The organism is Anaerorhabdus sp. (genome assembly GCF_036637135.1).
In the GTDB taxonomy this organism is placed as follows: domain Bacteria; phylum Bacillota_I; class Bacilli_A; order Erysipelotrichales; family Erysipelotrichaceae; genus Anaerorhabdus.
On record NZ_JAVWNC010000016.1, the window covers coordinates 1 to 43,195 of the forward strand.

General features: G+C 27.9%; 31 protein-coding genes. 4 read left to right on the top strand and 27 right to left on the bottom strand.

The features are described from left to right. Positions 1–63 precede the first annotated feature (63 nt). Genes RR643_RS04475 through RR643_RS04490 form a run of 4 tightly spaced genes read right to left on the bottom strand, consistent with a single transcriptional unit; the run spans position 64 to position 4,827 of the window. The gene (locus tag RR643_RS04475) at positions 64–2,367 is read right to left on the bottom strand and encodes a YfhO family protein (RefSeq protein WP_332482433.1); all 2,304 of its coding nucleotides are present in this window, start codon (positions 2,365–2,367) and stop codon (positions 64–66) included. Positions 2,368–2,390: 23 nt separating this feature from the next. Further along, the gene (locus tag RR643_RS04480) at positions 2,391–2,945 is read right to left on the bottom strand and encodes an HAD-IB family phosphatase (RefSeq protein ID WP_332482434.1); all 555 of its coding nucleotides are present in this window, start codon (positions 2,943–2,945) and stop codon (positions 2,391–2,393) included. 6 nt (positions 2,946–2,951) lie between these two features. Then, on the bottom strand, positions 2,952–4,364 hold the full coding sequence (locus RR643_RS04485; RefSeq protein ID WP_332482435.1) for a hypothetical protein: 1,413 nt from the start codon (positions 4,362–4,364) through the stop codon (positions 2,952–2,954). A gap of 52 nt (positions 4,365–4,416) precedes the next feature. Continuing rightward, positions 4,417–4,827 carry a GtrA family protein gene (locus RR643_RS04490; protein WP_332482436.1) on the bottom strand — a complete coding sequence of 137 codons (411 nt, stop codon included), beginning with the start codon at positions 4,825–4,827 and terminating at the stop codon, positions 4,417–4,419. 94 nt (positions 4,828–4,921) lie between these two features. Between RR643_RS04490 and RR643_RS04495 the strand changes: the two genes are divergently transcribed. From RR643_RS04495 to RR643_RS04510, 4 genes are read left to right on the top strand one after another with little or no spacing between them, the layout of a single operon-like run. Continuing rightward, positions 4,922–7,198: a YfhO family protein gene (locus RR643_RS04495; RefSeq protein WP_332482437.1), complete on the top strand. Its 2,277-nt coding sequence runs from the start codon at positions 4,922–4,924 to the stop codon at positions 7,196–7,198. Position 7,199: 1 nt separating this feature from the next. Beyond that, complete coding sequence (locus tag RR643_RS04500; protein WP_332482438.1) at positions 7,200–8,375, top strand: hypothetical protein; 1,176 nt, start codon at positions 7,200–7,202, stop codon at positions 8,373–8,375. 12 nt (positions 8,376–8,387) lie between these two features. Next, entirely contained in the window at positions 8,388–10,955 is a 2,568-nt protein-coding gene (locus tag RR643_RS04505) for a YfhO family protein (protein WP_332482439.1), read from the top strand. Positions 10,956–11,013: 58 nt separating this feature from the next. Then, on the top strand, positions 11,014–12,882 hold the full coding sequence (locus RR643_RS04510; protein ID WP_332482440.1) for an LTA synthase family protein: 1,869 nt from the start codon (positions 11,014–11,016) through the stop codon (positions 12,880–12,882). A 186-nt stretch (positions 12,883–13,068) separates the two neighbouring features. Here the strand turns inward: RR643_RS04510 and RR643_RS04515 are convergent, their stop codons facing one another. The 23 genes from RR643_RS04515 to RR643_RS04625 form a co-directional block, all read right to left on the bottom strand. Further along, positions 13,069–14,022: a glycerophosphodiester phosphodiesterase family protein gene (locus tag RR643_RS04515; RefSeq protein ID WP_332482441.1), complete on the bottom strand. Its 954-nt coding sequence runs from the start codon at positions 14,020–14,022 to the stop codon at positions 13,069–13,071. Between the two features lie 30 nt (positions 14,023–14,052). Further along, positions 14,053–14,994, bottom strand: a complete 942-nt coding sequence (locus RR643_RS04520; RefSeq protein ID WP_332482442.1) for a glycosyltransferase family 2 protein — start codon at positions 14,992–14,994, stop codon at positions 14,053–14,055. A 53-nt stretch (positions 14,995–15,047) separates the two neighbouring features. Then, entirely contained in the window at positions 15,048–17,336 is a 2,289-nt protein-coding gene (locus RR643_RS04525) for a YfhO family protein (protein ID WP_332482443.1), read from the bottom strand. After that, the gene (locus RR643_RS04530) at positions 17,329–19,380 is read right to left on the bottom strand and encodes a hypothetical protein (protein WP_332482444.1); all 2,052 of its coding nucleotides are present in this window, start codon (positions 19,378–19,380) and stop codon (positions 17,329–17,331) included. The genes RR643_RS04525 and RR643_RS04530 overlap by 8 nt, the downstream gene beginning before the upstream one ends. Positions 19,381–19,430: 50 nt before the next feature. Then, complete coding sequence (locus RR643_RS04535; protein ID WP_332482445.1) at positions 19,431–20,294, bottom strand: ChbG/HpnK family deacetylase; 864 nt, start codon at positions 20,292–20,294, stop codon at positions 19,431–19,433. Further along, positions 20,291–21,259 carry a glycosyltransferase family 2 protein gene (locus tag RR643_RS04540; protein WP_332482446.1) on the bottom strand — a complete coding sequence of 323 codons (969 nt, stop codon included), beginning with the start codon at positions 21,257–21,259 and terminating at the stop codon, positions 20,291–20,293. The genes RR643_RS04535 and RR643_RS04540 overlap by 4 nt, the downstream gene beginning before the upstream one ends. Before the next feature lie 52 nt (positions 21,260–21,311). Beyond that, positions 21,312–23,612: a YfhO family protein gene (locus RR643_RS04545; RefSeq protein WP_332482447.1), complete on the bottom strand. Its 2,301-nt coding sequence runs from the start codon at positions 23,610–23,612 to the stop codon at positions 21,312–21,314. A gap of 60 nt (positions 23,613–23,672) precedes the next feature. After that, positions 23,673–25,985: a YfhO family protein gene (locus RR643_RS04550; RefSeq protein WP_332482448.1), complete on the bottom strand. Its 2,313-nt coding sequence runs from the start codon at positions 25,983–25,985 to the stop codon at positions 23,673–23,675. Then, entirely contained in the window at positions 25,982–28,024 is a 2,043-nt protein-coding gene (locus RR643_RS04555) for a hypothetical protein (RefSeq protein WP_332482449.1), read from the bottom strand. Before RR643_RS04555 ends, RR643_RS04550 begins: the two co-directional genes overlap by 4 nt. A gap of 8 nt (positions 28,025–28,032) precedes the next feature. After that, positions 28,033–29,295, bottom strand: coding sequence for a hypothetical protein (locus RR643_RS04560; RefSeq protein WP_332482450.1), 1,263 nt, complete (start codon positions 29,293–29,295; stop codon positions 28,033–28,035). Continuing rightward, positions 29,288–29,641 (bottom strand): DUF2304 domain-containing protein, encoded by a 354-nt coding sequence (locus RR643_RS04565; RefSeq protein ID WP_332482451.1) that lies wholly within the window; start codon positions 29,639–29,641, stop codon positions 29,288–29,290. Before RR643_RS04565 ends, RR643_RS04560 begins: the two co-directional genes overlap by 8 nt. Before the next feature lie 12 nt (positions 29,642–29,653). Then, entirely contained in the window at positions 29,654–30,322 is a 669-nt protein-coding gene (locus tag RR643_RS04570; protein WP_332482452.1) for a glycosyltransferase family 2 protein, read from the bottom strand. A gap of 20 nt (positions 30,323–30,342) precedes the next feature. Further along, positions 30,343–30,759, bottom strand: a complete 417-nt coding sequence (locus RR643_RS04575; protein WP_332482453.1) for a sugar 3,4-ketoisomerase — start codon at positions 30,757–30,759, stop codon at positions 30,343–30,345. Positions 30,760–30,768: 9 nt separating this feature from the next. Then, a complete protein-coding gene (locus RR643_RS04580) occupies positions 30,769–31,866 on the bottom strand; it encodes a DegT/DnrJ/EryC1/StrS family aminotransferase (protein WP_332482454.1) in 1,098 nt (365 codons plus the stop codon). A 1-nt stretch (position 31,867) separates the two neighbouring features. Continuing rightward, the gene (locus tag RR643_RS04585) at positions 31,868–32,878 is read right to left on the bottom strand and encodes a hypothetical protein (protein WP_332482455.1); all 1,011 of its coding nucleotides are present in this window, start codon (positions 32,876–32,878) and stop codon (positions 31,868–31,870) included. Next, the gene (locus RR643_RS04590) at positions 32,875–33,864 is read right to left on the bottom strand and encodes a hypothetical protein (RefSeq protein ID WP_332482456.1); all 990 of its coding nucleotides are present in this window, start codon (positions 33,862–33,864) and stop codon (positions 32,875–32,877) included. The genes RR643_RS04585 and RR643_RS04590 overlap by 4 nt, the downstream gene beginning before the upstream one ends. Before the next feature lie 14 nt (positions 33,865–33,878). After that, positions 33,879–35,045: a nucleotide sugar dehydrogenase gene (locus RR643_RS04595; protein WP_332482457.1), complete on the bottom strand. Its 1,167-nt coding sequence runs from the start codon at positions 35,043–35,045 to the stop codon at positions 33,879–33,881. 490 nt (positions 35,046–35,535) lie between these two features. After that, on the bottom strand, positions 35,536–36,480 hold the full coding sequence (locus RR643_RS04600) for a glycosyltransferase family 2 protein (RefSeq protein WP_332482458.1): 945 nt from the start codon (positions 36,478–36,480) through the stop codon (positions 35,536–35,538). Positions 36,481–37,128: 648 nt separating this feature from the next. After that, positions 37,129–38,574 (bottom strand): oligosaccharide flippase family protein, encoded by a 1,446-nt coding sequence (locus RR643_RS04605; RefSeq protein WP_332482459.1) that lies wholly within the window; start codon positions 38,572–38,574, stop codon positions 37,129–37,131. A 32-nt stretch (positions 38,575–38,606) separates the two neighbouring features. Beyond that, the gene (locus RR643_RS04610) at positions 38,607–39,671 is read right to left on the bottom strand and encodes a hypothetical protein (RefSeq protein WP_332482460.1); all 1,065 of its coding nucleotides are present in this window, start codon (positions 39,669–39,671) and stop codon (positions 38,607–38,609) included. Then, positions 39,668–40,738, bottom strand: a complete 1,071-nt coding sequence (locus RR643_RS04615) for a glycosyltransferase family 2 protein (protein ID WP_332482461.1) — start codon at positions 40,736–40,738, stop codon at positions 39,668–39,670. Before RR643_RS04615 ends, RR643_RS04610 begins: the two co-directional genes overlap by 4 nt. A 105-nt stretch (positions 40,739–40,843) precedes the next feature. Further along, a complete protein-coding gene (locus RR643_RS04620) occupies positions 40,844–41,242 on the bottom strand; it encodes a hypothetical protein (RefSeq protein ID WP_332482462.1) in 399 nt (132 codons plus the stop codon). A gap of 86 nt (positions 41,243–41,328) precedes the next feature. Continuing rightward, positions 41,329–41,811: an ATP-binding cassette domain-containing protein gene (locus tag RR643_RS04625; protein ID WP_332482463.1), complete on the bottom strand. Its 483-nt coding sequence runs from the start codon at positions 41,809–41,811 to the stop codon at positions 41,329–41,331. Positions 41,812–43,195 lie beyond the last annotated feature (1,384 nt).

Consider the following 43,195-nt stretch of genomic DNA (forward strand, 5'->3'; position numbering starts at 1 on the left):
TCAATGCAAATACAGCGGATACAAATCCGATGAAATTAATTGACAATACATTCATATTTATACCTATCTATTCTTTTCGAATTTTCGTTTTGATTTCACTACTGAAACTAATGATAGAATTGCAAATATTGTAAACCCAATGATTGATAAAATAGCTCCTTCTTTAAAACCGGTAGGAGTAAAATACATTTCAATATTATTTTCTCCTGCAGGAAGTCCCAACCCAAGAAGCCCGCCATTCACCATGAATGTCTCCACTTCTTTGCCATTATTGAATACCTTCCACCCTTTATCGAAAGGTATTCCTGTTACAACAAATGAGGTCTTATCAGATTTCTGTGTTGCAAATATATGATTTCCTGAATAACGAATATTTTCCATTTCAGATTTGCTATCGCTAATAAATTTTTCTATTTCTATTATGTCTGTATTCTCAGCAATAACACTAGTTAGAAACAAACTCGTATCATTAATTGTTAAATATTCTTCCTCACTCATAACATTATCATATGGAGTTCCAAATTTTCTATAATTTTCATTTCTATATATTGATAATCCCCCTCTAAAATTATTCGTAATTAACTTCCAGTCCATATTCTTTGGTAACTCTTCTTCGTTTATAACAACAGCATACTTCGTATTAAAAAGAGTAATCAAATTTGGATCTTGAACATTTATCATCCACCAATTATCTCCATTTTGAGTCAACTTTTTCATCTGATTATAACTTGTTTCATATGTAGAATCATATGTAATAAGACCTTTAAGTTGATAAAAAACATTCATATTTAAACTATAATTATAGTAAATTGAATTCTTATTAACATAAATTCTATAAAACTCCATAGGATTAGCGTTCTCTAATGAATTCATATACTGATTGAATTCTCCTTCATTATCCTCGAGAACATGGGTTGAATTATCTAAGAATTCATATGTTACTACTTTAGTCATCATTAATTCATCATAATAGAAAATCGAACCAAATAAAATGGATTCAATTATTGCGAAAATCATTACTAATAAAATATTCTTTTTTCTTAAAAGCAATGTAATGACATACAATAATACTCCAACAAAACAGAACAAGATAAATTGCTTGCTATAAATGCTGAATAATTCATTTGTTTTCCCAAGAATAACTGAATATAAGGGAATTGCAAATAAACAAATAAGCAATAAAATTAATCCCGTATTACGTAAGACTCTAAAATTAATCTTTGTGTAATCATCAATGAATTCCATTACTAACAATATATTCATCATTATAATAAAACAAGTCCAGCGAAATGATGGCTCTGAAAATCCATGCATCATTGAATCTAATCCTGGAATAAATAAAATTAATATAAAAACAGAATATAGTAAAATATTTTTCTTAATCTTAAATTTATTTTCACCAATGAATAATTGTGGTAGTAATATCGCGACTAATGATCCCGCCCATAAATTTAACTCACCTATTGAATACCAAGCATTAAAAATGGTGTTATCATACCACATAATGTGTACATGACTTGGTGTAAAAAGACTTACAAGAAGGTGTAAATAAACACTAAACTGTTCGAAAAAGAATTGCGAAGACTGAACATCCCCCACACGTGCATTCATCAAGATAAATATTATCGAAGGTACAAATATTACAGACGCCATTAAAATACCAACAAAATAATTTAAAATCAACATAAAACTTGATTTAATAAACCCTTTAAAATTTGAGTTTATTGTATAAAAGCGATATGTAAAATAAATTACAAGAAAAATTGATGTGGAGTAAAACATATAAAAATTATTAATTACTAAAATAAACACAGAAAAAATAAAGAATAATGTTTTCTTATTTCTTAGATATCTCTCCGTTCCAATGAATATTAAGGGCATAAGGGCAAAGAAAGAAAGAATTTGCGATTGAGTTGTAAAGAAAACTGAATATGAGCAAAATGAGTATAGAATTGCTCCAAAGCAACATGTTTTTTCTTTGTAGTTAAATTCTTTAATAAGAAAATACATCAAAATTCCACTAGTAAGAAATTTCAAATAGTTAAGAATAATTGTTAAATCATAATAATTTAATCCCTTAAATAAATAACCAATATAAGCGAAAACATCTCCCATTAAATAGAAGCTTTTAGAGGCAAAAAAATTATTCCCCAAAAAATAGTTGAATGAATAAAATGGTAATTCACCCGTTCCAAAGAAATTATCAAGCAATTGATAGAACTCATGATAAAGAGGATGCCATATTTGTTGAGAGTCATATCCCATAATTGTAGGTTGTTTGGTTACTAAATATGGTAATAAAAATATTCCATATCCTATTGTTATAATTAAAAATATTAATCCTATTGATTTTATCGATTTTCGCATTTAAATCTCACCCCTTAATATAACTACCACTTTACCAATTGATTCCCTTTTACTAGAAATGCCTGTTTAGCTAACTTAGCCATTGGATCATCTGAATAAGAATCAGAATAGAACTTATCAATATCATTCCTGTTCAGTTCTTGGTCAAATCTAACAACTTTTTCTTCACCATAACAGTTTAGTCCTCTATATTCACCAGTGAATTTATTAACCTTTGATGCAATTAAATACCTAATACCTAATTTATCCATGAATGGTTGAAGCAGAAACTCAGGAGATGCTGAAATAATAACATCATCTTCTTTTTGTTGTTCAATATACCATCTCTTAATACAATGCATATGATTATCCACAAACAGTTCTAATTCTTTATCAATATTGGGTATGTATTTAAACATTGAATAGACATTTGTCTTGAATTCTGTCTTTGAAATATTTTTCAAAACATATCTTATTCCTTTTATTCCTACTTTTGGTAAAACAAGTAATGTCTTTGGATATTTCTTAACCAAATAAAAGACAAAATCACGTGTACTATCTCCATCATAGATAGTTTCATCAAAATCGTAAACGTTCATAATTTCCTACTTTCTAAGTATGTATGTATCACCTTGCGTTACTAAAGAGAATGTATCTATAAGATAACCACTTGAATTATCAATGACACTAATAGTTATATCTGCCTCTGGTGAATTCATAACTACATCATCTATCATTAGTTCACCTTCACTATTAACAATAACTTCGTGTTCATTTATTATCTTTTTATATTCTTGATAATCATATGAAAGAAGTGATTCTTTCTCTTCTGATAAAATAATAAGTTGATTCTGATCTAACTTATCAAAATCAAGTCCAAGTTCCTTAAGAACATTTATTCGTTCTTCAGGAAGCCATATACCATTTGAAACTTTATAATTTATAATAACTGTCGCATCAATTTCTCGTGCTAAGTCGTACCAATCTTTGATATCAGTGATTTTATTTAATAATGCATATTCAGTTTTTATATATAACTCATTGTATTCTTTATCATACATTTGATTACTATTCGTAAATTCATAATTACTTACAATATAATCTGATAAGTAATTCGTTATTTTTAGAGCACCTATTACATTTGCATGCCAAGTACTACCATCGTAATCAAAATGGTAATTGATTTCATCATACATCTGATTAAAATTGACATATGGTATATCCTTATCTAAAGCATAGTTTTCTATGTATTTGTAGATTTGAGCATCATCTTCTGAAGCGTAGTAAGGAGTTTTAACCAATAACAACTCGATTTGGTTTCCTTTGCATAATTCAATAATTTCATTTAAGGCATTAAGTTTTGCTTCATCTGGTTCTATAATTTGATTATTTTCAACATAAACATAGTCTGAATCATATTGATTGTATGGATAAGCCAATGCATATCCAAAGTTCGTATTATCAAATTTTAACAAGGCATTTTCAAAATCTTTTTGCTGCATCGAAAATAAACGATTATGATACTTATAGATATCAAATACATTTTTTCCAACTTCATCATCATACGTTTCTATGGCATCAATTTTATTTCGATTTAGTTTTAAGTCTTCCGTATTGACCTTTGAGGAACCTTCGGTTCTACAAGATTCTATCGAGTTTGATAAACCAAAGACATCCAGTACAATTAATGATGGATTTTGCGTACGTATAGCCTCTTTCATAAATTGTAGTGTAATTTCAATTTGTTGACATTCCCCTGCGAATATATAACTATTTAAACCTGTATTCTTCCACAGTATTGATGGGTTAAAACTATAAAACATATGACTAGTTCCAAATAGTATTACATCCATTGAATTTTCTTCTAATTCATAAAATCCATCAATCTTTGATGTCATATCAGAAGGTCTAGCTAATTTATTAGGTCGAAAATAATTAGAAAAAGAAAATAGCAAAAAAATAGTAATCATTACTATACTTAATACCTTTACTCCAACTTTAGCAATATTCTTTTTCATAGTTCAACCCTTTTCTATCGTATTATAACATAGAAAAAAGCAGCCATTTTACTTATTTTTGGCTACTTTTATTCCCTGTTAATCTAACAATTATCGACATACAAATGTAGTTGACGGGTATTGTTATTGGTAAAGAAATCAGTTTTGCATAAGTTTTTGGAACTCCTACATTAACTGCAAGCATTACGATTAACATATTTATTATCATTCCTGGTAGATAACTCAACGGGAATGAAACTGCATTCTTCCATGTGCATTTTTCATGATACGTAAACTTCATATTCATAAAATATGAAATTACCATAGTAATCGCATCTCCCGAAAAACTTGATAATGAAGGTGCAAGATTGATATTAACAAAGATAATATATAGCACTTGTGATGCTATTGTATTAAATGCTCCAATTAACCCAAATGTTAGAAACTGCTTATTCAAAAACTTCTCTTTAATTTTTTTTATCATATATTTACCTTTTTCCTTAATAATTATACCAAATCCTCATGTTTAATCAATTCATTGTTCATGGTATAATTAGGTCATTCTAAAGGGGAATTTTATGCTTAAGAAAGAAAGAAAACACATATTTACCTTATTTTGTATATTAACCTTGATAATTGGGGTTTATTTTTTACAATATATCATAACAAACTCACCAGTCCAATATGGAACAGATATAAGACCTCAATGGTTTTTATTTTATGAAGAGTTTAGAAACTTAATGACTAATTTAGTTGAAAATAGGTCTTTACCATTTTATTCATGGTCTAGTTTCTTAGGTACTAATTTTTTCGCATCTAAAAGTTACTACCTTATGGGAGACTTATTTAGTTATATTGGTTTATTATTTAAATCTGATTTCTTCAGCACTGCTCTTATTTTGGAGATAATGAAATTTTATGTTGCTGGTTTTTCAACTTATCTTTTATTATCCCAGTATAAAATAAAACCAATCATTAAAATTGTTGGATCAATTTCTTTTGCATTCAGTGGTTGGGCTATCTTCTTTAGCGGACAGCTTGTATTCCTATCATTTTATGCATTGGTTCCACTTTATTTCGTTGGGGTTGAACTATACTTACAAAAGAAGAATGCAATGTTATTCATATTACTAACTTCAATGTGCCTGTTTACCAATTTCTATTTCTTCTTTACGCTTTCCTGTTTTACCGTTGTCTATGTAATTTATCGTTACTATATTTTAAATGATAATTTTAAAACTTTTATTAAAGATATTTCTTTGATGATACTTTATTATCTAATTGGTGTATCAATAACAATGATTTTAACTTTACCAACAATCCACTATATTTTAGGAAGTGATAGGTTAGGAAATTTCAAAGAAGGTATTTTCTTTAATCAAATACAAGTTTATTTACATGAACTTTCATCAATGTTTGTACCAAATTACCTTTACATTTATAGTAACAATACATTCGAAACTAGTTTTCACTACACAAGAGAAATCGCAATGTATTGTGGTTTAATCAATGTTATTTTGCTCCCTTGTGTTCTAAGTTTCAAAAATAAGTTTAAGAAAGCAACTATATCTGTCTGGTTATGTTTTCTATTAATTTTAATCTTTCCGCGACTTGGCTCTGCTGTCCATGGATTTGGAGATCCTAGTTTCAGATGGACTTTCTTTATGATTTTATTCAATATAATTACTTCTTCTGTTATTTTGAATGAAATAAGTACTCTCGATAAGAGGATAATAAAAATATCTGCTATTTCTATGAGCATATTTCTTATTACAATTATTCCAATAACTGCTATGATTATCGGTAAAAGTATTTTCGATTACAAAACGCAATGGTTATTATTCAGTATATTCGCTATACTGATACTTATTTACTTATTTGTTTTGTTGAAATCGAAGAATGTACTTAAACTCATACTAATTCTTACCACCTTAGAGCTTGGACTAAGTGGATATAAACTATTCCACGATAAGTTAAGTTTATCAGAAATACAAGATAGAAAATTTATTAATTCTGTCACCCATGTTTTACAGGACTATGACAATCAATTAAATGAGATGTTAGATGCCATTGAGCCAATAAATAATTCTCAATACTACAGAGTATTCGTCCCTCATAGTTCGTTATATTGGGACTATAGTCACAATATGTCAATTATTTATCAATTAAATGGTACAATGACCTACGATTCAGCTTATGCTCCATCCATTAATGATTTAAAATTACTTGAACCTTCAATAAAAGATTTTGAGTCAGAATGGATATTCAATATAAAGGATATCGATTTGTTGAATTTTATTAATGTAAAATACGCAATTGTTTCATCAGAAGAAGAATTACCACCTGATGGAAATTGGCGTTTATTATCAGATTCCTTTAGGTCAAGTTTATTAATTTATCGTAATGATGATTATCGTGATCTTGGAACAACGTATTCAAAGTTCAAAGAAATAGATGACTACACAAATGCACAAAGTCTATTAGATACGATTTATGTAGATTCGAATGATTTTGATGAAATCAGTCAATTATTAAAAAGTGACACAGTTTCTGTGTTAGAAAATATTCAGTACTATAACAACCAATTATCAGGTTATGTCTATAGTGATGATCAGAGTTTTATGGTTATTTCTCTTCCGTATGATTCAGGATGGAAGGTATTTATTAATGGTAAAGAAGTGAAATCATATAAAGTTAATGGTGGTTTTATTGGGATTCCTATTCAAAAAGGAGACAATCAAATTGAAATGTATTTTACTCCTGAAGGATTCAAAATAGGAGCAATGTTAAGCTTTGCTGGTTTAATGCTTTATATTAGTTATATTATTTTTTTCATTAGAAAGGTAAATAAATAGTATGTATTTAGATGAATTGCTTTATAAGAAAATTAAAATTAAGCACCTTGAGTTCAAAATACTTGATTTGGTTTTAATAATCCTAATCACATCTTTAGGTTTATATTTAAGATATAAATTGTATCCATTTGAATCCCAAGATTATATTCAAAATCTTTCTCGGTGGTGGGATAAATTAGATGCAGCTGGTGGTATTCCTGGTCTTAAATTATTAGTTGGAAATTATACTCAACCTTATGTTTACTTAATGGCTCTTGGAACGTATTTACCTTGGTCAAGTTTAACAGTTATCAAGACTATTTCAGTTGTATTTGACTTAGCTTTAGCCATAATTATTGCAATCACTGTGTTTCATTGTACAAATCATAAAACTAAAGCATTATTTGCGTATTGTTTTACATTCTTAGCACCAACAGTTGTAATGAATTCTGCTTTATGGGCTCAATGTGATTCTGTAATAATGGTTTTCATTGCCTTAACAATTCTTTTCTTCCTTAAAGACAAACCTCAATATGCTTGTATTAGTTTTGGAATTGCAATGGCTATCAAGATTCAGTCAATATTTATCGCACCTGTTTTCCTTGTTTTATGGATGAATAGAAAACTTAAATTAAAACACTTATTACTTATACCCTTATCCTATGCGATTTGTTTCATTCCCACTGCTCTTGCAGGTGGAAACTACTTTGATGCATTAATATTTGCATATTGGCAAGTTACTACAACTGCTAATGATTTATCATTTAATTGTGCAAATATGTGGGCTCCAATTAGATCATTGGTTAATTATGATATATCAAAAAGTGCAACACTTCTTGCACTTTCTACTACTTTTCTAGCTGCTTACATGTGCATTAGAAGAAAGCTTGATTTAAATAAGTACTTACTTATTTCATTATTCTTACTTTTCTCACTTATCATTCCTTTCATGTTACCTCATATGCATGAAAGATATTATTACTATGCAGAGATTATAGCTATCGTTTACGCTATGATGAATACAAAGAAAATCTATGTTCCAATAACTATTATGTTTGTTTCCGTATTCTCCTATTTACCATTTTTATTTAACATTGAACCAATTAACTTAAGTGTACTATCTATAGCAATACTTATATTAATAGTTGATCTCTCTCTAGATGTAAAAAATCAACTGAATAAGAATTCAATAATGTAGGGAGAAATTAAAATGAAAGAACACCTACGTAGATATTATAAACTTTATCTATTCTTCTTATTTCTATCAGTTGGTATATTCCTATATACATTTATATATAATAAAGGCATTTTCATATTTGATGGAGATACATATCAACAAACCTTCAAATACTATTTAGGAGGATGGGAGAAAGTTCATTCTGGTACATTAAGTACTTGGGATTGGTCTTTAGGCTTTGGTGGAAACATATTTTCCTATACATTATACTTCATTTCATCTCCCGTTTTTTGGTTTTGCACTCTGTTTCCGAAAGAGTTTATTCCTTATTCATTGTTAATCGCCAATATTTTACAACTCTGGTTAGGTTTAATACTCACCTATCACTGGTTACAAAAACTGAATAAGAATTCTATAGCTTCGATAGTCGGCGCGATTACCTTTATCTTTTGCGGCTGGAATTTGGGCTATATGCGTTATGAACTTTTATTAATTGCAACTGTTTTCTATCCACTCTCACTCTACTATACAGAGGTATATTTAGAAAAAAAGAAGTTTCTTGGTTTATGTATCTCATTAGGTTTACTGGGTATAAGTAATTATCTTCTATTATACCAATTCATACCCTTTCTTTGCTTATATACATTAATGAGATATTTAAATATTAATAAAAATAATCTTCACCTAAAAAATACTGTAATAGAAAGCCTTAAGTTTTTTTCTTTAGTGATTTTAGGAGTTCTATTAAGTTCCATTATTTTATTACCAACAGCCTTCATCATTTTAAATATGCCTCGCTTTTCTTCAGGCGATAATTCATCATTATTACTAATGAATGGATTTAGAGAAATATTTAAAATTTATTCAAGTTTGTATACACCTGTTTTAGAAAGACAAAACGTGAACTTTTTTATTGAAGCAAGTCAACATGGTAACATCGGTTGGGGTGGAGGCGCTAGTCTTTATAGTATGATTATTACTCCTTTACTTTTACCTCTAATGGTTTGTCTAAAAGATAAATTTAAAAGAAATAGTTTTCTTCTTCTTGAAATACTTGGATTCATCTTCTTCTTATTTCCATTCTTTTCAAAGTTATTCAATTTTTCTATTGATACTCGCTGGTTATTTATGCTTGTCCTAATTAATACAATAATTATTTCATCTATACTTGATAGTTTTATTTCTCATGAACTTCAAAATAAATATATATTATTTTCTTTCTTTATAAACTTACTAGTGCTATGTTGTATATTTTTCATATCATATTATTTTAAGTTAACATCTATTCAAAATTTAACTTTCTTAGTAAAATCAAGTTTTGTGCTCATACTGATTATGCTCCTTTATACTCTTATTATTTATAAGAATAAGTTTAGTTTACTTTTAGTTGTACTTGCAATTGAAGTTTTATTTTGTGGAGTACTTTTATTTAAATTTAATACCCCTCTCCCTTACACAATGTACGACAGTGAAAACTATTCAAGTTCACCTGTCCAATGGATTAAAGAAAACGATCAATCATTTTATCGAATTCTTTATGATAAGAGACAATTAAACTATAACGATGATTTACTTGATATTACTGCTGCTAACGAGCCTTTAGCACAAGATTTTAAAGGGATGAGTTTCTACTCTTCCTTATACAATGTAAATCAAGAGGAGTATTTAGGCAGATTTAAATCTACTTGGTTAATGTCTCAATTGATTGGTAGAGAGAATAGTTACAATCTTTTATCCGCGAAGTACTTTTATTCTTATGCACCTGTTCAACCAGTTCCATTCGGATATGAGTTAATCGAAGAAACATCCTCTTACAAAATTTATAAAAATGAAAATTTCTTAGAACTAGGATATGTTTGTCCAAACACAATTAATTCTTCTGTTGTCTCTAATCTAAGTTACTTGCTTCAAGATCAAATTATGCAAAAATATTGTGTTACCAATAGTTCACCAAATATCACAGTAGATGAAAGTAATCTAGAACTTCTCATTTCATTTGCTGATGCAGAAACAAGAATTCTTGAATTTGATAAGCCTATAAGTAATAAACGCCTCTATATAGAAAATTTTGGAATACCTCATTTAGAAGTTCGAACCTATTTCGAAGAAAGAGAGGTGGACATCATTGACTTATGGCAATTTAATTATAGCTCTATTGTAATAGATGAAAATCAACCTATTGATAAGCTAGTTATTGTTGGAGCTGATGAATATGGATACGGAACTATGGTAAATGTTTATGAAGAGGATTTAAATGGTTCCTATGAGAATGCTTTCAACGAAATGAGAAACAACAGTTTTACAAATGTATCTGTCACTAATGACATAATTAAAGCTACAATTAATGTATTGGAAGATAATAAAACAATATTTACTTCAGTTCCAATTGATGCTGGATGGAATATATATGTTGATAATAAGAAAATCGAATATGAAGAAGTTAATTTTGGATTTATTGGTTTTAATTTGGATAAAGGGATATACGATATTCGCTTTGAATACACTGCTCCACTATTTAGAGAAGGTATTTATATGAGTATTTCTTCTCTAATTCTCTTAGTTGCTTTGAATTATTTTTCAAAACGAAAGAGACAATATTAATGAAAAATTAAGATTTTACTATTATTTACATGTTATAATTTCTCACGGAGGGTTATTTATGATTAAGAATATACTCAAACATTTACGCAACAATCTTGATATTATATTTGTATTTCTTTCAATAATATTCATTGAATTGTTCATGCGATACTATTTAGGATTAGATACAATTGCAACTAGACCCTTGCTATTTAGCATTTGGTTTGCTGGTTTATTATCTTCCTTGATGTTTTGTATGGGGAAGAAAACTCGAATCATCTATGGTGGATTTATTGTATTATTCTTCGGTGTTCTTGCACTTGCTCAATCGTTACATTACCATTTTTTCTCAACATTCTTCTCAGCGGCAAAAATTTCAATACTCAAGGAAGCACTAACCGTTAAAGGAGAAGCTGTCTCTAAATTTGATATAAAATTACTGGTGTTCATTCTTCCTTTTATTGGCTACATAATTACTCAATTTTTAAAAACGAAAGAGAATACTTATACTAAAAAAATCAGATTCGGTTTATCTGGTATCTTATCATTATTCTTCATAATAAATATTATTATTCTTACAACTACATACCCTGTAAAAAACATCAAAACTGAAAGTGATGCTTATTTATTCAATACTTTATATAATAAAGTTAAGTCGGTTGAAAGATTAGGATTCTATCCTTATACATTCAAAGATCTATATATGGTATTATTTGAGGGCGGTTCAAATGTAGAAAAACAGATTGAAGATATTAATTCCTATCTTGCAAATAACGGATATACGCACGAGCCAAATGAATTTACTGGTATGTTTGAAGGAAAGAATCTAATTCTAATCTTATGTGAGTCGTTAACTGATGTTGCAATCCAAGAAGAATTAACCCCAACGCTATATAAGATGAAAACTGAAGGTATTACATTTAACAATCATTACGCTCCTGTATATCAATCAGCAACCGCCGATAGTGAACTTGTTAGTTTGACTTCATTATTTCCATCTATAAACTATGGTCCGACAGCTTATGCATTCTACAATAATACATTTAGCAATACGCTTGCCTCTGAGCTGAATGATAGGGGATATAATTCGAATTCGTTTCATTCATTTTATGGCGATTTCTATAATAGAAAAACACTTCACAAAAACTTAGGATTCGATTATTTCTTTGCACAAGAAGATTTGTATTTTGAACAACGTGATGATTGGCAAGATGCATATAACTGGAATCTTGATAAAGATTTAACTGCTCAAACAATGGCTAAAACATTTGATATGAACGAATATCCATTTTTCGATTTTATACTTACCGTTTCAGGACATATACCGTACAACCCTTATCGTTATGAAATGGAAGGTGATTTATGGGGAACTATGCAAATCTTAGGAGAAGAGAATAATCCATATTCTATAGAGGCATTATGCTATTTTGCTGGTCAACATGCTTTAGATCAAGGTATAGAAACACTAATTACTAGTTTAGAAGAAAATGGTCAATTAGAAAACACAGTAATTGCCATATATGGTGACCATTATCCTTATGGGATGTCTACAAATGCAAAAAATGAGCTTTATGATTACAATTACGATTATGAAATGAATAAAGTCCCATTCATAATTTGGACTCCAAATATGGAGGCTAAGCAAATTGATAATGTCTCATCTACTTTGGACATTTATCCAACATTAGCTAATTTATTCAATATCAATTTAAATGGTCAATATATTGCAGGTAGAGATGCTCTATCCAATATACCTGGAACAGTTATTTGGGATAATTACTCATGGTTAACTGATAAAGCTTATTATGATTCAACACGACAAAAAATAACTAAATTTGATACAATTAGTGATTCTGAAATCGAAAAAATTAACCAAGATATCATTGACAAGATTGATATTGGACAATCCATATTAATTACAGATTATTACAAACAAGGACAAGAGTAGAAATATAATTGAAAAGATACTTTCTATTTAAAAATCTCACCTACCTAAACAAATGATATTTTAATTCTCATCTGTTTATAGAAAGTGAGATTTTTTTTAACTTTTGGAAAGTTATCAATTTCGAAAAAAAACTCCACCTTTTAACTAATGAATATTCATTTGTCTATTAAGTGGAATTATATATTATTACTTATTGATCAAAATATCTTTATTGAATTGATTCTCCGTTATAAAATCTGAATATATTCCGAAAAAATGATAATCATTTACAATCTCTCTAGCTTTATCTGTATCATTAACGGTATGAATATATACATTAAACTGTCCTCTATTATCATTGTCATTAATTGCATACGCAACAACTCCTTGAATAACCTTTTCAGCCCAGTCATTGTCCATATGCATTACAACTACACGGATACCTTTTTCCTTTACTGTCTTATAGATTTCTTCACCATTTGATTTATCATAAATAGAATATAATGTATAAATTATCTCCGGAAATTCATACTCTTGTTGAAGCACATCTATAATCTCAGGATTGTAGGCTTGAGGAATGATTCGAGTAATTAGTTCCGGATCCACTTCGTTTACGACTTCCATTAACTTGTCATATACAATTCGAGTTCCTTCTACATCAAACATTTTAGAATCTATTATCAGATAAAAATCTTGCTTCTCTTGCATAATTTCTAGAACTTCCTTAAAAAATAAAGGTGTATACTTATCATATATTTTAGCGTTTTTGAATTCTTCATTTGATAAAGGTTCCTTTATATCGCCACCGATGTTTGTAAGTTTAGTTCTAAAATCTTCCCAAGTATGCGCTAAACAAATATCACCTTCTAGTGTTGTTTCCAAGTCAATTTCAAACAACCTAGTTCCTTGACCATAATTGTACTCAAACGCTTCCAGACTATTTGTATAGTCATGATTATCGATTCCACCCATAGCGTGTGCCATAACACGATACTCTCTACTCCAATCTAGAGTAGTTGATTGATTATCAGTTACAATTGGTGTCGCTTGTAAATTCGCTTCTGGGTATTGTTTAGATTTACTAACAAAATAATATCCTACACAACATATAGCTAAAAAGATTGCTAATATAATCAAGAATTGATTTTGCTTATTTTTCATATGTTCTACTCCTTCTATTTGATGAGTTGACTATTTTTTGCGATTTAAATCCTCTTCCTCAACAATATAAACTGGTCTATTTCTCGATGCATCCATGCTTCTCCAAATATATTCTCCTAAAATGCCTAGAGTTAATAAAATTAGTCCAGAAAATGCCAAAATTAGGATAGCTAAACTTGTATATCCAGCTACTGCTATTTTACCAGTAAATTTATCAATTAATACTTTAATCCCCCATATACATGATAAAACAAATGAAGCAAATCCAATGAACGTAATAAATTTTATAGGTGCGAAAGAAAAACTTACTAATGAATCTACAACCAATTTTACTTTTTTCGCTAATGTCCACTTCGACTTTCCTATTTCACGCTGTTTTCTTACATAATAAATACAATCAGTTTTAAAACCACACCACAGAATTTGTAATTGTAGCGATGAATTTTTCTCATCTAGTAGCTCTAGAGCTTTTATAACTTTTCTATCTAATAAATACCTATCAAATCCTGTTTTAGGCATGTTTTTTAATGCCAACTTTCTTACTAGCCAATAATATGTATTTGAAAAAAGTTTTTGTGAGAATCCCTCTTCTCTATCTTTTCTAACAGCTAATACAACGTTATTCCCCTTCTTCCAACTTTCAAACATCTCTAGTATGATCTCGGAAGGTTCTTGAAGATCAGCAGCCTTTAGCACAGCACAATCCCCAATTGAATTAGAGAAACCACATAAGTTTGCAGCATGTTCTCCGAAATTTCTTGAAAGACGAATACAATGAATTTTATTGTCTTTCTTAGCTAAATCTGACATAACATTCCATGAATTGTCCTGAGATCCATCATCTACCATTACAATCTCATAATCATCTTCTTTATCTAATTTAGTTAAAACTTTTTCATATAAATCATTATATAATGGAATTAAATTATCTTCATTATAATATACAGGAACAACAATTGATAAAACTGACATATAAATCCTCCCTTTATAGCATATCTATTATACATAAAATTCTATATCTTTTCCTAATTATTACTTTTTCTCTTTCTAATAAATTCCATAACTCCAATGCTAAAGGTTAATAGCAACCCTAATCCCGATAAAATAGCACCCAGTTTAAATCCTTTTGGTGTAAAATACATTTCTAAATAATTATCACCTTTATCAATAGGAATTCCAATAAATCCACCATTTACCTTAAATGGTTCTTTCTTAATGCCATTATTGATTATATTCCACCCTTCATCATATGGTAATGTCAAAATGGCAAAACCATCTGTTGTTGAATTAAATTGAGTAAATAAACTATTGTTCTCATAGTTAACATAATCAACAGTTATTGTTCCTTCATTTAGAAATGATTTTATTTCTTCATAGTTATCTTCTTCACTGATAACTGTATCTAAAATTTTTGTTACACAATTATCTACTTTACAATTACTTATACTATCAATTTTGCTATAAAGTTGTATAAGCGGTCTAAATTGCATGTTCTCATAAACCTTTAGCCATCTATAGTTGTCATTAATCAAATTCCATTGAATTCCAACTGGCAAATCAGCTTCATCTACAACTATTGCATATCTTGTATTCAAAAATTCCATTAATATTGGATCATCAATTAATATCTCATGGTAATCCTCTTTATTCATTATTAAATTCATTTGATTCCAGCTTGGAGAATAGGTTGAATCATAAGCCATTAAACCATTTATCTGATATATTAAACTCATATTTTGACTCAAATTCCAATATAATTTATTATAGTCCACATAAACACGATAATACTGATCAGGGCTTAAGCTATCCAAATAACCGCTTAAATCACCTCGTTTATCTTCTAGTACATGAGTTGCTTTATCTATAAACTCATATGTTCCATTTTCATCCATATTAATTTCTTTGTAAAATTGAAATGTTGCAAATGAAGTTAATTGAATAATCGATAAAATAAGAAATATTATTTCAAACTTTTCCCTTTTTTTGAGCAAAAAGTAAAAGACTATAGCCCATATAATCGAAATAAATAATAATGCATAATTATATTGATTTGTTGTAAATGAAAAGTCGTTTATATATCCCATTAAGGCAAAAAATCCAGCTACTACTAATAGGATATAAATTATCACCGTCTTCTTTAAAAGATTAATGTTAATATTTACATTATCGCTAGATAAAAATTGGCAGATAAAGATAACAAAAAACATTATCGTTATATATGTCCATCTAAATGATGGTTCTGAAAAACCATGAATAGCTGAAGTAAGTAGCGGGAAAATAAAGAAAACAATATTAAATACTAGAAATAACATGTTTGCTTTATTTGCTTTATTTTCTTTATTTTTAATCGAAAAGTGTTGAATTAATAAAAATAGACTTCCCGTCCCAATAAATAGAAAACATTGCTTAATTGCATATGGTAAATCAAACATTAAATCATAATTCCATAATGAATTATACAAATAGGTTGGAACCAATAGTGATAGCATATTATTTATTAAAATACGTAAGTCATATATTAATCCTAAATTAGAACCACTTCCAACACGACTGTTTCCAAGTATATATAATAGTGAAGGTACCAATACTATGGCAGATAAGAAAATACCTATAAAATATAATGACAAGAACAAAATGGATTTTTTAATAATTCCTTTAAAACTCTCTTTCAAAATATAATATCTAAAAATATAATAAAAGAATGCGAATATACTGAGAGTAATCATAAAATAATAATTATCTATAAACAAGAAAAATACGCAGAAAATTAGAGGTAACTTTCTATTATTTTGTAAGAAATGCTCAATAACTAGCAATAATAATGGCGCCAACGAGTAAAACGAAATAAAGAATTGTTGTTCACTAAATAGAATTAAGTAAGCTGATAAAGAATAAAGTAAGCCTCCAAAAATTGAGTATCTATCTTTAATACCAATTTTACTTAATAACGCAACCATAGTAACAGATGCGACAACAAACTTTAAACCGAAAAGAATTAGTGTCTTTGCTAAATAATCCATATTTAAAAACAAATTTCCAATTACTGAGTAGATATCAAATAAGCCAAAAAACGTTTTAGATGCATAAATATTATTTCCTAAAAACATATTCCAATCATAAAAATTTATTTTTCCTGAAGAGAATATTCCTGTTATTACTTTATCAAAAGTTGATTCGAACATATAACTTTGCTTTAAAACATCAACTCCGTTTACTAAAGGTTTATTAAGTATTAAATGAGGAGAGATAATAACTAAATAAACTAAAATTGATAAAATAATAATTAACCCATACTTTTTAAATTTTTTATTCATTATTATTTTCCCCTATCATATTTGAATTCCTTGTTACATAACCCTCACGAATATTATATTCCCAATAGTCATAATTAGTTTTGAAAACTCTATATTGCTCAAATTCAAATTTCTTTTCAACACAAGACCATAAACCTGATTCTAATTGCCAATTATATTGCGCATCAATAATTATATAATCAATTTCTTCTTTATTAGCATAATAACAAGCATTATTAAATTTTGACTCATCCTGATTTTCATCTAAATCGAGCTTATTCTCAAATATATCAATGAAAATAGGATCATCAATCGTATAAAATCTTGCACCAATTACAGACTCAAATTCATACTTAGAAAATAGATTTATACTTTCTATTTGAGAAACAATTCTAATGTCATTATCGGTGGATTCTTTGAGAATTAAATTATCAAATTGATTCATAAAATCGATATTACTGATTGAGGTGTGATATAACCAGGAATGATTATCATCATTTTTAATATAGTTATTTATTCTATTTGTTTTTAGTGAACTTATAATCAAAACAACTAGTAGCAGATAAGAAAAATGAATCAATTTCTTTTTATTTAAAACATTAATCAAAATCATTGCTAAAACAATAGGATTAAAAAATAAATCTGTAATTCTAAAATAAACTACCGAAGTTAGTAAATTGAAGATAATCCCATAACAAAATGGATTAAAAAAAGTAATAAATATTATCAACACCATAAGTTTAATATAATTCTGTTTGATTTTCTTATCAAATAAAAATATAAATATTATTATCCAAAAAGCAATATTATACAAAACTAGGAAGATTTCATTGTTAAAGAAGTTAAACTTAAATAAATCTGGGGCGTGATCAAAATACTCATCAAACTGAACAAACGCATTTAGAGAATCTGTTAATCCTATAAAAAATACACATGAAATTATTGCCAAAATAATAGGAATTATAATAAATGCTGTTTTAAAATATTTATTAATCCATTTTTCTAATTTTTCATCATTCTTCGTAAATAGAATATAAATACAAATTAGATATATCACACCAAATATGTATATGAATATACTATTAAAAACACAAGCATAACTAACTGGAAAAATTGAGAATAACAATAAATCCTTAATATAACCTACTCTATTATTCCAAACAGAATAAACCAATGAACAATACAACAAAATCACCGATAGAAAGAAACAAGTTGTTGATACAGCAATAGATGATCCAAACAGAATCAAGCAGAGTACTTTAGTATTATTATCATTCACTTTGTTTGAATAATGTCGATACAATAAATATATTAAGTAGGAAATACATATTTTTTTTAATGAATTTCCTACCCATGGGGCGAAATAAAACCAAAATTTAAGAAAGAAAGATGTAAATATAACTGAAGAAACTAGTAACATTGAGAACTTAGATTTCACTTTACTCACTATAATATTAAAAACTTCCACAGAAAAACAAGCAAATATCCAATAAAATACAATAGATGGTATCCATGTCATGTAACCTAAAGTTAAAAATGGATCATACAACCCTAAAACATTAAAAACAATTTTTATTAAATTATAGAAAGACGAATAAATTGTATAAAATGCTTGATAATCATACATTATATAAAATGTTGTCGATGACAAGCGGTTTTCTATATAAGGAACATAAAAGTTTAAATCAGAAACACTTAATTTGAACTGAATCTTTGTATAAAGTAATATGCATGTGAAGAAAAAAAGTGTAATAAAAATTGTTTTTATTAAATTTTCTTTTTTGAATTGTTTAGTTAAGTATTTAAATACAATTTTAATATTAAATAATATAATAATTAATATTGCAAAATTAATGATTATAAAAGAAAGTAAGTATATTTTACTTGTAGCTCGACAAACTGTTAAGAAATAGAAGAATACTTGAAAAACTGCAAGATAGAAAAAATATCCAATTGGGGAAGCATATGAAATATATTTTTCATATTTCAGTTTATTTAAAATAATAGACCCCATTGAAATTGATATAAATATCAAATATAAAGGTATAAGTAAATAAATAATCATGCTTTGCATACTTCTCTCCCCTAAGATTCTTTATTGTTGTAGTTTAAAATCTATAATTTATAGAGCGTTTCTCTTTCAATATCTCTATTTTTAGAAAGATAAAATCCTCTGTCTTCCTCATTAAGTTCAGTTTCCAATTCATTATTTTGAGATGATCCTGGATGGAAAATCATTTCAATTTTTCTTTCTTTTTTAAGTGAATATTTGTAGAATTCATTTTTAAGTATTTCAATTCTCTCGTAATCCATCTTACCACTCATGATTAATCCCCAAATATACATCTTTTCCAGATTAAGTTGATTACAATGCTTCTCTACATAAAATGAAAATAAGTTTAAAATTAAATTTTTTACAATATTAACAACAGAATATGTTTTATAAAGTTTTGGTTGTTTTAAATACGGTAATATTGGTTCTTTTGAAACTCTAATATAAGATAATTTCAATTCATTTTCATTCACAACTTCAACAAGTGCCTTAAAGACAATAGGTATCATATGTAAATGTTGATGAGAATCTATTCGAATATTCTTAGTATCTAATGCATTAATACCTTTTAGTAGTTGATTTTTAAGTTCATGTTTTATTTCTTTTTTAATAGCGTTTCTATTAGGTGAAAAATTTAATATAAAGAAATCAAACCAGCTCCTCTTAAATTTAGAGTCACCATCTACGAGCCATTGAATATCTTTTTTATTTGATACAGCTTTACCTTCGAGCAAATTAAGATGTATCGAAATATTTTTAGACTTGGAAATAATTCTTAATTTATCTAATGCCTCATCAAAACAACTCATGTTAACCATTAAACTAATACTGTCAAGCTTGTTGTCTTGACATAAGTCAAATATTACATTTGATGTTGCTGTTGTTAATCCAAAATCGTCAGCATGCTTATCAATAATTACCGTCATCGTTTATTCTCGTCTTTCCAAATAAATGATTCAATAATATATCTTGGTCTATGTTTTGTTTCCATATATATTCGCCCTATATACTCACCTATAATCCCTAGTGACAAAATTGTTATGCCTCCAACTAACCAAATAGATATCAGTGATGTTGTATAACCAGCCACATTAACTCCCTTAAACCAATCAATAATACTTATTCCAATCATAATAATACTAAGGAGAAACATTACAACTCCTATAATCATAATTATTCTAATTGGTTTAATTGATAATGATGTAATACCATCAGTAGCCAAAGTAAGCATTTTTGACAATGTATATTTAGATTTACCAAACTCTCTTTCTTTCACATCAAAATACACTGTATCTGATTGAAATCCGATTAAATGAATTAATCCTCTTAAGAATAGATTTACTTCTTTAAACTCACCTAATGCCTCTAGCGCTTTTTTTGACATTAATCTATAGTCGGCATGATTAGGGATTATATCAACTCCTAAAAAAGATAATAGTTTATAATACAATGTAGCTGTCATTTTTTTGAAAACTCCGTCTGTACTTCTATCGTTTCTTATACCATAAACAATTTCATTTCCATCTTGAAATTTTTCTATAAAATTATCTAATGCATTAATATCTTGTTGCAAGTCTGCATCAATTGTAATAACAGCATCCGCATAATCTTTTGATGTCATCATTCCCGCTAAAATTGCATTTTGATGTCCAACGTTTTTAGACAACAAAAGACCAGAAAATAGTGAGTTGTTCTCACATATTTCTGTAATTATTTTCCCCGTATCATCTTTACTACCATCATTAACAAGCATTACTTTACTTTTCTTTGAAATCATTTTCTTTGTCTTAATTAACTCATTCATTTTGATTTCAAGTTTCTCACATGATTGTTTTAGACCCTCAGACTCATTATAACAAGGTACTACTATATAAATTACATTTCTCCCCATAAATTAAGATCACTTCACTTTCCCTATAATTTTACCATAAAACAATAATCTTTTAACTGATATTGTCCTTTTTTCTCCTAATTAGAACTAATCCCAATAACATTACTATACCAGTAAATGAACATATTAATCCTATCTTAAAACCATCCGGTGTAAAGTACATTTCGATAACATGTTCTCCCTTCGGAACTTGGATCCCCATAAGACCACCATTAACCTTGAATTTCTTTAGTTCTTGTCCATTGACACTTATATTCCAACCCTTGTCATATGGTATTCCTACTACCACAAAACTATCTTTAGGTGTCTCATATGACGCCAAAATATGATTACCACCATATTTTATATTTTCTAGTGCAAACACACTGTCACTTAAAAGACCTTTAATTTCTGACAACTCATTATCTTCAGTAATAACTTCACTTAGAAATAATGATGTATCCGGATTATTCTTATACTCGGATATAGAAATTGCTGAATTATAGCTTGTTCCTAATGGTCGATAATGGTCATTTCTATAAATCTGTAACCCTCCTCGGTATGAATCGGTTATAAGTCTCCAATCAACGTTACTTGGGAGTTCACTTTCATCAACAACTACAGCGTATTTTGTATTAAACAAATTAACCAAGTTTCCATCAGTAATTTCTATTTTCCACCAATTATCACCTTTATTTATCAATTCATTCATTTGGTCAAAACTTGTAGTATAAGTGGAATCATAAGTCATTAATCCTTTAAGATTGTAGTAAACACCATTATTTCTACTATATGACCAATAAATACTATCCAAAGGAACATAAACTCTATAAAACTGATTTAAATTTTCATCTTCAAGGCTTAATAAATATTCATTAAACTCATTTTCATTTGTTTCCAAAACATGTGTTGAGTTTCGAATAAAATCTCTATCTATTCTATATGTTCTATACAATGCATCGTTATAATAAATATAACCAAATGTTGTCATTTCTACACAAACAATCACAATTAGTAATGCTTTTTTATACTTATTTGAACTCAATAACAAAAGGCTAAACCCAACAATAAAGATTACAGACACTAAGAAAATTTTAAATTGATCTAAATAGGTTGATCCAAGCAATGATAAGTCATTTTTCAGCAATAAACATAAAAACGGTATATATCCTATCAATACTACAGAAGTAACAATCACTGTATAAACTAATTTACGCTTATTAAGTTTCTCAAGATTATCCAAACCCAGAGCAACAAAGTAAATATTCATAAATATAATGAAACATGTCCATCTAAACGAAGGTTCTGAGAATCCATGCATCATTGAATTAAATGCAGGTACAAAGAGGATTATGCTGAAAACTAAATATAAAAGATAGACTGCTTTCTTTTTATTCTTGTTTAGAATATGAAGTACTTGTGGAATTAGAAGTATAAATAAAGAACCACACCATAGATTTAACTCTTCATAATTGTACCAAGCAGCAAACATGTTTCTTTCATAAAGAAGGTTATAAGTATGATTTGGTACAAACATCCCAATGAGCAAATTAAAATATATTGAGAGAGGTTCAAATATCCATAAGGATTCCTTCACAACGCCTACACGCGAGTTTCCAGTAATGAACATTATGGTTGGTACAAACAATACACCAGAAATTAATGCACCTACTATATAATATAAAACTAAAGTAAATGCAGATTTAATAAAACCTTTGAATCCTTCGTTTATAAAGTAGTATCTAAAAGTAAAATAAATTACCATAAAAATTGAGAGAGAATATACCATATAATAATTGGTAAATATTAATAAAGCTAAACTTAGAATAAATATATACGGCTTTCTATTTTTGAAGTAAATCTCCATACCACCAAATAATAAAGGAAATAAAACATAAAACGATAAGAATTGTAATTGCGAGGTAAAGAAGATAGCATAAGATGAAAATACAAACATGATGCAACATATATTTTTAACCCATTCTTTAAATTTAAATTGAGACAAATAAAAATACATTGTACAAGCCGCTGTTGCAAACATCATCCAATGCAAAACTACTTGCAAATCAAAGAAGTGCAAATTTTTAAACAAATAACCTATTAAGACAAATATATTACCAGTTACATAAAAGCTCTTAGCTGCAAAAAAATTATTTCCCAAGAAAAAGTTCCATGAATAAAATGGTAATTCACCTGTTAAGAAGAATTGATCAATAAGACGGTAATATTCTTTGATAAATTGTCCCCAGAGTTCTTGTGTATCAAATCCCAACACAACTGGCTGGTTAGTGGATATATAAGGAGTCAAGAAAATAACATATATTACTGATGATATTATCAATAATAGTAATAATGATTTAACATTTTTCTTCATAACTATCTCCTTCTTCAGATTTATTAATTATATCAAATTAAATGCATTAAAAAAAGACAATCAAAGTTGTCTTCTTTTTAAAATTAGATCAATAGTAATTGCGATAGCAAGCATAGCTACTCCAATTCCACTAATGATGCCTCCTATTTTCAATCCAGGAATTGAATAGTACATCTCAAGACTAACTTTACCACTAGGTATAGTCAGTCCAATAAATCCACCATTTACTTCATATTTTTCTATTTCAGTTCCATTTATTTTTATATTCCAACCTTCATCATAGGGTAATGTCAAAACCATAAAACCACCATCTGACTCAATTGTTCCAAGTAGATAATTATCTTTGTATCGAATATTCTCTAAAATTCCACTATTATCGTTCAAATTATTCAATATCTCATCAAAATCTTCTTCATCGCACAGAACATAATTTAAAAAGTCTTCGGTATTGCTATAATCATCATATACCTTGACAGCATCGTACATTGTTCCTAATGGCCTATAGTTTTTATTTCTATACACAGATACCCATCCACGATAATTATTGGTTATTAACTCCCAGTCAACCCCTATTGGTAGCTGACTTTCATTAGCTACCAATGCATATTTTGTATTTACGAAAGTCATTACATTAGGTTCATTGACCGATATATATGTTGTTGCCGAGAAAAGCATCTCCGGTACTAATTCATAGAGTTTTTGTAGACTTGGCGCAAACAATGAATTATAGGTAGATAACCCATTTAAATCATAAAACATTGCAGTATTTTGCCCAAAATCCCAATATAAATCCATTTTATCAACATAAACACGATAGTATTCACTTGAGTTACCTGGTTCCAGATTACTTAAATACTCATTTAATCCATTCTCTTTGTCTTCAAGTAAACTTGTCGCTTTATTCATAAAATCATAAGAGTGACGCTCGTTTGCTATTGAATAAGGAGCTAATGCATATTTCCATACTCCTACCATTTCCAATAGTGTGAAAATGCAAATAATCCAAACTATACTTTTATTTTTCCTATTTATATAAACGATGAGTGCAAAAATAATAATAGAAATTATAGCGAAACCCGCATATAGATAACTCTTTGAATAATCTCCTATCATTTCACTATTTACAATATATGGAGAAATATAGACAAAACTAATCATTATAATTGATACACAACTTGTAACAATTATATATTTTCTCGTAATCTCTTTTAATCTATCAAATTGCATGGAAACAATGATAATCAATAAAATTTGTATGAATACTGTCCCTCTAAATGATATATCACTAAACCCATGCATTGCTTGAATTGCAAACGGGAAAAATAAAATAATCAGACAAGATATAATACCAAAAATGGATCCTATTTTAACATTATCTTTTTTCCTTATAAACACCATCGGTAAAATGATGAAAATAAAAGTGCCTCCCCACATGAATAACTCGTTTAAGGAATAATTTCCTGGGTTAAATGAATAAGCAATACCCTTAAATGCATGCAAAGGCAAGAAAAGTGATGCTATAATTTGTAAATAAATTTTAAAATTATCATAAACTAATGAAAATTCATATCCACCAATTCGTTGATTCCCCGATAAATATAGAATCACAGGATACAAAACTATCCCTGCCATCAGTACACCAATAATATAATAAATTATCATCTCAAGTGTTTGTTTAAATCTTAATAAATAATAATCTTTATTATTTTTAAATCCATATTTAATTAAATATCTAAATAAAACATAGATAACTGTAAAAAATGATAACGAGAAAAAATAATAATAATTTGTAACAGCCAGTGTCATCGTTAAAATTGATAATAACCATTTATATTTTTTATCTAGAAAATATTCTATAGCTACAAAATAAATGGGTAGAAAAGTAAAAAATGTTGTAAATGTATTATATACACTGAAGTAGCACATGCTCGCACAAAAAGCATAACTAATACCTCCCAACACTTTGATTGATGGTTTAATTTCATATTTTGATAATAACCAGTAAATTCCTAAAGCAGATAAAATACACTTTACTATCTGAAATATTAATAAACCATCCCAAAAATTTAAATTAAGAAGGATTGATAAGATAGTAAAAATATCCGTTACATTATAAAATATCTTCGAAACAAGAAAATTAGTTCCCAAAAAATCTGACCAAGAATAAAAGTTAAGTTTACCTGTTTCGAAAAATTGATGAATTATTTGCGAATATTCTTGATAAAATGCGAAATTTTGCTCACGTGTATCAATAGTTACGTACTCAAAAGGTATTTGCTTCAATAATAGCGGACCGTAAACTATTAAGCACCCAGTAAAAACAAGTCCAATTAACAGTAATAAATATTTATATTCTCTCTTCATCTTCTTCATTTCTTTCTAGTATCCTCAACAAATCCTTGTTTTATGTTATATTCCCACATATCATATCTTATTTTAAAAACTCGATAATTATTAACTTCAAATATCTTCTCAAGACATGGCCACATTCCAGATTCTAATTGCCAATTGTATTGAGCATCAATAATAACATATTCAGCGTCTTTTTCATAAGCAAGTTGGCAAGCTTGATTATAATCTACTTCATAGTCATCACTATTTGGTTCTCGTCGATAAAAAACTGTAGAAAAATTTGTCTCATCTAGTTTTTGTAAATAATGTGTTTGCCAATTAAATAGGTTAATGATATTCAATTTACTAAACATTCCAGTCCCATATGCCTGCGATATAACTTTATACTCTTCTTTTTGATCATTCATATATAGATATTTATCAAATTCTTCGAACAATTTGATATCATTATTTGTGGTATGGTAAATATAATTATAATCATCATTTTCTATTGTTTTAACATTAAACTGATAAATTTGAAATGACGAAATAATTAGACAACTATATAAGATTATAATGAATACCTTAAACAATTTATTTTTAACTAAATTATAAACAGTGAAAAAAATAAAAGATATTACAAGTGGATTGTAAAATAAATCAGTAATTCTAAAAAACACAATATTTGTAAAGAATTTGTACACAAAGTCATGTACGAAAGGATTGAAGAACGTAACAATTGTTGATAGCAACATGATTGATATGAAATTTCTCTTCCTGATTCCAATAACAATAACAACCACTATAATTAACCAATAACTCAAATTGAATAATTGTGTATATATTGATGCTCCATATCCTGAGAATCTCAATAAATCCGGTACAAAATCATAACTTGGTCGAATCCAAAAACTTTTTGGAATGTCCGAAAAAAGAATTTTTAATGGTTCAATATATGGCACAACGGTGAAAATCAAAGGAATAATCAATGCTATCAACCACCAAATCTTAAATAAGAATTTCTCGCAAATTGATATTTTTCTAGTCACTATTAAAACTACGAAAACAAAATACATTGGTAATATCCCATATATTATACTTGGCATAAATACAATGGCAAAAAGAGAAGGAAAAAATGCAAGAATCAGTAATTCTTTAATAAAGCCTTCCTTCTTACAGACTAAGCTGTAAACCAAATATGAATACAAAAGAATAATTGATAAAAATAAGCCAGACGATGATAGTGAAATCATTGACTGAAAAAGAATCACATTCACAATGAGAAAACTAGTTTTTCTATTTTTTATATACTCATATAAAAAGTAGATGAGATAACATATTGCTATTCTTCTAAAAGAGTTACCATAATATGGAGTAATTATAGTCCAAGAGTTCAACAAAGAACATGATAATACTAGAATACTCACTATAATGCTACCAACTGAAATCTTAACTTTTTTTACGAAGATACTAATAATATTAACAATTGTTAAACTAAGAATAAAATAATTAACAATTGCCATAACCCACGACATGTAAGGATATACTAATACATCTGTGTATAAATTGATTTTAGAGAGAAACCCAGTCCAATATTTTAACGATGCGATTAAATTATAATATACCTGATAATCATATTGATTACTATACACTACTGGTATGCCAGAAGGATTAATTAAACCACTTACATATTTTGTATAAAATATTGAGTCTGTCGTTTTAATTGTGATATCAACATTTGAAAACAGAAAAAGTAAAAACACTGTTAGGCATATAGATAAAAGCAAATACCATTTATATTTATATATTCTTTTTAACCCTAATAAAATTATCTTATAGTTAAAAATATATATGGCTATTATCAATATGACTAATAGAATGAAATAATAATGAAACCAGTTATTATTAAGACCAACAAATCGATATACATATTGGAATATTTGTAACAATGCCATAAAAATTAAAAAACCTATAGGTGTAGAGAAATATACCTTCTCTATCTTTAGCTTGTATAAAACTAATGAGCCAATCATATAGGAAATTAGAATCAAAAATACTGCTGATATTCCAAAATAAATCATTTTTCCTCCTAGTTACCAATAACCCCTTCAATGTATTTACGTAGTTCTTTTGTTGCAAATTCATTTTCAAATTCTTCAATTGGATAATTAAAATGTTTCTTTCTCTCATTGAGTAAAGAATTTAAACGTTTCTTTATTTCATTTTTGTTATTAAAAGTACAAGTATAACCAAGCGATTCAAATATTCTAGTAGTTGGACTATTTTTGGTAGTTAAGATAAATAAGTCCTTTTTCAACAATATATATTCCAATGTCTTTGAAGGTAAATAAGGTTGAATTTCATTTTCAGGAAGAATCGTATCAAATAATGCAAGCATATCGCTTTCCTTCATCAGTCTCATTACTTCATCATATGGTATTTTATCATGAAATTCAAATAAATCAGAAATATCATACTCTTGTATCATCTTCATATATCTAGGAATGAATTCTCCATATTGTTTAAAAATGATTTGTTTACTTAGTTTGGGATTATCATTCTTTAATTCTTTTAAGGCTAATAAAAATAAATCAATTTTTCTTAATCCATATACTCTTCCAAAATGCGATATAGTAAGCTTCTCATTTCTTACTTTGTCATTTTCTTTGAGAAGTTTTGAATAAATATCCCAGTCATTAATATAATTCAATGGACTAATAATGGATTTTTCTTTAAGTTCCTCTTCGTTTTTATAGTGACTAATCATAAAATCACGTTGTTCTTCGCAAATGTATACTATTTTATCCGCATACCTCATCGCGATTTTTTCATACCATGAATTCATATAAATCCATATATAAACAAAAAAGCCAATCTTCACAATTAGCGGATACTCTTTTATAGTTTCTTTATCATATTTATATGGAGATTTATAAAGGGGATCGGAAAATGAAGCAACCCATTTAATATTTGGATTTTTCTTTTTAACACAATATGCTGCCCAGTGAGTAAAACTAGGAATAGAAGAAGAATACACTACACCATAATCACTAGTTAGACTTTTCTTAACCGCTGCTCTTTTATATTTAAATATATTAACGATACCTTCAATTACGTTTTTTTTCTCTAATGATGCTACCGCTTGATCATATTTGCATACATAATCAATTTTAAATTTGCGCATATTCTCATCACTATTGATTGCTGATAAAATACCTTGATCTACTTTTCCTTCTAATGCAACAACATCCATCTCTGCATTAACTAATCTTAAATGCTTATAACTCAGTAGTGTAACAGTATCATTAAAAGGAACAAATCCACCCGGCAATACCAATACTTTCTTAGTCATGTTTAACCATCTCATCTATCTTCTTTGACAACTTTGCAACTTCATAAGTTAGATTTCTTATTTCTTCATTTTGCTTTGATATTTTCATGAACAAATAAAAACATAGGATATATACTAGAAAAATTGTGAGCAAGAATACTGTATTAGATGCAGTTTGCACACCCAACAAATCTGAAATCGTAATTAATATTGTAGGGAACGCGCTAAGCAAGAGAATTATTATCCCCCATAATATCCAAACGACACCATATCTCACATTCATTTTATACTTAACTACACAAAGAGTAACAAATATTACAGTAATAAAAGAGGCTAATAACAATGCAATTTGTAATTTTACTGACATAACTTTATCTCCCTACCACTGTATAAATAGTATGCTTACACAGATATTTATCATAAATTTGATTGAGTTTAAAGGATTTTTGAAAAAGCTAGTACCTGCTTCTCTTTCTTCCATTTCTACTTGCACTTCTTTAACTTTGAAACCTCTATGTAATGCATATGCAACTGCATCAGGTTCAGCAACAAAATTCATACTCGAAGCAAATTCTTCAATCAATTCATTTCCTATTGCCCTCATTCCACTAGTTGGATCTGTTAATGTAACTCCTGTTTTAAGTTTAATACATAATTGTATTATTCTACTACCTAGCATCCTAAAACTCCAAGGTTTCTTTTCCTCTAAAAATCTTGATCCAACGACATAGTCGTATCCTTCATCAAGTTTTTCAAGAATTCTATCAATATATTCTGGTTTATGTTGACCATCTCCATCAATTACAATTGCAGCATTGTATCCATAATCATGAGCATATTTAAAACCTGCTTGAGTAACCCCTGCAAGTCCCATATTGTTGCATAAATCTATATGATTAAGATTCAACTCATCCAATATAATAGATGTCCTATCATTAGAGCAATCATTCACAATAAGGTAATCATATGAAAAAAGATCTAATCTAGATACAAGATTAGATATGTTATCTTCCTCATTAAAAGCTGGAACAATAACTAATGTTTTCATTGAGTCTCCTTTTCTTTTTGTTACAAAGTAAGAGTTTGTGTAAATTTAATATATTCATTTATATCTCTTATATATTCTTCATCATTATAATTTTCATCCGAAAAGACCAATAATATAGAGTCTTTAGAAAAATCATACATCGATTTCCACAGATTTTTTGGAACATATAAGCCTTCAGACGTTTCTTCTAAAATAAATTCACGATAATCTTCTCCATCAAAAACTTTGATTTTGCATGAACCCTTTATGGATAAGAAGAAAAAAGAACTTTTTTTATTGGCATGATTACCTCTTGACACCCCATTAACTGTTTCACAAATATAAAATATTCTTTGAATGTTGAATGGAATATCTTTACTACCTTCAACAACCATTAGTCTTCCTCTATCGTCTCCTTTTTCAGAAATACTTATTAACCTACAGTCTTTGATTTTCATAAATGCTCCTTATATTTTGAATTCATTTATCATTCGAATTACGTATTCTTGCGCTTCAATAGACAAACCATTATAAATTGGAATTGAAAGAACTTCGTTTGCTTTTAATTCTGCCACAGGGTAAGTTCCTTTAACGTACTCCCCGTTATTATAACATTCCTGCATAAAAGGTGGAACTGGGTAGTGAATAATTGTTTGAATCCCTTTTATCTCCAAATAATTCATTAGCTCATCTCTATGCTTAGATTCGATAACAAACTGATGCCAAACGGTAGTGCATTTTTCATCTATTCTTGGCAATGAAACTAAATTATTTGATATTCCATTAAGATATTTTTCAGCAATTTTATTTCTTTCCTCTTGTAACTCATTTAGATGTGATAATTTAACTCTTAATAATCCAGCTTGTATTTCATCTAATCTAGAGTTTGTTCCACAAACTTCATTATAATACCTAGTTTTACTACCATAATTTCTAAATACTCTAATTTTATCAGCAATTTCTGAATTGTTTGTCACAATCGCTCCACCATCACCAAAACAACCTAAGTTTTTTGTAGGATAAAAACTGAAACATCCAACATCTCCCCACGCACCTGTCATTATTTCGTCATATTTAGCACCATGCGATTGCGCACAGTCTTCAACTAAAAATATATTATATTTCTTGCATAAAGATTTAATTTTATCCATCTTCGTTGCTTGTCCATATAAATGAGTAACTATAATTGCTTTTGTTTTATCAGTTATTTGTTGTTCTACAAGAGAATCATCTATGTTGTGAAAGTTATTAGGTTCAACATAAACAGGGGTAGCATCATTCATTGTTATCGCAAGAACTGTTGCAATATAAGCATTCGACTGAACAATAACTTCATCACCTTGTTTAATGCCTAAAACTCTAAGTGAAATCCATAAAGCATCCAATCCATTAGCAACCCCTACACAATAATCAGTACCAGTAAATGTAGAAAACTCTTTCTCAAACTCTTTTACTTCATTTCCAAGAACATACCAACCACTTCTTAAAACTTCGACTGCCTTTTGTTCATACTCATTTTTGAATAATTCAAACTGTTTATTCAAATCATTAACTAAAACATCCATTTTATAACTCCTTCTCAACCTTTTCAACATACTGAATAGCATTATCGTAACTTATTATATCATTCTTATTTCTTATAGCATACTGCATAATATTACGTCGTATAAATTTAGATATAACATTCCTGGAATAGTTCTTCTTCAAATCAAATTTAATATCATAATTATTCATTAATTTTTCTCTAATTATCAATATTTCATATTGATAATTACAATATAAATATTGCTTTAGCTTGTTGTCACCTTTCCCAATATTTATATTTACAGAATTAGAGGAAATATATCGTAAATTTTGAAAATGATAGAACACCACTGGAATTTTCTTATCATTAATATATACAAAATTATGGTTATCATAAGTATACTGTTTGAAATTCCAAGGGGCTATTCCTGCACCTCTATTCTTAACGGCATACGTTTGAGGGAATAATAGTTCGAACTTATTTAAATACTTTTGATCACCCATCCGGTCTTTTTCAATTTTTGCATAACACCATTCATAGCATTTATCAGCCCACCAATTTAAAACTTGCATTCCATATTCATTATTTCTAAAAAAATTGAATTGGACACAGTATTTACCATAAAGTTTTTCAAGAACTCTGTCATAAGGAGTATTTGAAAAAAAATGACTTACGATCATCACATCTTTATCTTTGGGTATCTCGTTAAATAAAATTTTAGGACTCGAAAAAAAATAAATATCAGCATCAATGTATGTACAACATTCTTCATTAAATTTTTCAAGAACATATTTAATTATAAACGGTGTACAAGTCCAACAATATTCAGCAGGGCTTCTCGTATTCTTAACGTTGATTAAATCTTCTGTTTCAAAATCGCAAAGCCTAATTAAAACCATATACTTTAGACGCATATCATTAAGGATGTTATAACATTGTTCATCAAAACAAAAAACATATAATTTAAATTCATCTTTGACTTTCACCAAAGATGAATAAAGTGCTAATCCTTTATCTAAATATCTACTATCAAATAGTGTACAAAAAATCATATAAATTTCCTCGATATTATCTTCTTGAATGAAGTATAAAATTTCCTAATATTTAATTTTCTTATATTTTCAACTCCAAAAAAATAAGTCAATATCAATAAAAAATAATTGCTTATTTTCATTACGATACTAGGTTTATAGCATTTGGCAAACTCATCTTCCATATTTTTATCTACATAAAAATCAGTAAATTCAATACATTTCTCTTTAATTTGGCCTTGAAGATATATCTTCTTATATTCATTTACTTTTATAAGATTGTGACTACCTGATTCATCCATTCCTATGTTTTTAACTTTTGAAATAATTGGGTAGACTGTGTAGGTATCATTTATAAAACTGTTGAAACTCCAACGAATTGCCCAAGAATCAATCAATTTCAGTATTTGATGATCCATCATCATTGATAAATCTTTTCCTCCTTTATTAAATCTTTTCCTTTGCATAAAAGAGAACATATTATATTCGCTACAATTCCAATCAACTTTATTCCATCTATCCCTCCATGTTCCCCAACCCCAACTGTTTATTCGTGGAGCAAAAAAGACATTATTTCCATTATTAATCCTTAAAGTAGGTGTATTACCACTAACAGACCATACTTTGGCATTTTCTTGATAATAACTTAATGCCTCGTTCATGTATTTTAGAAAATCTCGTGATAACATTAAGTCATCTTCCAAAACAATAACAGTTTCATATTTTTCAAATAACTGACTTATCCCGCCTATAACTGAATTGGCTAATCCCTTATTACTAACACTTTCAGTTATTGATAAACTTTTGAATTTGTTGTTACTTTGTAATGAATTAATAATTTTTCTTGTTTCAACAATTTCATCACTCATCATAGTTCCAATTTTAGGACCATCAGCAAAAATAAATACATCAGTTTCATTTGACAGATAATTTTCATTTAAGCTCTCTAACATCTTTTTTGTATGAATAGGTCTATTATATACAAAAATTACAACTGGTGCGTACATAGTTTAGCTCCTTACTAATCCTTTGAAAACAAATCTCTTGAATATACTTTTTCTTTATAGTTACTTAAAAGATCATCAATTCTATTAGCTATGATAATGTCTGAAACATTTGCAAATTCTGTAAAATTTTTAATTACTTCCAAACCCATGTATCTACTACTAGAGATAGTTTGTTCATATATAACTACTTTATAATTCATTTTTTTTAGTTCCTGAATTACATTTTGAATAGAAGAAAATCTAAAATTATCGCTATTTGATTTCATGACTAATCGATAAATACCTACAACACTAGGATTTTTCTTTGTAATCATATGTGCTATATGCTCAGCTCTAGTTATATTAGATTCAACTATCGCATTAATAAGTTTATTTGGTATGTTTTTATAATTTGCACGCAGTTGTTTTGTATCTTTAGGAAGGCAATAACCACCATATCCAAACGATGGATTATTGTAGTAATTCCCAATTCTATCATCTGCGCAAACTCCTTGAATTATTTTCCTAGTATCTAAATTATTAAGTTCAGCATACATGTCTAGTTCATTGAAATAAGCAACACGCATCGCAAGATAAGTATTACTAAATAACTTAATTGATTCTGCTTCAGCATTCTTGCAAAAGATGACTTCGATATCCTTTTTTTCTGCTGCTTCTACTAAAAGATTTGAAAATTGCTTTGCCTCAATCGAATAATCTCCTAAAATAATTCTTGAAGGAAATAAATTGTCATGAAGTGCTTTACCCTCTCTTAAAAATTCTGGACAAAATATAATCTTCTCATAGTTTAATTCTATTTTCATTCTTTCTGTAAAGCCAACTGGTATAGTCGATCTAATTATAATTGTACAACTATTATTCATTTTAAGAATGTCAATAATAACCTGTTCAACACTTGATGTATCGAAATAATCTTTATCCTCATTATAGTCAGTTGGTGTCGCGATTAAAACATAATCTGCATCCCTGTAAACATTAGTTGTATCAGATGTCGCATGTAAATTAAAATCTTTGCACGAAAAAACATGTTGTATATCAAAATCTACAATAGGAGAAATTCTATTATTAACCATTTTTACTTTCTCTAAATCAATATCTACTGCAATTACTAGATTATTTTTTGCTAATAATACTGCATTAGATAAACCAACATAACCTAATCCCACAACTATAATTTTCATAAAACCACCTCTTAGATATTTTATCACATTTTAAAGTTATGTACATTTTAATCTAACATCTCTTACACATTTTGAAAGCCTTATTTAAAATTCAAAACTTAAATTCTAAGTTAACTCCATTATTCGAGGGAATGAGATAACAAACTCTCTAAATAAATTTGTATATTGATTAATTCGATTACTTAAATTAGTTTAACTTTTGATATTTCATACTAATCATATGGTTGATCATGAATATAGGACCAAAAGGATTCTGTGATAGAAGCATATGAGTAACCATTGAATAATTAATATCAAAGCATTTTAACTTTAATCGATATTTTTATTTCAATATCGAAAGCAAGACAGCTTTTATCATTTTGAAAACCTTTTTGCTTCTAACCATTTAACTTAAACTGGATACTTGATTTTTTCCGGAATTTTCTTTTAAAATGAAATACTCTCTATTTTCTTTATTTTAAAATTATTATAAAGCTTTTTTGGAAAATAGTCACTTTTCTTCTTTTATAAATATTGAAAGGAAAGCATTTATAAAAGATATAATTGGTATCAAAAATTTGAATCTACTTTCCAAAACATCAAGTTCTCCTTTACTTTGTGCAATTATTTCACTCATTATTTTTTTAACTTCCTTCAAATAACCATCTTCATAATTTTTCATGAGCATCAATATTGAGTACAATTCATTGCCTATTAATCTGTTTAAAGCTTTTGGTCCATGTTGAGTATTTTTCAATAATATATAGCGCTCAAAATATGCTTTATTCTTTGCTAAATTTTTCAGCGAATATTTTGATCTTGTAATTGAGTTTTCTCTTGGTTCACAAAAGTAACCATAATAGTTTAAATAAATCACTGAATTACATTTCATTATGATTCTAGGCAATATTTCAGAGTCTTCATGAATCATACCTTCTACAAATCTGATTTCAGAAAACAATGACATAGCAAAAAGTTTACAACATGCACTTTCGCTAACTAAAGTATTATCTAGTAATCCAGTCATCGCTTCATCTCTGGACAATTTCCTTATAAATATATAATCATCATTTTCAGGCTTGGGCAAGTTTGAATTCATAGAGCGAGCTGCCGCTATTTGACAATTTGAATCTCGTATAGAATCTAGTAATTTTTGAACCAATCGAATATCAACAAAATCATCACTATCTATAAATAAAACATAATTACCATTTGCTATATTCAATCCATTATTTCTAGCAATGCTCAAGCCTTGATTAGTTTGATTAATTACAATTATTCTGTTATCAATGTGTGAATATTCTTCAATTATTTCAAATGAATTATCAAATGAACCATCATTTACTAATATTATTTCAATATCTGTATAACTTTGATTGATTATAGACTCTAAACATCTTTTCAAATACTTTCCAGTATTATAAACAGGAACGATTATTGATATTAACTCTTTCATTATTAACCTCCAAATTATTCTGAAGAGATTTAAAACATCATAATTCTAGCACAGTAAAATACGTTTTACAATATTGGCAGAAAGCATCTATACTTGATCAAAATTACTATTTTTATGCAAAAACATTAACAACTTCATTATTACCTAATCAAAAAAAATCTGAAGACATAAATATATTAACTTAAATAATCAATCAAATGTACCAAGGTACTTATTTAGTTAAATTACAGAAAATCAAATTGCCTATGATTGATACAAACATATACACACAAAGCGAGGATAAAGCGAAGTCTAAATCAAGAAAACAATAATAGCAAGTAATTATATTTTAATACTACAATATACAACCGAAAATTCTTTCATAAAAGAGATTAATATATGACTTGAATTTAGTGAACAGTTATATCAAAATCAATAGAACTCGAAAGTTGTAGAAAGTTAAAGAAAACAAACATCTTTAATAATTATGAAAGCTTATGTTTGCCAAGGTGTTATTGTAGCAGGAAAAGGTTTTTTAGTTTTCTTGTTCTAAGCTAACTAATTCTTGTGTAATACATCTTTATTTATACCTATGTGTCAGATAATCAGTTGGATTTTTTCATAAATTTTATATACCTATAATCATTTATTGTTGAATATATACTAATATCACTTATTTTTAAAAAAGGTATTTCTAATGAACTTTAGTGATTCAATGAAAATCACTTTTTTAGTTAAAAAAACGAAAATCAGATAGAAAACTAGAAAAGAAGAACTTCTTATAATAAGACGTACTAGTAAATTCATACCACTCAATTCAAATATTTGCGTAATTAAGAGTGAAGTAATTATTATTAAAATGAATGAGAAAATATCAGAATATTGCTCATTATACTCGTAGTTAAAGTCTCTTCGCATACAAAATAAAGAATAGATATTAACACATATCATATACATTAAGTTTGAAACTAATATAAATGGTTTGAGTCCAAAAGGTATACTGATAACTGTAAAAACAATAAATAGGATATTTGAAATCTTCGATACTTTAATAAACATTTTATTGTTTTCAATTGATAAATAAATATCCAAAACCAACATATTGATTGGTTTCAAAGCATAATAAATACTGAAAATTTTTATAAAAAAAGTCAGTCCTATCCATTTTTCAGTATATAATAATACTATTAAATCTTTACTGTTTATCAGCAACAATGACATTAATGGAAATGAAACAAGTGAAAATGAAGTAAATGCCTTTCTATACAAAGATTTAAATTCTATCTGATTCGTTCGATTAGCAGATAATGGAGGAATTAGTACATTATTTATTGTATCTACTATTGGATTCGATAACATTGACGGTAAGGATCTCCCCCTAGAGACATTCCCAAGAACATCCGCATTGTAATTTCTTGAAATAATAAAGGATTGTAAGTTTTCTATTATATTGATAAATAAATTTATTCCAATAAACTTATTGTTTTCCTTATAAATCGGGGCTATAGCCTTAAAAGAAAATTGGAACCAATTAATTTTTCTAAAACTTATGAACATAATTATATTCAATACCAATATTCTTATTAATTCACAAATAATTAGGCTCCAATATGACATGCCTTTCATTGCCATGTAAATACCTATTGCACTAGAAGCTAATATTGAAATAATGTTGGAATAGAAAGAAATTTTGAAGTTCATTTCCCTATATGTTAGTCCAGTTAAAACACTATTTGTTGCTATCAAAACAATAAGTAAAGAGGACACTCTAAAAACAGAGGTCAATTCGTAGCTACCATAAAAACTTGCCAAAAACGGTGAAACTAAAAAAAACAAGAATGTAATTAACGACGCAACACCTGTAACTCCTAGTGCAACAGATGATATTTCTACGTCACTCATAGTTTTTTTTTGCAAAATAATTGTATAAACTCCATTTGTAATTGTGTTTCCAATCAATACAACGTACAGTATGGATATTGAGTATATTCCATAATCTGAAGGAGATAGTAGCCTTGATAAAATTATTGATAGGAAAAAAAGGAGAATTTGTGCCAATACTCTCTCAACAAACTTCAACACAACACTTTTCCCAATTTTTTCATTTGCATTCATTTTTATCTCTCCTTTCAATTTACATTCACTAGTTAATCAAACATATCTTCGAAGCGAGTATCGTTTATGTAAGGAAAGTCATATAAATATGAGTTTAATCTACTCGCAATTTCCCTTGCCTCATTTTGATATTCTTCACTGATAATGTATGTTTGCGTATTTTTAATTGATTTTTCTGGATTAAAATATTTGAATTTATTAACATGATCAGCACTATTTAGATTTAAGAATTTTTCTATTTCTTTCACCGTATACTCATACCTATAAATTAGATCTTCAAAGTTAACATATAATAACTTATCATTTTTTATATCATTGCAGTTTACAGTTTCAAAATATTTACAGAACATTCCTATATCTTCTGGATAGCCGCTATTGCAGTTTATAAGTTTAGGCCAGATATTTTTATTTAGGTTATATACATCACGTGGGTCTCTTTTAACAACAATCATTCTAAAATCATCACGGAAATAATTATCCAATTTTCCGTTTTGTGCATTTTGTTCAAACAAAAAATGATCTAATATCACATTTTTTTCAGTACCATTCGATATTAGTTGAAAGTAATCATCAATAAATCGTCTTGAATTCTCAAAGAACTCCTCTTTCGTTGGATAAGTAACGAAAATATCTTCACCGGTAGATTTTAACTGATATCCTAAGGGGCTACTATACTTTTCTCCAAATTTTAAAGAAGCGTATATTTGCTTGATAGCAGTCAAAAAAGAAAATTGATATTTCGTAAACCCGTCTATTGTTGCCCCATTTAAATTAATATAATCAAACCGTTCAATGAAATTATTTACAATTATCATAAACCTATCATCATATAAAAATTTATACCCCGCAAACCAGCTTCCATAATGATCATTTAAAAACTTCATTTTCTTTTTGAATTTTTTCACAGCAAAATGTGAGTTTTGTGCCGAATTATTTAGAAGTAAGTCATTTTCCAAATCAAACAAACCATCTCTAATGTAAAGCAATGGTTGTTCATACCTTTTTAATCCACAGTCCGTACAACTCGAATATTCATTTAGTAAGTCAATCAACGCAGATGACCCTGTTCCTGTGCTCCCTGTTATGCAAATTTTCACTTTGATTTCACCACCTTATTTTTTAGCTTATTAAACCCTATTAATAAAACTGAATACAAAGTTATGAACTTCCGTATTTTCTTATTGCTTATAACCTGTTTTGCTTCTTCGCCGTCTAGTTCACTAAGTAATTTTCTATATTCAACTTCACTATTTTTTTTTAGCCCAATTGATTGATTCACTAAATTTGACATCACGATATATTTTGAAGTCTTCCCGCAATGATAGACTTCAATAATAAAATCAGCTAATTCCTTATTCTGTAAAACCAAAATTCTTTTAATATCACTTTTCAAAGATAAATTGCATTCACGTCTGTAATTTATCAAGTTTCTTTTAAAATGGACACAATATGCTTCATATGCATAACAAAACTTTGTTAAAAAATATTTATCTAATGCAGGATAATATTTTTCTGGAAAACCTCCCAGTTCAATAACTTTTTCTCTTCTTATTACAGCGCCAATAATTGATCCTGGTAAAATTGATAAGTAATCCTCTGCATTTAATTTAAAAATAATTGGTCCTGTGATAGAAATAAATTTCTTCTTTAAAAATCTAATGCAGTCATTAGTTTTATTGCTTTCCTTTCTTATTCCTACTATTTCTCGAGATGTACATAACATATCAATTTTTTTCTTCTTGGAAATTGTTCCCATCATATTCTTTAGGAAATCTTTTTCCAAATAATCGTCATCATGTAATTGTAAAACCCACTCGCTTTGACTTAATTGATAGCATCTATTCCAATTGCCTGCCAGTCCAATATTCTTTTCATTCACATAAATTGACAACCTTGCATCTTTAAATTCAGTAAAAATCTCTTTCATATTATTCGTTGAATTTGGGTTGTTGCTTACAACTATAACTGAAAAATCTTCATAATTTTGTTGTAAAGCACTTTTTATACTTTCTCTAAGTAAATTATTCCTATCATAAGTTGGTATTACAATTGTAACTAATTTTTTAATTGGATTTCCACAAACTAACTTTGATTCAACATTCTTGTATAAATCAAAGTCATTGTTTTCAGATATTATATAATTTTCAGTCGCTTTTAGAACCATGTTTTGTACTCTACCTTTCCTATTAAAATCAGTAATTCCTATTAATAATTTTTAACTTGAAGCTTCTAAAACTAATTAATATTTTAAAATCAATTATCTTCTGTATCAAACATAATTTTCATAAGTGCTATCCATTTCTTTTAGTTCACTAAAACTGTCTATTTCAACTATATCATCGTCATTACATTCGCGAATATATATTTTATATTCCTTCTTAAAATATTCTAAAGCAACTTGGTCCCAAAACCTTTCTTTACCTCCTGGAAAGTGAATTGCCTGTGATATATGATATGACAACATTTCTCCGTCTTTATCCTTCCAATACGAAAGTCCAATCCATTTATAACAGTTTTCTCCACCAATAGAAATATCTGTAATTAAATCTACTTCCGTTTTAAAACACCAATCATCCGTATACTTCGTATATACTCCAAGATAATTAGTACTAAACTGATACTTTGATATTAGTTGCTTATTTTGAATCCATAAATCTGCATCAAGCAAATATGCATTATGAAGATGCTCTTTAGAAGCGAATGCTGATGAAATATTGTTTGATTCGTTGTAAATAGGATTATCAATGAACTTAATTATTGGATACTTTTCAAGAAGCTGATCAAATTGGGGGGGGCTAAATATCCTCTAACTATATAAATTTCTGTGATGCCTGCTTCTAAAACCGCTTCTAATTGTCCAGTTTTTTCCGAAAGTTTTGTAGAAATTTCATTAATTTCCATTTTATTAATTTTTCTTACCTTCAATGCGTATTCTATGTTTTGTCTAACAGTCATATTTTCAAATAATGCAAAATTTTGAAAGACAATTCCAATATTTCGCTCTAAAGCTTGCTTATTGGCAATGTATACACCATCCATAATTATCTTTCCTGAAGTTGGCTGTAATAATCCTACAATAATTCTTATCAAAGTAGTTTTACCACATCCCGATGGCCCTAAAATTGTCAAAAACTCTCCATCATAAACGTTTACACATATATTGCATAAAACATCACGATTATACGATTTACAAATTTTATCAATTTGAAACTTGTATCTTTTCTCTAATATTTCCATAACGTTAATAATCTTTCTTTCTCCTCTGCATTATCATTGGAAATATCAGCATATGGAATGTTCATAGGATAATTTTCCATTTCAAATGTAAAGTAATTCATTTAATCATCTATTGTACTTTAACATAATGTGTTCATTTAATCAATATAGATTACAAATTATGAACGACGCAATCAATAATTTTTCAATTATTTCAAAGGTATTTATAATGTATTTTATTTATACCTAACACGAAACATTATTAGATAAAAATATAATCATGGTTGTTTTAAAAACACAAGAAAACATATACATAAAATTAATAACAAGTATTAATTATCTGATTCTACCTACAAATTACATTTGATCATCCAAATTTATAGCAAATATAATGAATTTACTCTTCTGTAAATTACAATATAATTGTGTTTGTTTTCTTAGTTTATAACCAATTTCTATTGAATACCTTTTTTTGTTGAAACATTAAAACTTATGTGGTAAGACAATTTAATGCTATAAAACTGGCCTTTGTCATACTTTATTTGAAATTGTAAATAGCACATAGATGTATCATTACTTTCATACTGGGTTCACCAGAATGATTTTCAACTAATTGATTCCAGTTTTATCACAAAATTTAATCTAATGTATAGGATAGTAGCAATCTTATATCGAATGTGTAAAACTTTTTTATATTAACTCAATTCATTTTTTCATCTCTATTCTCGGTAGTTAGTAAAACATCACACTTCTTCTCTGCATTACTTATCAAACTGACTCGATTCGAATCTTTCTTTCAAATTCTTCCTTTTTTCTTATTTTTCAATACTTTGTGTCGCCATATCAATGCATCCATATTTTATTTTTACTTCAATAAAAAACAACATTCAATCAAGAAGAACATACAAGTGAATTAGATAAGATAAAATATGAATCTATTGATTTATACTATCCTTAAAAACAAATTCACAGTTATATTTTCAAAAAGCTAAAATATCGGAAGATAGTTTTCATGTATTAAAACATCTTGTCTCAAATTTTAGAATAATTAGACTAAAATGCAGAAGAAATACTGAAGATGACAATAAAATTTATCTTCTCATTTAATTCAAGTTTATTTTCAATCACGGTGAAACTTAGATAGCGAAGGAAAATATAAAAAGTTATTAGACTAGACCTTAATTTTTAGAGATATAATTACTTTAATGTAGACAACCTACCTATATTAATAGAAGCCTATGATCCAAAATAAACTGTAACCTATAGAGAGGACTCTGGAAAAAGACTACCTTGGAAATGTCCAGAAAAACTAGACACAAAGTTAAGATAATTTAATTTATTGAAGTAGTGTTTTTTTCAAACTGTAATGGAGTTTGAAAGTTCAATGCGCTATGCATTCGCTTTG

Coding starts and splice junctions, on each gene's coding strand:
- RR643_RS04530 (WP_332482444.1), bottom strand. CDS start 19,380: ATGATTATTTATTTACTTATACCTTTATATTTGATATTTATATCAATT.
- RR643_RS04505 (WP_332482439.1), top strand. CDS start 8,388: ATGAAAGAACACCTACGTAGATATTATAAACTTTATCTATTCTTCTTA.
- RR643_RS04535 (WP_332482445.1), bottom strand. CDS start 20,294: ATGACGGTAATTATTGATAAGCATGCTGACGATTTTGGATTAACAACA.
- RR643_RS04605 (WP_332482459.1), bottom strand. CDS start 38,574: ATGAATGCAAATGAAAAAATTGGGAAAAGTGTTGTGTTGAAGTTTGTT.
- RR643_RS04510 (WP_332482440.1), top strand. CDS start 11,014: ATGATTAAGAATATACTCAAACATTTACGCAACAATCTTGATATTATA.
- RR643_RS04550 (WP_332482448.1), bottom strand. CDS start 25,985: ATGAAGAAGATGAAGAGAGAATATAAATATTTATTACTGTTAATTGGA.
- RR643_RS04515 (WP_332482441.1), bottom strand. CDS start 14,022: ATGAAAAATAAGCAAAATCAATTCTTGATTATATTAGCAATCTTTTTA.
- RR643_RS04495 (WP_332482437.1), top strand. CDS start 4,922: ATGCTTAAGAAAGAAAGAAAACACATATTTACCTTATTTTGTATATTA.
- RR643_RS04590 (WP_332482456.1), bottom strand. CDS start 33,864: ATGTACGCACCAGTTGTAATTTTTGTATATAATAGACCTATTCATACA.
- RR643_RS04600 (WP_332482458.1), bottom strand. CDS start 36,480: ATGAAAGAGTTAATATCAATAATCGTTCCTGTTTATAATACTGGAAAG.
- RR643_RS04540 (WP_332482446.1), bottom strand. CDS start 21,259: ATGGGGAGAAATGTAATTTATATAGTAGTACCTTGTTATAATGAGTCT.
- RR643_RS04525 (WP_332482443.1), bottom strand. CDS start 17,336: ATGAATAAAAAATTTAAAAAGTATGGGTTAATTATTATTTTATCAATT.
- RR643_RS04565 (WP_332482451.1), bottom strand. CDS start 29,641: ATGTCAGTAAAATTACAAATTGCATTGTTATTAGCCTCTTTTATTACT.
- RR643_RS04570 (WP_332482452.1), bottom strand. CDS start 30,322: ATGAAAACATTAGTTATTGTTCCAGCTTTTAATGAGGAAGATAACATA.
- RR643_RS04520 (WP_332482442.1), bottom strand. CDS start 14,994: ATGTCAGTTTTATCAATTGTTGTTCCTGTATATTATAATGAAGATAAT.
- RR643_RS04500 (WP_332482438.1), top strand. CDS start 7,200: ATGTATTTAGATGAATTGCTTTATAAGAAAATTAAAATTAAGCACCTT.
- RR643_RS04615 (WP_332482461.1), bottom strand. CDS start 40,738: ATGGTTCTAAAAGCGACTGAAAATTATATAATATCTGAAAACAATGAC.
- RR643_RS04625 (WP_332482463.1), bottom strand. CDS start 41,811: ATGGAAATATTAGAGAAAAGATACAAGTTTCAAATTGATAAAATTTGT.
- RR643_RS04555 (WP_332482449.1), bottom strand. CDS start 28,024: ATGATTTATTTTGGAATATCAGCAGTATTTTTGATTCTAATTTCCTAT.
- RR643_RS04480 (WP_332482434.1), bottom strand. CDS start 2,945: ATGAACGTTTACGATTTTGATGAAACTATCTATGATGGAGATAGTACA.
- RR643_RS04475 (WP_332482433.1), bottom strand. CDS start 2,367: ATGCGAAAATCGATAAAATCAATAGGATTAATATTTTTAATTATAACA.
- RR643_RS04485 (WP_332482435.1), bottom strand. CDS start 4,364: ATGAAAAAGAATATTGCTAAAGTTGGAGTAAAGGTATTAAGTATAGTA.
- RR643_RS04490 (WP_332482436.1), bottom strand. CDS start 4,827: ATGATAAAAAAAATTAAAGAGAAGTTTTTGAATAAGCAGTTTCTAACA.
- RR643_RS04585 (WP_332482455.1), bottom strand. CDS start 32,878: ATGATTTTTTGTACACTATTTGATAGTAGATATTTAGATAAAGGATTA.
- RR643_RS04545 (WP_332482447.1), bottom strand. CDS start 23,612: ATGAAGAAAAATGTTAAATCATTATTACTATTATTGATAATATCATCA.
- RR643_RS04575 (WP_332482453.1), bottom strand. CDS start 30,759: ATGAAAATCAAAGACTGTAGGTTAATAAGTATTTCTGAAAAAGGAGAC.
- RR643_RS04580 (WP_332482454.1), bottom strand. CDS start 31,866: ATGGATGTTTTAGTTAATGATTTGAATAAACAGTTTGAATTATTCAAA.
- RR643_RS04595 (WP_332482457.1), bottom strand. CDS start 35,045: ATGAAAATTATAGTTGTGGGATTAGGTTATGTTGGTTTATCTAATGCA.
- RR643_RS04560 (WP_332482450.1), bottom strand. CDS start 29,295: ATGACTAAGAAAGTATTGGTATTGCCGGGTGGATTTGTTCCTTTTAAT.